Below are 55339 nucleotides of genomic sequence, written 5' to 3'. Positions count from 1 at the left end.
TTGTAGATGCGAAGCACGTCGCTCTCGTCATCGGCCACGATGAAGTGCCCGTTGCCCAGCGGTTCGGCCGCGGAGGCATCGCCCATGCCGGTGTAGCTGGACTGGGCGGAGGCCGCCTGGCCCGCGGCGATGAACGTGCCGGCGCACAGCAGTGATCGAAGCAAGCAGTTCATGGGCGGCTCCTCCTGGCGCGCAATGGTGAACCGGCACAGCGTGGCCGGCAAGCCTGAGCCCCGCATCCTCAATGAAGCGGAGGTGGCCTCACTGCGGCGCCTGCTGGGCCTTGATGGCTTCCTCCATGCGGCGCTCGATTTCCGCCGCATCGGGCGCGCCGCCCGACAGCGCGTGCTCGTCAGGCCGCGTGAGCCGGGTGATCGACGGCCAGGCAAGCACGGCGGCGATGAGCAGCGCCTGCGCCAGCCACTGCGGCCACAGCGAGCGCATGAGGGCCTTCATGCCCACCGGCTCTGCCAGCACCGAACGCGACATCACCAGCGCGTAGCCCACCGGCGGCAGCAGGAAACCCAGCTGCAGCACCAGCAGCACGAGTGCCGCCACCCAGGCCGCGTCGCCCACGCTCATCAGCACCGGCGGCATCACCAGGGGAATGACGAGGAAGATCATCTCGAAGGCATCGAGCACGAAGGAGCACAGCGCCATGCCGCCCAGCACGCTGAGCAGCAGCGCGGTGGGATGCGTCGCGAGCGACTGCAGCGCGTCGGTGATCAGGCGATCCGTGCCGAAGCCACGCAGCACCAGCGAGAAGGTGGTGGCCGCCACCAGCAGCGCAAAGAGCGCGCCGGTCAGGGCCATGGTGTCGGAGAGCACCATGCGCAGGAGCGACCCCGGCAGCTGCCGCCGCAGCACCGACACGACCAGCAGCACGACGCCGCCGGTGGCTGCAGCTTCCACGGCATACAGCCAGCCCACGGCGACGCCGGCAAGCAGTGCGAGGATGGCGGCGGTGACGATCGCGCCGGTCCAGCGTTCCTGCAGCGTTGGCGCGTCCTGGATCGACTCGCGCGCCGTTGATGCCCGCCCACGCCACCAGCACACGGCCAGCGTTGCCAACAGCACCAGCACGCCGGGCACGAAGGCCGCGCGCACCACGTCCTGTGTGTTGACGATGCGCACCGCCGCATGCGTGGCGTTCACCGCTTCGGTGTGGGCGCGCATCATCGCGTCGCCCAGCAGCAGGAGCACGAGCGAGGGCGGGATCACCACGCCCAGCGTGCTGGCCACGCACACGGTGGCGGCGGTCTCCTGCGCGCTCGTGCCTGCCCGTCGCATGGCCGGCGCCACGCTGCGCGAGAGCATGTGCAGGCTGGCGCCCACGGAGCCGTTCATCGGCGCCAGCAAGGCCGCCACGCCGATGGCCGACAGTCGCGGTGCCACCCGGCTGCGACGCACGAGGTGCGTGCCCACGCGGTGCAGCGTGTGGGCCAGCGGCAGCCGGTTCAGCAGCGCGCCGATGAAGGCATACAGCGGCAGCGCCTGCAGCAGGTCGTGCTCCAGCAGGCCGACGATGCGAAAGGGCAGGGCGGTGAGCAGCGAGGCATCCACCGAACCCAGCGCGACGCCGAGGGCCGCGAACACGGCCGACACCGCCAGCAGCACGGCGTAGACGGGCAATCCGCTGAGCACGATGCCCGCCAGGGCCAACGCGAACATCGCCAGGCCGAGTGCGCTCACGACGCTGTGTCCTCGCCGCCCATCACATCCAGCAAGGCCTGCAACGCCATGGCCAGCGCCATCAGCCATGCCGCGCACTTGATGATGAAGTAGCCCGGGTTGAAGGTGTCCGGGAAGGACTCCAGCGCCACCACGGCCCGCCACGTCATGGGGGCGCCGGACACGAGGACGAACAGCGCGAACGGCAGCACGCACAGCGCATGGCCCAGGCGCCGCCAGCGGTGCCAGCCGCCATGCCACACGGCCGGCGCCTTCAGGTGCGCATCGGCGCGTGTCGCATGGCGCAGCGCCAGGGCCACGTACAGGGCGAACACCCATTGCGCGATGTCGTTGGCCTGCCGAGAGCCCGCATGCAGCAGGTCGCGCAGCGGCCATTGTGCGAACAGCAGCAAGGCCAGCGGCAGCACCAGCCACGCCGCGGCGGCGGTGATGCGGTCCAGCCAATTCCTCATGTGCCCGTGTGTTGTCATCGGTCCGTAGAATCCCATGCAATGTCCTCACCCACCATTGCGGCAGACCCGCCCGCCGCGGCGCACAAGGCGGTCTGGCCCGGGCTGCTGCTGGCCACCGGCGGCTCCATCGCGTTCTCCGGCAAGGCCATCATCGTGAAGCTGGCCTACCGCTATGGCGTGGATGCGGTCACGCTGATCATGTACCGCATGCTGTTCGCGCTGCCCATGTTCCTGGCGCTGTCGTGGTGGGCCAGCCGCGGCAAGCCGCCGCTGACACGGCGCGATTGGATCACCATCTGCGGGCTGGGCTTCAGCGGCTACTACCTCGCGAGCTTCCTTGATTTCGCAGGGCTGGCCTACATCACGGCCAGCCTGGAGCGGCTCATCCTGTACCTCAACCCGACGATCGTGCTGCTGCTGGGCCTGGTGGTGTTCAAGCGCAAGGTCAACCTCCGGCAGGCGATGGCGCTGGGCGTGAGCTATTGCGGCGTGCTGCTGGTGTTCGGCCATGAGGTCACGCTGGCCGGCAGCCACGTCGCGCTGGGCGCGGCGCTGGTCTTCGGCTCGGCGGTGAGCTATGCGATCTACCTCGTCTACAGCGGCGAAGAGGTCAAGCGCCTGGGCGCGCTGCGGCTCACGGGACTGGCCACCACCGTGGCCTGCGTGCTGTGCATCGCGCAGTTCTTCATCCTGCGGCCGGTGTCTGCGGCCGCCGTCGCGCCGCAGGTGATCTGGCTGTCGGTACTCAACGCCACGCTGTGCACCTTCACGCCGGTGCTGATGGTGATGATGGCCATCGAACGCATCGGTGCCACCATGGCCGCGCAGACGGGGATGATCGGGCCGCTGTCCACCATCCTCATGGGCGTGCTCATCCTCGGTGAGCCGTTCACGGCCTGGGTGGTCGCGGGCACGGTGCTGGTGCTGGCCGGCATCTGGCTGCTGGCGAAGGCACGCTGAGCTTCAATCTTCGGAGGTCGCCATGGATCTGGGCATCAAGGGCAAGTGGGCGCTGGTCTGCGCCGCGAGCAAGGGGCTGGGCAAGGGCTGCGCGAAGGCGCTGGTGCGCGAGGGCGTGAACGTGGTCATCACGGCACGTGGCGACGACGCCTTGCAGGCCACCGCGGCCGAGCTGCGTGCGCTCAACGGCGGCGAGGTGCGGGCGGTGGCGGGCGACATCACCACGCCCGAAGGCCGGGCCGCGGCACTGGCGGCGTGTCCGCAGGTGGACATCCTCATCAACAACGCCGGCGGCCCGCCGCCCGGCGATTTCCGCGAGTGGGATCGCGCCGCCTGGTTCAAGGCGCTGGATGCGAACATGGTCACGCCCATCGAGCTCATCAAGGCCACGGTGGACGACATGGCCTCTCGCGGCTTCGGGCGCATCGTGAACATCACCTCGGGCGCGGTGAAGGCGCCCATCGACACGCTGGGCCTGTCCAACGGGGCGCGCAGCGGGCTCACGGGGTTCGTGGCGGGCGTCGCGCGCAGCAACATCGCGGCGCGCGGCGTCACCATCAACGGCTTGCTGCCGGGTGCCTTCGACACCGATCGCCTGCGCAGCGGCACGCACAGCGCGTCGAAGAAGACGGGGCAGGCCTTCGATACGCTGTGGCAGCGCCGAATGCAGGCCGTGCCGGCGCAGCGCTTCGGCACGGCGGATGAATTCGGCGACGTCTGCGCCTTCATCTGCAGTGTGCAGGCAGGCTACCTGACCGGGCAGAACATCCTGCTGGATGGCGGGGCGTATCCGGGGACCTTCTGACCCCGGTTCACAGCAGCGCCGCGAAGGCGTTGCTCATGCGTTCCTCGAAGCCGCTGTTCACACGCTGTACGAACAGCGCGGCCACGCCGTGCTGGTTGGCCCAGGCCAGGCCCTCATCCAGGCCCATCACGCTCAGCGCGGTCGATTGCGCATCGGCCAGCATGCACTGCGCATGCAGCACGCAGACCGATGCGAGCCCGTGCGTGATGGGGCGGCCCGTGCGCGGATCGATGGTGTGCGGATGCGCTGAACCTTCGTGCGTGAAGAAGCGCCGGTAGTCGCCCGAGGTGGCCACTGCGAGGCCGTGCAAGGCCACGAGATTGTCGGGCAGGCCTGGCGCGCCCGCGACGTGCGACAGGGGTTGCTCCAGCGACACCCACCACGGTTGCCCATCGGGCTTCAGGCCGCTGCCCATCAGCTCACCGCCGATCTCCACCAGGTGGTCGGCCAGGCCGCGCAGCAGCAGGCTGCGCGACACGTGGTCTACCGCATAGCCCTTGGCGATGGCCGACAGGTCCAGGCAGATGCCGCCGGGCTGGAAAGCGCGCTGGCTCACCGGGTCCAGGGTGATGCGCTGCCAGCCGGTGTGCCGCCGGGCTTCCTCCAGTTTGGATGCCGTGGGAATGCGAAAGCCCGTCTCGCCATGCCGGCCCGTCGGACCGAAGCCCCAGAGGTTGACCAGCGTTCCCGTGGTCGGGTCGTAGGCGCCGCCGCTGTCGCGCGCCGTCTGCAACGCCTGCTGCAAAACGTGGAAGCATTCGCCGGGCAGCCTGCACCAGCTGCCTGGGGCCGCGTGGTTGAAACGCGAGAGGTCGGAGTCCGGCTCCCAGGTGCTCATCTGCCGCACGACCAGCGCCAGGCCGTCGTCGATGCCGGCACGCACGCCGGCGAGCATGGCTGGATCGGGCAGCACCACCTTCACCGACCAGGTGGTGCCCATGCTGCGGCCCTCCAGCGCATGCACCTCGCCGCCGAAGGGCGGGTCGCGGTGCGACAGCCGCGCCGGCACGAGCACGCGCCTCATCGGACGGCGATCACTGCGGCAGCACTTCCACCGTGGCGCTGTAGCTGGCGCGACGCGCGGGCTTGTCGAGCGTGCCGCCGGCATTGGCGTCGCCCATGCCGGCCGCGCCGTGGGTGGCGCTGATCCAGTACATGCCGGCCGCCGGCCAGTTCACGTTGATGCGGCCTTGCGCATCGGTGGTGAACTTCATCTCGCCGAGCTTGTCCCGGTAGCGCACGCCACCGGGGATGACAGTCACCTCGACGCCGGCCGCGGGCAGGCCGTCCAGCACGAAGGCGAAGCTCGCGGGGCTGCCGGTGACGAGGTCGTTGGGATGCGTGAGCGGCACCAGCTCCAGGCCGGAACCGCTGGGCGCGAGCGCCTTGTCGCTGGGCTTGCCGGAGGTGATGAAGGTCTCGGTGCGCGACTGCATGCGCGTCACGCGCAGGTCCTGCGCGCCGGCCGGGATGTCCTTGGCCATCGCATCGGCGGCGCCGCGCCAGCGCCGGGTCTCGCCGTTGAGCCTGTAGGAGGCGAGCATCGATTCGCTCACCACCGCGAGCCGGTACGTGCCCGGCTGTGCGAGCTTCACGTCGAAGGTGCTGCGGTACTTGCCGGTGCTGGCGTTCTCGGCGGCGGTGCGGCTGCCGTCCGGTGCGACCACGCTCAGGCCTTCGAGGCGCATCGGGTTGTGGTCGGCATGGAAGAGGTCGGTGGAGACGGCCGCGTCGACCGTCACCCAGGGTTCCTTGCCGGCCAGGATGGTGGACGACGGCAGCATCCAGGCGCGGTGGGCGTGGGCCAGTGTGGCGCTCAGCGTCAGGCCGGCGGCCATCGCCAACAGGGGCAGGCGCCTCATGGCTTCACCTCCACGCTCACGTTGCCCAGCTCATGCTCACCCTTGGCCTTGGCGGTCTGCACGGCCTTGGGCGGCCACTGGAAAGGCACGCGCACCAGCTCGCGTCCACCGCCTTCACGGGCGGCTTCCACCACCACGGCGTAGTCGCCGGCGGGCAGCTTGTCCAAGGCCGATTGGCCGGCGTTGAACACCAGCGCGTGCTCGCCCGGTGCGCGCGTGGCGCCGCTCAGGCCGTCCACCGGCATCTGCAATTCGCGGCCGCTCTTGCGCCACCACTGGCGCACGTCCTTGAGCCACTTGGTGCCTTCGTTGTCCTTCTTTTTCAAGTCGTACCAGACCGCGAGGTTGGCGGCGAAGCCCTGGTCGGCGCGCTCGATCCACACGGCGGTGTACGGCCGGTGGTACTCGGCGACCTGCAGGCGCGGGATCTCCAGCTTCACGCCGAGCTCGGCGGCCTGCGCGGGAATGCCGATCACGGCGGTGAGGGCGACGGAAATTCGCAATCGCATGACGACGTCTTTCTGGTGTGCGGATTCAGTGGATGAAGACCATGGCCAGCACCACCGGCACGACCAGGCCCAGGCCCACGATGGGCCAGGTGCTGGGCCGCTTGGGCGCATGCAGCTTGAGGATGAAGAGCCCCGTGATGCAGAACACCAGGCAGGCGAAGGCGAAGAGGTCGATGAACCAGCTCCAGGCCACGCCGGTGTGGCGGCCCTTGTGCAGGTCGTTCAGGTACGACACCCAGCCGCGGTCGGTCGACTCGACTTCGAAGGCGCCGCTGTCGCGGTCGATGCGCAGCCATGCGTCGCCGCCGGGGCGGGGCAGCGAGAGGTAGACCTCCTGCGGCGACCACTCGGCCTCTTGCTGGCCCAAGCGCGCGGACAGCCTGTCTTCGCCCCATTGCCGCAGCGCCTCAGGCAGCACCGCGTTGGCCTTGCCCGAGTCGTGCGCGGGGCCGGCCGCCAGTTCGCGCATCAGTTCGGCCGGCAGCGTGCCGGTCTGGTTGACGACCCTGGGCTTGGCTTCGATCTGCGACGCGTGGTTCAGCGTGATGCCGGTGAAGGCGAACAGCAGCATGGCCAGCAGGCACACGGCCGAGCTGATCCAGTGCCACTTGTGCAGCGTCTTGAGCCAGTAGGCCCGGCGTTTGGGATCGGGGCTTCCATTCATGAAGCCCGAAGTATACGAAGAATGAGAACAATTCTCATTCCATAAAAATGGCGACGGGCGATCAGCGCCTGGAGGACACCACGATGCCGCCCACGATGAGCGCGAACGCCGCGCCATGGAACCACTGCGGCGCCTCGTGCAGGGCCGCGGCGGACATCACCGCCGCGAACACCGGCGTGAGGTTGCCGAAGAACGAGGCCAGCGCCGGCCCGGCCTGGGTCACGCCCAGGCCCCAGCAGCGGTAGGCGATGATCGACGGGCCGATCGCCACGTACAGCAGCGCCAGCACCACCCAGGGCGACCAGTGGATGCTGGCGTGGGTGATGGCAGCCTCGGCGCCCGCGGCCACGCTGGAGCCGGCCAGGCCGAAGAGCATCTGGATCAGCAGGAAGCCGGCCCAGTCCCAGTCGGGCCGCTGCGCGCCGCGCATCGACTCAGGCGGCCGCGCGAGCAGCCAGCTGTAGAACGCCCAGGCGATGATCGCCACCAGCACGTAGAGGTCACCCGCCACGAAGTGCACGCGCGCCAGGGTGCTCAGGTCGCCACGGGCGATGACCAGCAGCACGCCGGCCAGCGAGAGGAATGCGCCGGCGATCTGGCGGCGCGTGGGGTGCTCGTCATGCAGCAACGCGCCGATGGCCAGCATCCACACCGGCAGGCTGGCGGCGATGAGCGTGACGTTGATGGGCGTGGTGGTGACCAGCGCCAGGTACTGCAGCGAGTTGTAGCTGCCCACGCCCAGCAGGCCGATGGCGAGCAGGTACTTCCAGCGCACGGCGATGGCGCGCGGATCGCGCAGCGCCTTCCAGCCCAGCGGCATCAGGATGAGAGCAGCCAGTGCCCAGCGCAGGCAGTTGAGCATCAGCGGCGGCACGCTGCCGACGGTGAGCCGGCCGACGACGGCATTGCCCGCCCACAGGAGCGGAGGCAAGGTCATCAGGATGGCTGTTCGTGCGTCAACCCTGCTCATCGGGGCATCGCCCCGCCGCAGTTCCAGCATTGCTCGAAGGGCCCGTCCACCCGCTCATGGCAGGCCGGGCAGACCCAATGCCGGTGCGGTGCGCGGCGCAGCTGTTCAAGCAGCGTGCGTGCCGCATCGAATTGCGATTCGTCGGTCACCCAGACCTCGGGCAGGCACTGGTCGGGCGGCACCTCGCCGGCGATGCTGCTGGCGTAGGCGCGCTGCACGGTCGAGGGGAAGCCGCCCTGGGTGAGCATGTCGGCCCACAGGGTGGCAATGGCAAGGTTGGGCGCGGTGACGAGACGTCGCATCGAAGCAGGGGCGAGGAAGAGATGGCACGATACACGCTCTTTGCAGGAGACACCCATGACGCAGACTGTTCGCGCCATTCGCATCGAGGAATTCGGCGGACCCGAGAAGATGAAGCTGGTGGAGGTTCCGGTGGGCGAGCCCGGTCCGGGCGAGGTGCGCATCCGCCATCATGCCTGTGGGCTCAACTTCATCGACGTGTACCAGCGCACGGGGCTGTATGCCAACCCGCTGCCCCTGCAACTCGGCATGGAAGGCGCGGGGGTCATCGAGGCGGTGGGCGACGGCGTCACGCATCTGAAGGCCGGTGACCGCGCGGCCTATGCCAGCAACCCGCCCGGGGCCTACAGCGAGGCGCGGGTCATGCCGGCCAAGTGCGTGGTGAAGCTGCCCGCCGACATCGCCTTCGACACCGCGGCCGGCATGATGCTCAAGGGCCTCACGGCGCAGTACCTGCTGAAGAAGACGCTGCCGCAAGGCGGCCTGCAGCCCGGCGACCATGTGCTCTTTCATGCGGCCGCCGGCGGCGTGGGCCTGCTGGCCTGCCAATGGGCCAAGGCGCTGGGGCTGAAGCTCATCGGCACCGCGGGCAGCGACGCGAAGTGCGATCTGGCGCTGGCGCATGGTGCGGCGCACTGCATCAACTACCAGCGCGAGAACTTCACCCAGCGCGTGAAGGAGATCACCGGCGGGCAGGGCGTGAAGGTGGTCTACGACTCGATCGGGAAGGACACCTTCGAGGGCTCCCTCGACTGCCTGCGCCCCTTCGGCCTGCTGGCGAGTTTTGGCAATGCCTCCGGGCCGGTGCCGCCCTTTGCCATCGGCCAGCTCGGGCCCAAGGGCTCGCTGCACATCACGCGGGCCACCCTGTTCACCCACATCGCCACTCGCGAGAGCACGCAGGCCATGGCGGAGGATCTCTTCGCCGTGGTGCAAAGCGGTGCCGTGAAGGTGCGCATCGACCAGCGCTATGCCCTGGCCGACGTGGCGCAGGCGCATCGCGACCTGGAAGCGCGCAAGACCACGGGCTCCAGCGTGCTCGTGCCTTGATCGCTGCCGCTGAATCGCTCACGCTGCGCGAACTGACGCGGCGGTTCGCGACACCGGGGCGGCTGGAGCAGATCTGGCTGCGTCCGCGGCGTGCAGCCCCGACAGTGGGCGTGCATGAGGTGCTGGCCATTGAAGGCCGCGGGCTGGAAGGTGATCGAAGCTTGCAGGCACGAGGCGGCGGCAAGCGGCAGGTCACGCTGATCCAGGCCGAGCATCTGACGGGCATCGCTGCGATGGCGGGGCTGGTCGCGGTGGACCCGGCAAGCCTGCGGCGCAACCTCGTCGTGTCCGGGCTGAACCTGCTGGCCGCCAAGCCGCTCTTTGCCGACCAGCCGCTGTGGCTGCGCATCGGCGACGAGGTGGTGCTGGAGATCACCGGCCCCTGCGAGCCCTGCTCGAAGATGGAAGCCGTGCTTGGCCCCGGCGGCTACAACGCCATGCGCGGCCACGGCGGCGTCACCGCGCGGATCATTCGTGGTGGCCGGCTGCGCGTGGGGGACGTGCTGACTTGCGACGCGGCGCTGCCTCCACGCTGAGCCGCGCGTGCTCGAAGGCCGCGCTGGCGGCATAGCCCTTGGGCATCACGTCGGGTGCGGCGCTCGCGAGCTGGAAGGCGCCCTCCATGATGGCCAGCAAGGCCGCTGCGATGCGCGGTGCGGCTTGTGTGTCGCGGCCGGCGACGGCCAGGCATTCGCGCAGCAGCCCCTGCAGTGCGGCCAGTTCGGCGCCTACCGCTTCCTGGTAGACGGCGCGCACTTCCGGCTCGCGCACGGCTTCGGCGCCGATCATCACCCAGGCCGCCGCCATCTCGGCGTTGGCACCTTGGCCCAGTGCCAGGCGGGAGTCGATGTGCGCCTTCAACCGTTCCATCGCCGACAGGCTGCCTGGCTGTCCGTCCACCCGTGCATTGGCCACCTCCACCATCGAATGCACCAGCGACACCAGGATGTCGCGCTTGCTCGCGAAGTGGTAGTGGATCAGCCCCGGCGTCAGCCCGGCCTGGCGCGCGATCTCCATCACCGTGGCCTTGCCGTAGCCGTTGCGTGCCAGCACCGGCAACATGGCGGAGACGATCTGGGCGCGGCGGGAGTCGGTGTTGGAGCTGCGTGACATGGGTGGAATTGTGCCGTGATTTGGTTGATCAACCAAATTTCCGTTGCAAACCTGGCCGGCAAGGCGTAGAGTGAAATTGTTGGTTGATCAACCAATATTCAAGACAAGCACCGACATGGTCATTCATCCGATCCCTGCCGCACTCGGCTTGTGCGCCGTGCTGCCGGACTTCCTCTCCCCGGCCGAATGCCGGGCTTTCATCGCCCGCGCCGAAGGCCAGGGTTTCCATGGCGCTGGCAGCGACTACCCGCCTTCGTACCGCAACAACGAGCGGCTGGTGATGGACGATGCCGAACTGGCCGACCAGATGACACAACGGCTCCTTGCCCGGCTGCCGTTACCGGCGCTGGCCCGCACCGACGCCGAGGGCGTGCGCTGGCAAGCGGACCGCGTCAACGAGCGTTTCCGCTTCTGCCGCTACCGCGAGAACCAGGCCTTCCACATCCATCAGGACGGCGTGCACCACCGCGGCCCGGACCACCGCTCACAGCTGACCTTCATGGTCTACCTCACCGACGGCGACGAGTTCGAGGGGGGCGACACGCTGTTCTTCGACGGCGGGCCCGACACGACCCCGCGGGGCGAGCCGCATCCGCCGGTGCGCTCGAGCGTGCGGCCACAAGCGGGCAGCCTCATCGTCTTCGACCACCGCATCTGGCATGCGGGTGCCATCGTGACGCGTGGCGTGAAGCACATCATGCGCAGCGACCTGATGTTCCGCGCCGAGCGGGTGGCAGTGGCGGCCGACGCGCCGTTCTCGCCGCCGCACCAGGGCTACGTCTGGGCGATGTGCGCCTTGCCCGGTGGACAGGTGGCCAGCGCGGGGCGCGATGCCAGCATCCGCATCTGGGATGCGCAAGGCCGCAGCGTCGCCACCTTGCAGGGCCACGAGCAGTCGGTGCTGGCGATGGCCATGGTCGACAACCAGCGCCTCGCCTCGGTCTCCCGCGACCGCAGCCTGCGCATCTGGGACCTGTCCACCCGCCGTTGCGAACGGCGCTTCACGCCGCATGGCGCGGCCATCCTGTCCGTGGCGGTGTGGCAAGGACTGCTCATCACTGGAGGCGCGGACGGCGACCTGCGCATCACCGACCTTCGCCGCGGCGAATGCACGACGCTGGACCGCGCGGGATGCTGGCAGTGGGCCCTCGACGTCACGGCCGATGGCCTGCTCGCTTCGGCGGGCGAAGACCGCATCGTCCGAGTGCACGATCTGCCGAACCTGCAAGCCCGCGAGCAGCTTCCGATCGGCGCCGCCTGCCGCAGCGTGGCCTTCTCACGCGATGGCCGCCAACTCGCTGTCGGCGACATCCAGGGCCGCATCACGGTGTGGAGCCGGCAGTCCGGCCGCTGGCAGCAGGCCGCGTCGTGGCAAGCCCACCAGGCCGCCGTGCGCCGCGTGCGCCATGGAGACGACGGCACGTTCTTCAGCGGCGGCGAAGACGGATGGGCCAGGTGCTGGTCCGCCCGGCAGGAGGCCACCTGGCAAGCCCGTCACGGCAACTTCGTCACCGACGTGCTGCCGGCGAGCGACAGCGTGCTGACTTGCGCCTACGATGGCCGCATCGCCCGCCACATGCCCATCGCATGAACCGTCCCGATTTCCTGCAAGGCATCGCACCTGCCGCTTACAACGGCTGCGACGATGCGCTGTTTCGAATCGCCCGCGACGCCTACGACTCGCCGGGCCGCCACTACCACGGCTGGAGCCACATCGAGGCCTGCCTGAACCAGTTCAAGGAGGTGCAGGTGGACCGGCCGCGCACCGTGCTGCTGGCCATCCTGTTCCACGACGCCATCTATGTTCCCGGCCGCCGAGACAACGAGGAGCGCAGTGCGCAACTGGCCGTGGACACGCTGGTCGCGCACAGCCGCCTCGATGCCGATGAGCGGGAAGAAGTCGCCCAGCTCATCCGGCTGACCGCCAGCCACCATGCGCCGCGCACGCTGCTGCACGACGAGGCGGCCTTGCTCGACATCGACCTGTCCGTGCTCGGCGCCGATGAGGCCACCTACCGGGCCTATGCCGACGGCGTGCGCCGCGAGTTCGTTCCCGCTGCCGTCACCTCCGAGGCGTTCACTGCGGGCCGTTCGCGCTTCCTGCACGGCCTGCTCGCGCAGGAGCACCTGTTCGCCACCGCCCGGATGCGTGCACGTCGCGAGGCGGCAGCCCGGCGCAATATCGAGCACGAACTGCAGGAGCTCGCGGGCGGCGAGGTCAGCGCAGGCTGAGCGTCACGTGCTTCCAGCGCGGGTCCTGCCAGCGGTGGAAGGCCGTCAGCGCATCGGGCTTGTCGGCGCGGTTTTCCAGTGTCAGCGTGTCCAGCTTCAGCACCTCGTAGCTGCGCCTGAAGCGTCCGTCCACGCGCGCTTCGCGAGCCACCAGCAGCTTGGAGCTGCCAGGTACCCAGCCCGCGAATTCCACAACGCCCAGCTCGGGTTCGCCCGTGCCGGGCGGCAAGGCGTCCAGCACCCAGGCGTTGTTCACGCGGTGGAACACCCACAACTCGCGCCAGGTGCTCAGCGGCTGCACGGCCACGGCCAGGGCGTTGCCCTGCGGACTGGTGCTGGCCGATGCGCCCCACACCGTGCCGAAGGTGCAGCGCTTGAGCAGGGGCTGCGAGGCATCGTGCTTCGCATCGATGAGCGACACGCAGGTCTCGCCCGGCTGGCCCGGACTGGTGACGATGGCGAGCTTGGTGGCCGGCCCGTCGGCCGGCGCGGGCTCCGTGGCCCAGCGGCTGGCCGAGACGCGCACGGCCGCATCGGCATAGGCAGTGTCGTCCGCCTCGCTGAGCTCGGCCTTGTTCACGCCGGCCAGGGCCTGCAGGGCGCGCTCGGTGGCGACCGCATCCTGCCCGCCCTTGCGGTGCCGGTCGAAGGCCACGCCGGCCCACACGCCGGCCGTGCGGATGCGCAGGCGGTTCTTCAGCGTCTCGGGCAGGTCCGGGGCCATGGCGCGGTCGAGCAGCTCGGCGCGGGCTTCGTCCACGCGCTGCCGGTCCAGCGGGCTCATCGCCGGGTCCACGCATTCGTGGCGGGTGAGGGCGAGCGCGGCATGGGCGCGCTGCGCGCTGGTCGATGTCATGGTCAGCACGCGCTTGAAGGCGTCGCCGTCGTAGCACAGCTGCATGTGCCCCTGGCGCTCGAAACTCGCGATCTCCACGCCGTAGGCCGCCACGACTTCCAGGTGCGCGGCCAGCCGCTGGTCGGCCGCCTTGTCCTGCGACTGGCGGGCGGAGGCGCGGCGGGCCAGCCGGTCGGCCATCTGGCCGAGCGCATCGAACGGTTCGGCCGTGATCTGCGATGCGGGCACGGCGCGCAGGTAGGCCGCGGCATAGGCCACGCCCAGTGCTTCACTGCCGGACTGGTCGCGCAGGAAGCGCAGCACCGCCAGGGCTTCGGGCGCATCGGCCGGTGCCAGCGACACGCGTCGGACTTGCGAGGCACGCACGTAGCCTGCGCGTTCACGGCGATGGTCGTAGACCTGCACGTAGTCCATGCGCTCGCCGCGGATCTCCAGCGCGTCGCCTTGCCAGAGCACGGCCTGCTGCTGCGCGGAGTCTCGCGGCGACGCGCGCAGCGCGACCTGGTCCTGCACGACGATGGCGATCACGCCGGGCGTCTTGTCCGCGGGCGTGGCCGACGCATTGGCCGCGGCGGCCACCGGCGTGGGCTGCGTCGTCGCGGGCACGGCCGCGTTCGCGCTTCGCAGCAGCGCCACGCCGCTGACGACGATCATGGCTGCGACGGCGAGGTGGATCGTGGCGGACATCACTGAGCCTCCTTCGTCGTCTCTTGCGGCTCGGCAGGTGCGGCAGCGGCGGCCGCCTTCTGCTGGCTGCCCAGCAGGGCCGATCCGATGAACCCGCCATCGCTGGGCGGCGGCGCGATGACGACGGTGATCTTGTCCGACAGCTTGTCGGCCATGGTCTTCTGGATCAACAGCGGGTGCTTGCTGATGAGCGCACCCTCACGGGCCATCTGCTCGCTGGTGATCTTGCCCACGCGATCCAGCCGGTAGGCCTCGGCGTCGGCCAGCTTCTGGCGCGAATCGGCCTCGCCGGCGGCCTCGATGCGGCGGGCCTGGGCGGTGCCTTCCGCGCTCTTGATGCGCGACAGCTTCTCGGCCTCGGCTTCGAGCTGCCGCTGCTCGATCTGCTTCTGCTTGAACGGCAGCACGTGCTTCATCGCTTCGGACTGCGCCTTGGCCGCGATGATCTGCTCGTTGCCCGCGGCCTCGGCGGCCTTCTCGCGGCGCACCTTGTCGGCTTCGGCGTCGAGTTCGGTCTCCTTCACGCGCTTGTCCTTGAGCTCCAGCGTGTAGCGCATCTTCTCGCTCGCAAGCTCCTCGGCAAGCAACTGGTCCATGCCGCGGCGGTAGTCGGCCGGCAGGTCCACCTTGCCCATCTGCACGGCGCGCAGCATCACGCCGTCGGCCGCCAGCTTGGGGCGCAGCTCGGTCTCGATGGCCTGCTGGATTTCAGCGCGCTTGCTGGAGAAGATCTCGCGCACGGTGTACTTGGTGAAGACCTTGTAGATCACGCCCTGCACGGCGGGCTCCACGATCTCGGTGCCGAGGTTGTCGGGCAGGGTCCGGGCCATCGCGCCGATCTTGGCGGGGTCCAGTGCGTAGCGCACCGACAGGTCCACGCCGATGGACAGGCCCTCCACCGACTGGAAGGGCGCGTCGCCGGTGGCCTTCGCGCTCTGCACGGGGCGGTAGACCTGGTCGCGCAGGTCGAACACGCGCAGGTCGTGCAGGCCGGGCAGCACCATCACGCTGCCTTCGCCGAACTGGCTGGCGTGGCCGGTGAGGCGGTTGTCGCGCACGCCGATTTCGCCGCGGCCCACGGTCTTCACCGGCGGGTGCTGGACGAGGGCATAGCCGGCCGCACCCACCGCCAGCACGCCGATGATGAGCCCGCGCGAATGGGTGATGCTGCGGGCCATGCCCTTGCCCGCAGCGCCCATCCGCGCGGCCGGGCCGGCAAAGGCATTCCGGATGGCCGTGACGACGGCATTCAAGCGCTCAGACATGATCTCGATCCCTTCCAGTGTTGTGGTGGGACCAGACTGTCGCGAGGGCGGATGAAGCTCGAATGAAGTCTGCGTGCGGGCGCCGTGAACGAGCGGCGAAAGCCGATCAGAAGCTGATCGTGAAGCGCTGGTTGCGAAAGCGCAGGACCGCGCTCTTGAGCTTGATCTGCTCCAGCACGAGGTCGGGCAGGACCTTGTCGTTCTCGTGGAAGATCTGCCCATTGAGGATGATGAAGCGGCTGGCCGCGCTCTCGGAATAGATCGAGCCGCCCACCGCGAACTTGGGGATCTGGCGGCGAAGGTCTTCGGGCAGTTCGTCTTGCGTGGGCAGGCGTGCGGCCGAGGCGGTGGGCGCGGGCTTGGCGGCGGCTGCCGGTGCTTGCACCGTGGTCGCAGCGGGCACCGGCGGCAGCGATTGCTGCGCGGTCGCCGGCACTGGCGGCAAGGTGGGCGTGCGTGCCGGCGTCGGAGCGACGCGGGAGGAATCCGGCGCTGCCCCGGCGTTGACCGGGGCCATGTTCACGGGCATTGCCGCGGGTGCAGGTTCCGTGGCTGCCACCGGCTCGCGCACGGGTTCACGCCCGAGCCACTGCCAGGCCAGCGAGGCCAGCAGCGCCAGGCTCAGGCCGGCCACCACCCACACCATGGGGTTGGTACCCCGGCCCTCGCGGGCTTCGGACGCACCCGGCAGCACCGACTGGGCGTGGATGCTGGGCACCGAGCCGCGTTCGCGTTCGGCATCCGCGCGTCGAAGGGCGTCGAGGATGTAGGACATGGGCGGCCTATCTTTCCGCGCTCAGCCGCGGCTCGGGAATACCCATGGCGCGGTTGAGCTGCATGAAGGTGGTGGGGCCGGCGAGGCCGTCGGCCTTGAGGCCCTGGGCGAGCTGGAAGGCCGACACGCGCGGACGCAGGGGGCCGCCCTGCGGGGCGCCGTCGACCTTGGCAAGCTGCGCCGACAGCCACTCGGCCATGGGGCCGGTCTCGGCATCCACGACCTTGTTGACGTAGCCCGGCGGCACGCGGAAGAAGGTGGCGTAGTCGCCCTTCCACATCGACGCCAGCGTGGCGAGCGACACCGTCTGCGTCACGCCGCCAGTGCTGAGCGTGGCGGTTTGCGTGCCCAGGCCGGTCAGCACGGCGAAGCCGGTCTTGTCGCTCTCGTCGCGCACGCTGATGATGCCCGGCCGGGCGAGCTGGCGGATCAACGCCAGGTTGCTGCTGGTGCTGCGGAAGCACTCCACCTGGGCGCGTCCGGCGAGCTGGCAGGGGTCGCCGTCGCCGAGCTTCAGGTCCCAGGCGGGGGCGAGTTCACGCCAGGCGTCGCGCTCGCTGTGGATGGCGGACTTCACGCCGGTTGCCAGGGACACCGCAGGCGCTGGTGCAGATGCGGCCGGCTTGGCGATGGCCGCCGGTGGCGCGCTCGCCGCGGCCAGGTGGTCCGGTGCGGCTGCGCTGGCCGAAGGCGCGGCCAAGGCCAGCCGCGTGGCCGACGCAGCGGGATTGGGAGCGGCCGCGGTCGGAGCGCCGTGCCGTGAATCCATCGCCACCGTGCCCACGCCCAGCAAGGCGACGCAGGCCGCGATGCCGCCGCCGGCCACCGCCCAGCGCTTGTTCCGCGACCAGGGCAGGCGGGCGCCATCGGCCGCCACGCCGAAGACTTCCTGCGATGCCTTCTCCACCATCGTGCGGTCCACGTTGGGCCGCTGGTTGCCGTAGGCGCCCAGCAGCGCACGGTCGCACAGCAGGTTGATGCGCCGCGGAATGCCGCGCGACAGCTCGTGGATGCGGGCGATCGCGTTGGCATCGAAAGGGAAGGCACGCGTCATGCCCGCCACCGCCATGCGGTGCCGGATGTACTGCGTCGTCTCCTTGGGCGACAGCGCGTCCAGGTGGAAGCGCGCGATCACGCGCTGCGCCATCTGCTCCAGCTCGGGCCGCGCGAGCATGGTGCGAAGCTCGGGCTGGCCGATGAGGATGATCTGCAGCAGCTTGCGCTCGTTGGTCTCTAGGTTGGTGAGCAGGCGCAACTGCTCCAGCACGTCGGCCGAGAGGTTCTGCGCCTCGTCGATGATGAGCACGTTGTTCTGGCCCACCGAGTGCGTCTTGAGCAGGAACTCGTTGAGCGCGTCGACGTAGTCCTTCACCGTGGCCATGCCGGGGATGCTGGCCTGCATCGGAATGCGGAACTCGTCGCAGATCGACTTCAGCAGCTCGTCGACCGTGAGCTTGGGGTTGAAGATGTAGGCGACGTTGCAGCGCGGCGGGATCTGCTCCAGGAAGCAGCGGCACACCGTGGTCTTGCCCGCGCCGATCTCGCCGGTGAGCAGCACGAAGCCGCCGCCGCCCTTGACGCCATACAGCAAGTGGGCGAGCGCCTCGCGGTGCCGATCGCTCATGTAGAGATAGCGCGGATCGGGCGCGATCGAAAAAGGCTCCCGCTTCAGTCCGAAGAAACGCGCGTACATGTCCGCAGTCTAGCGGACTGGATTTGGTAGGGTGGGTCGAGCGAAGCGGACCCACGGGTCGGTTGTCAAAGCGGCACCGCGTGGGTCCGCTTCGCTCGACCCACCCTACGGGGTCATCGCTGGCCTTCTGACAAGGTATCCAGTTGGAACCGTCCGCTCTTGTCGACCAGCCACACTTCCGTGAACTTCACGCCGCCCATGCGCGAAGGCGCGGGCATGGGCGAGGCGCGCTGGATCATGTCCTTGACCGCCGCCGTCACGTCCGGCGCATGGGTGGGCACGCGGATGGTGTTGATGTCCTGCACGTTGCCCTGGTTGTCGACCGAGACTTCAAGCACCACCACCGCATGGATCAGCGGGGGCAGCTTGCCCTTGTAGACCTTGTCGGCATAGGCCTTGTAGACGTGCCTGGCGGCATCCTTCTTGTACGCCGCTGCGGTCTCCGCGCTGGAGATGTTGGCGGCGGCCACTGCCTGCGCCTGGGCCATCAAAGGCGCGGCCAGGCCCAAGGATGCGGCGAACGCGGTGGCGAGGAGGGGGATGCGGAGGGACTTCATGGCAGCCTGCGCGGGTGAAACTGAGGTGTCTCACTGTGACAGTCCGCCGGCTTGCGCGGTGGTGAAGAAATCACGCCTTTTCCAGTCCAATTCACCGGTCACAAGGGCGACGAAAACAAGAACGTGAGTGGTTGGTCGCGTGACGCGTTTTGTCACGGATGCACTGGTTTGGCGTGTGGGCGGCTTGATGGGCCGCGTGAACCGGGCGGTCTAGGTGAAAGCCCGGGGCTCGTCGCGCCGCTTTGAGAGAGGATGCCGACGAAACACGTCAATGCGCCCGGAGGACCGGCCGCTCAGCTGCGCCGCACGCGCCGCAATTCGTCGAGGATGAGCAGTCCCGCGCCGATCGTGATCGCGCTGTCGGCGATGTTGAACGCCGGGAAGTAGGCGCTGCCGTAGTGGACCTGGATGAAGTCCACCACGTAGCCGTGCACCAGCCGGTCGATGACATTGCCCAGTGCGCCGCCCAGGATCAGCGACAACGCCCAGGAGAACATCGTCTGCCCGCCATGCCGCCTGAGCATCCAGATGATGAACGCCGTGGCTGCCAGCCCCAGCCCCGTGAAGAACCAGCGCTGCCAGCCCGCCGCGTTGTGCAGGAACGAGAACGCCGCACCGGTGTTGTGGGCCCGCACGACGTCGAAGAACGAGGTGACGTAGACGGTGTCGCCCAGCTTGTAGTTGCCCAGGATCAGCACCTTGGTGAACTGGTCGGCGAGGATGACGATGAGGGCGATGCCGAGCCAGGGGAGGAGTGACGAGCCGGCAGCATTTCGAGAGGTCATGGGTTCAGTGCTTTTGCAGTCGGGCCAGGACCGTCAGAGGGTCACGGGATGTATGGAAGACGGAAGCGATGACAATCGTTTCTCCACGAAGCGTGTAGTACACCTCGTACGGAAAGCGACGCAGCGACAGACGCCTGTACTCCTTGGCAAACAGGCGGTACCGAAGAGGCGAGCGCTCGATGCGCGTCAGTGTCGCTTCCAGGGCGCGTTCGAATTCGGAGCCCAGGCCTTCGCGCTTGCGCTCATACCAAGCGGTTGCCGTGCTCACATCCTTGAAGGCTTCCGGTGTAAATGAAAGCCGGGTCATTTCTCTTCGCGAAGCCGCCGTTTGACCTCTTCCCAGGGGATGCCTGATTCAGGGTTGGCGTCGTATCTGGCCATGCGTTCGCGAAGCTCACGGACCACGGCTTCCGGCACGGGCTGCGCGTCGATCTCGTCGGCGATGCTGTCCCAGAGGTCTTCGACCAATTCGAGGCGCTCGGCGACCGGCAACTCGAAGAGTGCAGCGAATTCGGGATGACGGTTCATGGTCGACTCCATGGTGCGGCTCATGCGACTGTACGCGTTTCACCCGCACCGAAAAGATTGCCCGTGCACCGCCCGCACAGCGTCGGATGCGCCGCATCGTGCCCCACGTCTTCCCGCCAGTGCCAGCAGCGCTCGCACTTGGTGGCGGTGGACGGCGTGACCTGCACCTTCAGCTCGTCGCCATTGACCACGTCGGCCTTGGACGTGATGGTGACGAACTTCAGGTCGTCGCCCAGCGAGGCCAGCAGTTCGTAGTCGGCCGCGTTGGCGGTGATGCGGATGTCGGCCTGCAGGGACGAGCCCACCTTGCCTTCGGTGCGCACGGCCTCGATGTCCTTGTTCACGAGGTCGCGCACCTGGTGGATGAAGTTCCACTTCTCGATGAGCGCCGGGTTCTCCCAGGCGCTCGTGTCGCTGAAGGTCTCGATGAAGATGGAATCCGACTGACCCGGTGCGAACACCTTCCAGGCTTCCTCGGCCGTGAAGCTGAGGAAGGGCGCCATCCAGCGCAGCATGGCGTGCGTGATGTGCCACAGCGCGGTCTGCGCGGAGCGGCGCGACAGCGACTTGGCGCCGGTCGTGTACAGGCGGTCCTTCAGGATATCGAGGTAGAACGCGCCCAGGTCCTCGCTGCAGTAGACCTGCAGCTTGGCGACCACCGGGTGGAACTCGTACACCTCATAGTGAGCCAGCACCTCGGCCTGGAACTGCGCGGCCCGGGCGAGGGCGTAGCGGTCGATCTCCAGCATCTGCGTCAGCGGCACGGCATCCTTGGCCGGGTCGAAGTCGGAGGTGTTGGCCAGCATGAAGCGCAGCGTGTTGCGGATGCGGCGGTAGGCGTCCACCACGCGGGCGAGGATCTTCTCGTCACCCGCGATGTCGCCCGAGTAGTCGCTCGCGGCAACCCACAGGCGGATGATCTCCGCGCCCAGCTTGCTGCTGACCTCCTGCGGCTCGATGCCGTTCTTCAGGCTCTTGCTCATCTTGATGCCCTTGCTGTCCACGGTGAAGCCGTGGGTCAGCAGGCCGCGGTAGGGCGCGCGGCCTTCCAGCGCGCAGGCGATGAGCAAGGACGAATGGAACCAGCCGCGGTGCTGGTCGTGGCCCTCCAGGTAGAGGTCGGCCTCGGGGCCGGACTCGTGGCTGCCGCCCGGGTGGGAGCCGCGCAGCACGTGGAAGAAGGTGGAGCCGGAATCAAACCAGACATCGAGGATGTCGTTGCTCTTGGCGTACTGAGTCGCGTCTTCGCCCAGCCACTCGGCCGCATCCAGCTTGGACCACGCCTCGATGCCGCCTTGCGCCACCAGCGCCGCCGCACGGTCCAGGAACTCCATCGTCTTCGGATGCAGGTCCCCTGTCTCCTTGTGCAGGAAGAAGGGCAGCGGTACGCCCCAGTTCCGCTGGCGGCTGATGCACCAGTCCGGCCGGTTGGCGATCATGTCGCGCAGCCGCGCGCGGCCGTTCTCGGGGTAGAAGCTCGTCTGGTCGATGGCGTCCAGCGCGGTCTGGCGCAGGGTCTTGGGCGCCTTGTCCAGGGTGAACACGCCTTCGCCTGCGTCCATGCGCACGAACCACTGCGCCGCGGCACGGTAGATCACCGGCGACTTGTGGCGCCAGCAGTGCGGGTAGCTGTGCAGCAGCTTGTCGGTGGCCATCAGCCGGCCCGCGTTCTTCAGCGTCTCGATGATCTGCGGGTTGGCCTTCCAGATGTTCATCCCGCCGAACAGCGGCAAGGCCGGGTCGTAGCTGCCGTTGCCCTGCACCGGGTTCAGGATCTCGTCGTGCTTCATGCCGTGGTGCAGGCACGAGTTGAAGTCGTCCACACCGTAGGCGGGCGACGAGTGCACGATGCCCGTACCGTCTTCCGCGGTGGCGTAGTCGGCCAGGTACACGGGGCTGGTGCGCGCGTAGCCCGGGTCCACGTGGGCCAGCGGATGGTGGAAGCGGATCATGTCCAGGTGCCCGCCATGCGTCGTGGCGATGACTTGGCCCGTGAGGCCGTAGCGCGCCAGGCACTTTTCCACCAGTGCCTCGGCCAGCACCAGCAGGCCGCGCTCGGTGTCCACCAGCGCGTAGACCAGGGCCGGGTTCAGGTTCAGCGCCTGGTTGGCGGGGATGGTCCACGGGGTGGTGGTCCAGATGACCGCGAAGGCGTCCTTCTCCAGCTTGGGCAGATGGAAGGCGGCGGCCAGCTTGTCGGGCTCGGCGCACAGGAAGGCCACGTCCACGGTGGGCGAGGTCTTGTCGGCGTACTCGATCTCGAATTCGGCCAGCGACGAGCCGCAGTCGAAGCACCAGTACACCGGCTTCAGCCCGCGGTACACGAAGCCGCGCTCGATGATCCGCTTGAGCGCGCGGATTTCACCGGCCTCGTTGCCGAAGTCCATCGTGCGGTAGGGCCGGTCCCAGTCGCCCAGCACGCCCAGGCGCTTGAAGTCGGCCATCTGCTGGGCGATCTGCTCGGTGGCGTAGGCACGGCTCTTGGCCTGCACCTCATCGCGCGGCAGGTGGCGGCCGAAGGTCTTCTCGATCTGGTTTTCGATGGGCAGGCCGTGGCAGTCCCAGCCCGGCACGTACAGCGCGTCCATGCCCTTCAACTGGCGCGCCTTGACGATCATGTCCTTGAGGATCTTGTTGACGGCGTGGCCCATGTGCAGCTGGCCATTGGCGTAGGGCGGGCCGTCGTGCAGCACGAACTTGGGCGCATTGCAGCGCGCGTCGCGCAGCTTCTTGTAGACGCCCTGCTCCTCCCACTCCTTCACCCAGCCCGGTTCGCGCTTGGGCAGGTCGCCACGCATGGGGAAGGGCGTGTCAGGCATGTTCAGCGTGGCACGGTACTTGTTGGCGGTGGAATCAGTGGACATGCTTCGTTCTCGGGAAGAGTGTTCGCAGCGGGACCTTCGAGGGCCGGCGAGTGAGAAGACCGCGTTCGAGGCAGGGCCTGGGGTGGCGAACGGGGCGACGCGTGCGGAAGGCGTGATCCGCGAGGGGCCGCGTCAAATTCGGTCGCGCGTGGTCTGGCGGCGCGTGGCGCTGTGCCAGCACGGCGGGACGGGGCGGACGGTATACGATGGCATGAGTTCCATTCTACCGGGCCGTGCCAGGCCTTCCTCCCCCATGATCCGAGCCCTTCGTGTGGCCGCGATGGCGGGTGCCCTGCTGCCGCTGGCCGGGCAGCCGGCGAGGGCGGATGACGCCCCGGCCCCGCAGGAGCCCGCCGCCCAGGTGCCCGGCGAGGCGGCGTCGGCGGCTTCGGCGCCATCAGCGCCGAAGTGGAAATGGGAGGGCGCCATCGGCCCCATTGTCAGCGTGTCCCCTCGCTACGCGGGCGATTCCTCCCGCAAGACCTCCGTCGTGCCCGGCTTCTACCTGCGCTACGGCCGACTGAGCATCAGCAACGCCAGCGGCTTCATCACCCGGCGCAACAGCGACGACATCTTCCGCGGCCTGGGGCTGGACCTGAAGCAGAACGACCGCCTGCGGCTGAACGTGGCCCTGCGCGTGGACAACGGCCGCCGCTCCAGCGACAGCACGGCGCTGCACGGCATCGACGACGTGCGCCGCACGATCCGGGCGCGCACGTCGGTCACCTACAACCTGGACCACGGCTGGAAGGTGGGGGCGGGCTGGGGCGCTGACCTGCTGGGCCGCGGTGGCGGCAACGTGTTCGATGCCGGCGTGAGCCACGACCGGCGGGTGAGCGAGTACACCACCTGGACCCTGTCCACCGGCGTCGGGCTGGCCGACGGGAAGTACATGCGCAGCTACTACGGCGTGTCGCCCGTTGAATCCACGGCCAGCGGCTACCCGGTGTACGAGCCGGGTACGGGCATCACCAGCGTGTCCCTGGGCACCGGGTGGCGCACCGAGATCAACCCGCAATGGGTGGCGCTGTGGGGAGGCTCGGTGGGGCGGCTGCTGGGCCCGGCGGCGCGAAGCCCGCTCACGACCTCGGCGCGGCAGTGGAGCTTGAATGCCGGCATCGCCTGGCGGTTCTGAGCGTCAGCGAAGAACGAAGGTGTTGCGGCCCGCGGCCTTGGCATCGTAGAGCGCGGCGTCGGCACGGGCATTGATGTCGGCGGCAAGGACGGGCCTGTCCCCGGCCAGCGCGATGCCCACGCTCGTCGTGACCTGCACCTGCCGTTCCTCCAGGTCGAACGGTGCCTGCATGGCGGCGACGATCTTGGCGGCCACGGCGCCTGCCCCGGTTGCGGTGATCGGCCCTTCGAGAAGCAACGCGAACTCGTCCCCGCCCAGCCGCGCCAGCGTGTCCACGCCCCGCACGCACTGGCGCACCCGCGCCGCGAAGCCCGCCAGCAACTGGTCGCCCGCGGCATGTCCCAGGGTGTCGTTGATGGCCTTGAACTTGTCGATGTCCAGGTAGGCCAGCGCGAAGCCGGTGCCGTCGCGCTTGTGCCGCTCGATGGCCTGCGCGAGGCGGTCGGCGAAGAGCGCGCGATTGGGCAGGCCGGTCAGCGTGTCGTGCCGGGCAATGTGCGCCAGCTCGCGCTCCAGGTTCTTCAGCTCGGTGATGTCCAGCGTCAGCGAGAAGAAGCCCTCGACGGTCCCATCGTCGGACAGGTGCGGCACGAAGGTCACCGACAAGTCGGCCACGCTGCCATCGTCGCGCCGGTGCTGTCGTTCGTAGTGGGCTGTCTGGCCGGACAGTGCCTGCTCCTTGTACGGGCCGATGCGCTCGTACAGCGCATCGCCCAGCACCTCGCGCATGTTGCGGCCGACGATCTGCTCGCGCGCCAGGCCGAGCATCCGCATGTAGGGCAGGTTGCTGAACAGGTAGCGCTCGCTGGTGTCGATGTAGGTGATCATCGCCGGCACGGCGTCGATCATCAGGCGCAGGCGGGCCTCGCTTTGCTGCAAGGCAATGGCCGCGCCGGTGTCTTCGATGGCCTCACGCCGAATTGCCATGGACGCCCCCGGAACTGCAATCCCGGCGATTCTGCCGACAGCGCCGGCAGGAATGGGCCATGCCCCTACCTGGGCCTACGAGGCCAGCCAGCGGCGCGCATCGTCCTCGTCGCGTGCGATGCCGGCCTTGAGCGCATCGAGCGATTCATAGCGGCGTTCGTCATGCAGCTTGTGCAGCAGCTCCACGCGGATGCAGCGCCCGTAGCCGCCCTCGGCGGCCAGCGAGGCCGGCCAGTCGAGGCAGTGCGTCTCCAGCAGCACCCGCCCCGCATCTTCCACCGTGGGCCGCACGCCCAGGCTCGCCACGCCCGGGAGCGGCGAATCCGTGAGGCCGAACACCCGCACGACGAAGATGCCCATCGCCGCCGGCTTGGGGTGGTGGAAGCGCAGGTTCAGCGTGCGAAAGCCCAGCTCGCGCCCCAGCTTGCGCCCGTGCACCACGTGGCCGCTGATGCTGTAGGGCCGGCCCAGCAGCGTGGCGGCGCGGCCCATGTCGCCGGCGGCCAGCGCCTCGCGCACGGCGGAACTCGACACCCGCAGTCCGTGCACCTCGTAGCTCATCATGCGCGCCACGTCGAAGCCGGCGGCATTACCCGCGGCATCCAGCATGGCGTAGTCGCCCGCGCGCTTGGCGCCGAAGCGGAAGTCGTCGCCCACCAGCACGTACTTCGCATGCACGCCCTCGACCAGCACCTGGTCGATGAAGGCCTGCGGCGAGAGCGAGGACAGCGCGTGGTCGAAGCGCAGCACGATCACCTGGTCGATGCCCACGCGTTCGAGCTCGCTGAGCTTGTCGCGCAAGGTGGCGATGCGCGCCGGTGCCAGCTCGGGCTTGCCGGCCAGCCTGGCGAAGTGGTCGCGCGGATGCGGCTCGAAGGTCATCACGCAAGAAGGCAGGCCGCGGTGCTGGGCTTCGTTGCGCAGCAGCGCCAGCATGGCCTGGTGGCCGCGGTGGACGCCATCGAAGTTGCCGATGGTCAGCGCGCAGGCGCGGGCGATGCCGGGGTGGTGGAAACCGCGGAAGACGTGCATGCGGCGGATTATCCCGCCTGCGGCAACGTCGGTCTTTCCAGCAGCCGGGTGACCACGGCGATCATCGCCTCGAACTCCACTGGCTTGGCCAGGTAGTCGTCCATGCCGGCCTGCAGGCAGCGCTCGCGGTCGCCCAGCACGGCGTTGGCCGTGAGCGCCACGATGGGCAGGTGTTCCCCGGCCGGCTCGCCGCGCCGCCAGCGCCGCGTCGCCTCCCAGCCGTCGAGCACCGGCAGCTGGCAGTCCATGAGCACCAGCGAGAGGCCGCCGGCGCGCATGCGTTCCAGCGCGGCCAGTCCGTCTTCGGCGATGTCCACTTCCAGCCCCGCACACTGCAGCATGGCCGTGGCCACCATCGCGTTGACCGGGTTGTCGTCCACCACCAGGACGCGCCCGCGCAGCCCGCCGGGCGTGGCCTGTGCCTTGGTGGCAGGCCCGGCCGCGGCCTGTGCGGTCTGGCAAGGCATGGAGAACACGAAGCAGGCGCCGCGGTCTGCGGCTGGGGTGCAGACGACGTCCCCGCCCATGGCGCGCGCCAGGCGGCGCGAGATGGTCAGGCCCAGGCCAGTGCCGCTTCGGCCGTGCGCCACGGCCGAAGGGCCCTGCTCGAAGGCGTTGAAGATGCGTTCGCGCATGTCCGCCGGCACGCCGTCGCCGGTGTCCAGCACCACGAATTCGAGCTGGCCGTCCTGGCGGCTCACGTCCAGCCGCACCTCGCCCTCGCGGGTGAACTTGATGGCGTTGCCCAGCAGGTTGTGCAGCACCTGCTTGATGCGCGAGGCGTCGCCCATCACCCAGGCGGGAAGCGACGCATCGATGTGCACCTCGAAGGCCAGGCCCTTGTCCTGCGCCACCGCACCCAGCAGCCCGGTCACCTCCTGCACCATGTCCGCCAGCGCGAAGGGCCGCTCGTCGATGGCCAGCTTTCCGAACTCGATGCGCGACAGGTCGAGCAGGTCGTCGATCACCGTCTGCAGGTGGCGTGACGAGTCGTGGATGATCTCCAGCTGCGACCGCTGCTCGTCGTTCAGCGGCGATCGCTGCAGCATCTGCGCCATGCCGAGGATGCCGTTGAGCGGCGTTCGCATCTCGTGGCTCACGGTGGCCAGGAAGCGGCTCTTGGCCGCATTGGCGTGTTCGGACAGCCGCATGGCGTGCTGCCGCTCTTCGGCGATCCAGGCGTTCTCGAAGCGAAAGCGCAGCATCTCCACCACCCGTGCCTCGCTGCGCTTGGCCTCCAGGCACATCATGCCCAGGTAGATGACGATGCCCAGGCAGGCCAGCCAGCCCTCGGCGCTGCCGCGCAGGCCCTGCACGACCATGGACGGCAGCAGCAGCGTGAACAGGAACACCACGCAGCCGCGCCAGTCGCCCGCGTAGCTGAACACGCCCACGCCGGCGATGCCGATCAGCGAAGCGAGCATCACCGCGCGCAGGCCGGGCGCTTCGGGCGGCATGAAGATCACGCCCATCGAGCCCCAGATGAGGCCGTCGACGATGAGCAGCGCGAGCGAGCGGCGGCGCCAGTAAGCGGTGCTCTCGGCCGTGCCCTGGGCCAGGCGGGCGAAGCGCAGGGTGTCCAGGAAGCGCAGGGCGCCCACCACGACCTTGAGCGCCATCCAGGCGACGACCACGGCATGCGCGGTGTAGTGCCACATCACCACCGACACCAGCGCGCCAAAGGCCATGCCGGCCAGCACCGGGGTGCCGGTCAGCTCGTGGATGATCGCCACTCGCTCGGCATCGACCTGCTCGGCAATGCGCTCGAGTGGGTGCTGCATCGCGTCCGAGGCGTGCAGGTGGGGGTGGGGGGAGTGGGCAGGCGGGCTTGGGGCCTGCTCCGGGGGCGTGGTCACTGGCTGCGGTCCCGCTGGCATGTCCAGGCTCAAGCCTGTGTGGTTCCTTCCTTGCCGGGGCAAGGTACCACTGCCGTGCGGGTCGCGGCGTCAGGCTTTGCCGCAGCCTGTGTGGCGGACCTCACGCCTTGGGCGAGATCGCTTCCGGGCCGTCCAGCCAGCGCCAGGCGCCAGGGGCCAGGTCGTCGGGCAGCCGCAGTGCACCAAAGCCGCTGCGGTGCAGCGATTCGACCCGGTTGCTCACCGCGGCCAGCATGCGCTTGACCTGGTGGTACTTGCCATCGGTGAGCGTCAGCCGCAGGCCGTGCAGGCCATCGGCCATGGGCCCGGTGAGCTCGGCCGCCGCCGCCTTCACCGTGGCGGGGTCGTCCACCAGCTTCACGCCGGCCAGCAGCCGCTCCACCTGCTCGGCGGTGACCGGGTGCTTGCAGCCCACTTCGTAGACCTTGGGCACGTGCTTCTTGGGCGAGGTCCAGCGGTGGATGAGCGCACCATCGTCGGTGAACAGCAGCAGGCCCGTGGTGTCCTCGTCGAGCCGACCCACGGTCTGCACCTCGCGCACGCGCAGCGGCGGCGGCAGCAGGCTGTAGACGCTCGGATGGTGCTTGGGCTTTTGCGAGCACTCGTGGCCGCTGGGCTTGTTCATCACGAGCAGGGCCTTCTCATGGTACTGCCACGTCTCACCGCGGACGGTGAAGACGAGGCCGCGCGTGTCGACCTCCTCGAAGGGGTCGTCGATGCGCTGGCCGTTGGCGGTGACGTGGCCCGAGGCGATCAGGCCTTCGCATTCGCGCCGGGCGCCGAAGCCTTGGGTGAAGAGGACTTGGGAGAGCTTCAATCAGTCGTGCAGTTCGAGGAAGACGACGTGATTGTCCGCTGCCGGCCAGGCCTTGCCGGCCACGCGCTCGCCGTTGAACTCGCCCACGATGAGCCGGTTGGGTGCGTCCAGCACCTTGAGCTTGGCTGTCGACACGCCCGCCACGCCCGGCGGAATGCCGCCAGGTGGCGTCTTGCCGTCAAACGTGATCTGGTCGCGCGGGATGCCGAAGTAGCCGCGCGGCCGGGTGAAGGTCACCACCGACTTCGCGTCGCGGTCCGCATCGGCGATGCGCTCGGCGCGCAGGTTGACGATGGTCGACGAGCGCGGGAAGGGCGAGCGGTAGATGTGCGTGACGGCATACCCCGGCGCGCTGACCACGAACTCGTAGGCCGTCTTCGGGTTGGCGGTGAACGGCCCCCACAGGCCGTCGGCGCCGATGGTCTTGCGATGCACGGCCGCGCCGTCGCGCTCGCCTTGTGCGGTGGTGGCGTAGACCTCCAGCGTCGCGCCCACCAGCGGCAGGTTGTTGGCGTAGTTGCCGCGGCCCGGCTCGTTGTTCAGGCCCAGGCCCGACACCTTGCCGTTGAGCACCACGCTGGCCTCCGGTGTCACCGACAGCGTCGACGGCGAGCGGCCGGTGATGAAGCGGAACATCGCCTCGAAGGCCTTGGGCCCGAACGAGGTCTCGCGGTGGTCTACGCCCGGCAGCACGACGTTGTCCGCGCCCTTGAGCGCGGGGCCGTCGAAGCCCACGTTGGTGGGCGTGCCCTTGGCGCCGATCCACACGCCGTCGGGCTGGGCGTACTTGTCGTTGTTGTCGGAACGGATGGTCATCCACTTCACACCGGGCGTGACCTCCCAGCCTTCGGAGCCCTTGGGCGCGTTCAGCGCCGTGAGGAAGGGGCCGGCGCCGTTGAATTCGCTGCCCGTGTTGCGCTTGGCATCGGCCCACACGCCGTGGTTGGGCGTGCCGCCCAGGATGGCATGCGACACGTTCTTCGTGCCGCCGCCGTTGGCCAGGTAGTTGCGGATGGCATTGCCACCGCGCGAGTTGCCGATGAGCACCACCTTCTTCGCGCCGGTGGCCTTCATCACGCGGTCCACCTCGTCCGACAGGTACTTCATGTGCTCCGCGGTGGAGGTGCGGCCGTCCTGCAGCTTGCCGTCGTCGTCGCGCGCCAGCGGGTAGGGCAGGTCGATGGCGTGGAGCCGCTCGCGCGGCCAGCCGTTGCTCTCGAAACGCCACACGGTGGTGATCCACAAGGCGGCGGTGTCGCCGTTGCCGTGCACGAACACCAGCGGCGGGAAGGGGTCGGGTGCCTCCACCTTGGGCGCGGTGCGGCAGGCGGCGAGCAGCGATGCGGCGCCGGCGGTCAGCAAGGCGGTGCGGCGCGAGATTCGTTGGGACATCGGTGGTGTCTCCGTGGTGTTGTTCGTTGTCGGTTCAGAGTGGCAAATCGCGTGCGCAGGGCAGGGACGGGACGCCGGCGCCGCTCACGGGGGTCGCGGCCTGCACGGCGCGCAGCACGGCGCGTGCGGTGACTTCGACGGCGAGCACGCCCATCACGGTGGGCGGCAGGGACGCGTTGGCCTTGCCGGTGGCGAGCGCGAACACGGTGTCGCCGTCCACGGGGGTGTGCACCGGCACGATGCTGCGCGCCAGGCCGTCATGGGCGATGCGCGCGAGGCGATTGGCGTCTAGCTTGGTCAAGGCGGCATCGGTGGCGACGATGCCGAGCGTGGTGGCTGCAGCGATCTGCAGGTGCCGCGGCAGCTGGCCGTCGAGGATGGCCCGTGCGCCGCCGACGATGGTCCGGCCATCGTCGCTGCGGACCCCGGCGACGATGCGGCCAGTGGACGGGTCGACCACGTCGCCGGTGGCATTCACGGCCACCATGGCTGCCACCGTCACGCCGTGCAGCGTGATGGACGCGCAGCCGATGCCGCTCTTCATGCCGCGCTCGATGCCGAAGAGCTTGCCGCAGGCGGCACCGGTGCCGGCGCCGACGCTGCCTTCGGCCGGCGCGTCCGTGCCGGCCGCCACACACGCCGCGTACCCGGCCGCCGCATCGGGGCGGATGGATGGATCGCCCATCATCAAATCGAACAAGATGGCCGACGCCACGATGGGCACGCGCACCGGGCCGGCCTGCACGCCGATGCCGCGCTCCTCCAGCCAGCACATCGCGCCGGCCGAAGCATCGAGGCCGAAGGCGCTGCCGCCGGCCAGCATCACGGCATGGACGACATCCACCGAGTTCAGGGGCGAGAGCAGGTCCGTCTCGCGCGTGCCCGGCGCGGCGCCGCGCACATCCACGCCGCCGACCGCCCCTTCAGGCGCGATGACGACCGTGCAGCCCGTGGGGCGGCGCGTGTCGGTGAAGTGGCCGCACAGCAGCCCGGCGACGTCGGTGATGGAACCCGCGGACATGGCCCTCATCGGGCAGCGGGCAGGCCTTGCTGGTCCACGTCGAAGTACGCCAGCAGCACCAGGCCGACGATGGACGAGATCGGAAAGCCGAGGAAGGCGACGAGCACCCACACCCAGGCTCTGCGGTTCAGGTGGTGCGCGGCCATGCCCACGAAGATGAAGTGAAGCGCCATGCTCGCGGCGATGACGCAGGCCAGCAGGACGGTCTTGCCGACCTCGACGGACTGCGCCTCCACCGTGTGCTGAAGCAACAGGTACAGGCTCGCGCCGAAGGCCACCAGCGAGGCCGTGGCAGCGCTCATGGCGCGGTTGGCGGACGGATTGCTCATCGGGCGAATCTCCCAGTCTTCCCGGTCAGGAATCGCCCGATTATGGTCCGCCTCGGACGGCTCGCGTTACGCGAAGACCCCCGCCGTGTCCTGCATGCGCGCACTGACCTCGCCCAGCTGGTGCATGGTGTCGCCGTAGCTCATCTCCAGGGCCGTGAGGCGCTTGAAGTAGTGGCCGGCGATGTACTCGTCGGTCACGCCGATGCCGCCGTGCATCTGGATGCACTGCTGGCCCACGAAGCGCATCGAGTTGCCCAGTTGCACCTTGGCCTGTGCCAGCGCCCGGCGCCGCGCTTCGGGGCTGTCGTTGAGCTTGAGGCTGGCGTAGTAGCTCATCGAGCGGGCCAGTTCCAGCTGCATCTTCACGTCGGCCGTGCGATGGCGCAGGGCCTGGAAGCTGGCGATGGGCACGCCGAACTGCTTGCGGGTGTTGAGGTACTCCACCGTCGCGGCGAGCAGCTTGTCCATGACCCCCACGGCTTCGGCGCAGCTTGCGGCAATGCCGATGTCGATGGCGTGCTCCAGCGCGGCGAAGCCGGTGCCGGCGGCGGCCAGCAAGGTGGCGCCGGCGTTGCTGAACTTCACCTCGGCGGCGCGGGCGCCGTCGACGGTCGGGTAGCCCTTGGTGCTCACCCCTGTTGCACTGCGCTCGACGATGAAGAGCGCGATGCCCTTCGCATCGTCGGCCGCACCCGACACGCGGGCCGGCACGATGAAGGCATCGGCCTTGTCGCCTGCCGGCACGATGCTCTTGTCACCGGTGATCGTCCAGCCCTTGCCGTCTTGCCTGGCCGACGTGGTGACGTGGTGGAGCTTGTAGCGTGCGGCACGTTCTTGCTGGGCCAGCACGACGAGGGCATCACCCGACGCGATCTTCGGCAGCCACTGCGCCTTCACCGCCTCGGGTGCGTAGCCTGCGATCACGCCGCCAGCGATGAGCGCGCCCTGCGCGAACGGCTCCAGCACCAGGCCTCGACCCAGCTCTTCCATCACCACCATCGCATCGACCGGGCCGAAGCCCATGCCGCCGTGCTCCTCGGGCACGTACAGGCCCGTGAGGCCCAGGCCCGCGAGTTCGCCCCACGCGTCGCGCGAGAAGCCGCCAGCCTTGACCACGCCACGGCGCTTCTCGAAGTCATAGCCCTTGTCGACCCACTTGCGAACCGAGTCGCGAAGCATTTCCTGGTCGTCTGAGAAATTGAAGTCCATGTGAATGCTCCTGCTCGATCAGCCCAGAACGACTTGCGACACGATGTTGCGCTGCACTTCGTTGGAGCCGCCGTAGATGGTGGTCTTGCGCATGTTGAGGTAGGTGGCGGCCAGTGGCGGCACGTGGGCCGCGCCCACGTAGTCGCCCTGCCAGCCGGCTTCCATCGCCTCCTGGATGAAGGGCAGGCTGTAGGGGCCGGCGGCCAGCATCATCAGCTCGCTGTAGCGCTGCTGGATCTCGCTGCCGCGGATCTTCAGCAGGCCGGCCACGTCCAGCGACTGCTTGCCGCTGCTCTCGGCGGAGAGCACGCGCAGCACCATCATCTCCAGCGCGACGACATCCACTTCCAGCGCCGCGATCTGGTCGCGGAAGCGCTGGTCCTCGTAGACGCCTTCGGCCTTCGCGATGCGCTTGAGCCGCTCCAGTTCGCGCTTGGCGCGGTTCACGTCGGCGATGTTGGTGCGCTCGTGCGCCAGCAGGTACTTCGCGTAGGTCCAGCCCTTGTTCTCTTCGCCCACGAGGTTGTCGGCGGGCACTTCCACGTTGTCGAAGAAGACCTCATTCACCTCGTGCTCGCCGTCCATCGTGATGATGGGCCGCACGGTGATGCCCGGGCTCTTCATGTCGATGAGCAGGAAGCTGATGCCCGTCTGCGGCTTGCCGTCGGTGCTGGTGCGCACCAGGCAGAAGATCCAGTCGCCGAATTGTCCGAGCGTGGTCCAGGTCTTCTGGCCGTTGACGATGTAGTAGTCGCCGCGGCGCTCGGCGCGTGTCTTGAGCGAGGCCAGGTCGGAGCCCGAACCGGGTTCGCTGTAGCCCTGGCTCCACCACACCTCGCCGCTCATGATGCCGGGCAGGTGGCGCTTGTGTTGCTCGGGCGTTCCGAAGGCCATGATGACCGGCGCCACCATCACCGGGCCGAAGGGCACGACGCGCGGCGCGCCGGCCAGGGCGCATTCCTCTTCGAACAGGTGGCGCTGCACGGCATTCCAGCCGGGGCCGCCAAACTCCTTGGGCCAGGCCCAGCCATGCCAGCCCTTCTTGCCGAGGATCTTCGCCCAGCGCTGCAGATCGTCCTTGCTCAGCCGAAGGGCGTTGTGCACCTTGTGGCTGATGTCCTGGGGCAGGTTCTCGGCCACCCAGGCGCGGATCTCCGCGCGGAAGGCCAGTTCCTCAGGGGTGAAATTCAGGTCCATCGCGTTGTCTCCTGCTGTGCCGGATCGGCTGTCCGACCGCTCATCGAGGTTTTAGCACGACCGTTCTATTGCGCCATGTCCCAGCGGAGACATGGCGGCCTACCGATATTCCCCGATTTCCGGCCGGCGGTGCAATTCTTCCCGCCTGGCGGGTGACGAGGCCGGCGCCATCCCTAGCTTCACTGAAATGTTGCAGCGCACACCCCGACGAACCCTCCGCGCGGGGAGTCCGATCACTTCAACCCGCCCATTCAGGGAGAAACAAATGACATCTCAATTCATGCCCAGGCTCGCACTCGTTGCCGCATTGGCGGCCGGTGCCTCGCAGGCCGCCACGGCGGCCACCATCGGCTTCGATGCCTTGCCGGGGAACACCGGCGACAGCTTCAGCAGCATCGTCGAAGATGGCTTCACCGTCACCACGACTTCTGGCGACTGGAAGCAGGCGCATGCCTATGGCGCGCCGCTGCCGAGCGTGTTCGTGGAGGACCTGCGGTCCACGCCCTTCGGGGCCCTGCAGGTCACCAATGGCGGCCTGTTCACGTTCGACTCGCTGGACCTCGCCGCCTACTGGTCGGGCGTGGGCTACGAGGTCCGCGGATGGTTGGGTGGCGCAGAGGTCTTCGACTTCGCCTCCAGCCAGGCCGCGGGCGGTTTCAACACCGTGCACAGCACCTCATCGCAGGCCATCGACCGGCTGACCATCGACCTTTCAGGCGGCGGGCCCGGCTCGTTCAACGTGGACAACATCCGCGTGGACGCCGCCGTGTCGCCGGTGCCGGAACCCGGCACCTATGGGCTGATGCTGCTGGGCCTGGGGCTGCTGGGCGCCTTCATGCGGCGCCGCCAGCGCGGCTGATCAGGCGGCGAGCACCGCGCCCCACAGGGGAGGCAGCCGCAAGGTGGTCTGCCCCTGTGCGGATGCCACGATGGCGCCGCCATGGAGCCGATCATTCCATCCTGCGGGCAGGGCGAACGCAATGACCACCTCCTGCTCCTGCTCGCTGCGGTTGATGGCCACGATGGCTTCGTCGCCGCGCAGGTGGACCAGCACCTGCCGGTCGTCGTCGCACAGCAGGGTGCGGACTTCGCCGGTGCGCAAGGCCGGGATGGCGTGGCGCAGGGCGATCAGCTGTTGGTAGGTGGCGTGCAGCGCCGTGTCAAAGGCGATCTTCTCCGCCTTCGCGCGGGGCTTGCCGTCCGGACCCATCGCCTCGTCGTCGTACTGCAGCTCGGGCCACAGCATGGGTTTGCGGCAGCAGGGGTCGTTGGCGCCGTACAGGCCCGCCTCGTCGCCGTAGTAGACGAGCGGCGCACCGAGGTAGGTCATCTGCCACAGGGCGAAGAGCTTGTGCAGCTGGCGCTCGTGGGCGTTCGGCTTGCGTGTGTCGAACAGCGGCGCGCGGGAGTCGCGCGGGTGGTAGGTTTCGTCGAAGGCGCGGTAGTCGAGCCGGTCGCGGTTCACGGCGTGCGAGGCGAGGCGGGCGGTGTCGTGGCTGCCGAAGAGGTTCTGCTGCACGGGCGCGACGCAGGCCGGATAGGCCTCGCGCAGTTCACGCAGCAGGCCGTCGAATCGGCTGGTGGCGATGCGCGTCGTGTCGCGGAAGAAGTACTCGTCGCAGGCGAACGCGAAGTTGTAGTTCATCACCGCATCGAACTCATCACCTTCGAGGTACGGCACGTTGAAGGCGACGTCGCGGATGTTCTCCGCCACGAGGTAGGCCTCGGGGTTGATGGATTTCACCAGCGCGCGCCAGTCCTTCCAGAAGCCGTGCGGCACCCAGGGCGCGACGTCCAGGCGCCAGCCGTCGATGCCGCGCTTCACGTCGCCGTGCGGCGCGAGCCAGCGGCGGGTGGCGGCGTAGATGTAGTCGCGCGGGCCGGGGGCGAGGTGGTCGCCGACCTTGCGCAGTTCGGGCAGCGTCGAATAGCCGCGCCAGGCTTCGTAGCTGAAGGCCTTGCCTGCCGCCTCGTCGCGGAACTGGTGGACGATGAACCAGTCGGCGAAGCGCGAAGCCTGCTGCTTCTCCTTCAGGTCGCGAAAGGCCCAGTGGCTCACGCCCACGTGGTTGAACACGCCGTCGAAGATGATGCGCATGCCGCGGGCGTGCGTCTCTTCGATCAGCTTGAGCACCAGCCGGTCGGCCGAGGTCCACACCCAGGTGCTGGGGTCGTCGGGCACTTCGCTGGCCATCAAGGCGCGGTCGCCCTGGGGGTCCGGGCCGAAATGCGGGTCGATGTGATGCAGCGACGCACCGTCGTACTTGTGGTGCGAGGGCGAATCGAACACCGGGTTCAGGTAAATGGCGTTGATGCCCAGGTCCTGCAGGTAGGGCAGCTTGGCGATGATGCCGGCGAGGTCGCCGCCGTAGCGCCGGTCGTGCATGCTCATCCACGGGTCGCGGCCCTCGCCGGCTTCCCAGTTCTGGCGCTCGTACCAGTCACCGGTCCAGCGGGTGGGCGCCCAGGCATCGTCCGTGCTGCCGCCCAACCGGCCGCCTGCAAGGCTTTGGGCCGTGGGATCGTTGCTGGTGTCGCCGTTGCAGAACCGCTCGGGAAGGATCTGGTACCAGATGGCGTGCTGGGCCCACGCCGGGACGAAGGAAATGCTCGAATTCATGGGGGGAAGCATGCGCAAACACGCATGCTATCGAGCATTCAAAGGGCGTGGTTGTGTAGTTGACGTAGTGTCATCAACCTCGAAACCCCGATGTAACTGCCGTGAATATTCAACGCCGCTCCAGCGTCAGCACATCGTTCTCACGCTTCATCTGGAAGCGGGTGAGGAAGCTGTTGCCGAGCAGCACGTTGGGCATCGGCATGGGCACGACCAAGGCGTCCACGTTGTAGACCTGGACATCGCCCACCCGCACGGTGTTCAGGTTCACCCGGTACACGGGCACCTGACCGTTGGCGGTGTTGGCGAGGCCCCGCTCGCCGCTCTTGTACTTGAGGCCGATGCGTTCGGCGTCGGATTCACTCATGGCGACCATGGTGGCGCCGGTGTCCACCATGAAACTCACGGCCCGGCCATTGATGCTGCCGCCGGTGACGAAGTGCCCGCCGGAGCCGGCCGTCAGCACGATTCGGCTGCCGCTGCCCTCGCTGTCGCCGCGGCCCAGGTTCACCTGTGCGCCGCCCAGGGTGAGCGTGGAGCGCTTGCCGTCCATCTCGACCACGGCCTCGCCCGCAGCGACGCTGATGACCTTGACGTTCTGGAAGCTCGCACCCGCGGCCAGCGTGCGCGGCGTGCCGTTGATGACCAGCAGCGCCTTGTCGCCCATGCTGCCCGACAGCGACACGGTCTGCGCGCCGGCGGCAAGGCTCATCAGCGCCAGCACGGGCGCGGCAACAAGGCGGATCAAGAGGGTCAGTCCCGGAAGTTGTTGAAGGTCAGCGGCACGTCGGCCACGTCCTTGCGCAGCAAGGCCATGGCAGCTTGCAGGTCGTCGCGCTTGGCGCCCGTGACGCGCACGGTGTCGCCCTGGATGGCGGCCTGCACCTTGAGCTTGCTCTGCTTCACGAGGGATTGAATCTTCTTCGCGGTGTCGCTGTCGATGCCGTTTTTCACGGTCAGCAACTGCTTGACCTTGTCGCCACCGATCTTCTCGATCTTGGCGCTGCGGTCCAGGTAGCGCACGTCCACCGAGCGCTTGGTGAGCTTGGCCAGCAGGATGTCCATCACCTGGCCGATCTGGAAGTCGCTGTCGGCGAAGACGGTGATTTCCTTGTCCTTTTGTTCGATGCGGGCGGAGGAGCCCTTGAAATCGAAACGCGTGCCGATTTCCTTGGAGGTCTGGTCGACGGCGTTTTTCACCTCGACCAGGTTGGGCTCGAGGACGGTGTCAAAGCTGGGCATGGGCTGTTGTCTTGTAGGGTGCCGGGGTATGGACTCGACGCGGGACGGCCGGCCCCGCGGATCGGCGAAAATTCTCGCATGCATATCGAGTCAGGTGTGAGCCTGAAACCATACAACACCTTCGGCCTGCCGGCCGTGGCGCACACGCTCGTGCGCGTGGCCAGCGACGCGGACGTGCGGCAGGTGGTCGACCACCCGCAGCTGGGCCTGGCGCCGAAGTTCATCCTGGGAGGCGGCAGCAACATCGTGCTCACCCGGGACATGCCGCAGGTGGTGGTCAAGGTGGAGGTCATGGGCCGGCGGCTGGTGGAGGAGCGTCCGGACGGCTGGCTGGTGGAGGCCGGCGCCGGGGAGAACTGGCACGAATTCGTCACCTGGACGCTGGCCAACGGCTACCCGGGGCTGGAGAACATGGCGCTGATCCCGGGCACCGTGGGGGCCGCGCCGGTGCAAAACATCGGCGCCTACGGCCTGGAACTGCAGGACCGCTTCCATTCGCTGGACGCGGTGGACCTCATCACCGGCCGCAGCGTGACGCTGAATGCGTCCGTGTGCAAATTCGGTTACCGCGACAGCGAGTTCAAGCATTCGCTCGCTGGCCGCACGCTCATCACCCGGGTGCGCTTCCTGCTGCCCAGGCCTTGGAAGCCGGTGCTGGGCTACCTGGAGCTGGAGCGCAAGGTGGCCGAGACGGGCATCACGAACCCGTCCGCGCGCCAGATCGCCGACTGGATCATCGCGGTGCGCCGCGCCAAGCTGCCCGACCCGGCGCAGATCGGCAATGCAGGCAGCTTCTTCAAGAACCCGGTGGTCACGCCCGAGCAGTGCCGCGACATCATCGGCCGCGACCCGGAGATCGTTCACTACCCCATGCCCGATGGCAGCGTGAAGCTGGCCGCCGGCTGGATGATCGACGCCTGCGGGTGGAAGGGCAAGACGGTGGGCCAGGCGGGCGTCTACGAGAAGCAGGCGCTGGTGCTGGTCAACCGGGGCGGTGCGATCGGCTCCGAGGTGATGACGCTGGCCCGGGCCATCCAGGAAAGCGTCTATGGGCGCTTCGGCATCCGGCTGGAGCCGGAGCCGGTCGTCGTGTAGCCGAGCGGTGTCACGGTGTTGTCATCGAACTGACGCACATTGACGGTCAAGCAAGAAGAAAAAGAAGATCACAACAACAAGAAGAGGAGGCATGCAATGAATGCATCACTGGGTCGGCAGGTTCTGGTTTTCATTCCCCTGCTGGTCATCGCGCTGGTTCTTGCGGTGGTGAGCGGCGCAAGCCCAAAGCTGATTCCCATCATCTGCGTGGGCGGGCTGGTGGCCCTGGCGGGCTTCAACATCTACGGCGTCTGGTGGCGCAGCAAGCGGCGGCGCATGGTGCTCGACCATCCCTTCCCGTCCTTCCTGCGCAAGAAGCTGCGCGCCCAGTACCCCACGCTCACCGAGCGCCAGGTCGATGACGTCGAGCGCGGGCTGCGCCAGTTCTTCGTGGCCAACGCCCAGTCGGGCGGGCGCTTCGTGGCCATGCCCTCCAAGGTGGTGGATGCGCTGTGGCACGAGTTCATCCTGCACACCCGGGGCTACCAGGACTTCTGCAAGCGGGTCTTCGGCCGCATGCTGCACCACACGCCCACCGAGGCCATGCCGCCCGAAAGCCTGCGCCGCGGCGACAACTTCTCCGGCCTGCGCCGCGCCTGGTACTGGAGCTGCAAGGACGAAGGCATCAACCCGCGCAAGCCGAACAAGCTGCCGCTGCTCTTCGCGCTGGACACGATGCTGGCGATCCCTGGTGGCTACAAGTACGTGCCTGACTGCACCTTGCTGGGCGCAGACCGGGGCGACACCCACTGTGCGGTCGGCTTCGCCTGCGGGTCGTCCTGCGGCAGCTCCTCAGGCACGTCGGATGCCGGGGTGTCCTGCGGCAGCGGTGACGGTGGGGATGGCGGCGGTGGCGACGGGGGAGGAGACGGCGGCGGATGCGGCGGTGGCTGTGGAGGCGGCGGCGACTGAATCGCCAGCCGGCAAGGCCATCAATTCACCGTGCGCCCCTGTGCCGGTGCGGCCGGCAGCCAGCCCAGGCTCTGGCACAGGTCCCGGGTGATCATCAGGTGCCGCTCCAGTGAATCCAGCGTGGTGTGCAGGTTGGGCCGTGCCGTTCCGGCGGCGGCCTGCTTGACTTCCTCGGCCTGCTCCACGACTGCGCGCAGCCCCAGGCTCAGCGCCGCGCCCTTGAGCGCGTGGGCCTGGTTCCACACCGTGCTGCGGTCGCCCGCATCGGCCGATTCTCGAAGCCGCGACAGCATGGCCGACTGCGACTCGAAGAAGCTGCCGAGCAAGGCCGTGTACTTCTGCGGCGACAAGGTCGCATGGAATTGCTCGACCGTGGCACGGTCCACGATGTCGGCATGGCTGTCAGGCGCAGGCGCCGAGGGCGGCGCGTGTGAGGCCGACGGCGCCCCGCCGTAGCGCACCAGCAGGTCGCGCAGTTGCGGCAGGTGCGCGGGCTTGGTGATCATCTCGTCCATGCCGGCCAGGCGCGCCTGTTCCTGCGAATCCTGGAAGGCATCGGCCGTGAGCGCCACGATGGGCATCGCGCCGCGCGGCAGCGGCAATGCGCGGATGGCGCGCGCCGCGGCGAAGCCGTCCATCACCGGCATGTGCAAGTCCATGAGCACGATGTCGAAGTCCTGCTCCTGGGCCGCGCGCACGGCCTCCTCGCCGTTCTCGGCGAACACCGCCTGGTGGCCCAGCTTGTCGAGCACGGCTTCGAGGTAGATGCGATTGACGGGGTGGTCTTCGGCAACCAGCACCTTGAGCATGCGGCCGGGGCCCTCGCTGCCCGTGGGCGGCAGATGGGCGCTGGCCGAGGGTGGCCCGATCTTCAGCAGCGGCACCGAAAACACGAAGGTGCTGCCTTCGCCGGGCGCGCTCTTGACGGTGATGTCGCCGCCCATCAGCCGCGCCAGGCTGCGCGAGATTTCCAGGCCCAGCCCCGCGCCACCGTGCCGGCGCGAAGTCGTGTCGTCCCCCTGCACGAAGCGCTGGAACACGCGGGCCTGGGTGGCCTCATCCATGCCGATGCCGGTGTCGATGACCGAGAACACCACGCAGCCTGCCGCCGGGCCGGTACCGGCTTCCACCCGCAGGTGCACATGGCCCACGGCCGTGAACTTCACGGCGTTGCTGAGCATGTTGAACAGGATCTGCTTGAGCCGCGTCGGGTCGGCGCGCACCCAGCGCGGCACGTCCGAATCCATGGTGACGTTCAGCGACAGGCCCTTGGACTGGGCCTGCACGCGCATCAGCGCATCCACGTCGCGCACCAGCCGGGCCAGGTCCACCGGCTCGGGCACCACGTGCAGGCTGCCGGACTCGAGCTTGGAGATGTCCAGGATGTCGTTGAGGATGGCCAGCAGGTGGTGTGCCGATTCCTTGGCCGTGTGCAGGTAGCCCGCCTGCTGCGACGACAGCGGTGTCTCCTGCAGCAGCGACATCATGCCCAGCAGCCCGTGGAAGGGCGTGCGGATCTCGTGGCTCATGTTGGCCAGGAACACGCTCTTGGCGCGGCTGGCGGACTCGGCCTCGGCGCGTGCGGCCGTCAGCCGGTCTGCCAGGATTTCCAGGCGCTCGCGCCGCTGCAGCAGGGCGCGGAACTGCCGCAGCACCACGAAGGCGAACACCAGCAGCAGCACGCACTGGAAGAAGGTCAGCGCGATGCCTTGCTTGCTCTGCGTGCGCACCGCGTTGTTGCGCTGGGTGACGCGCTCGTACAGCAGGTGCGAGGCGCTCAGCGACAGGTCATGCAGCGGCACGCTCAGCGTGTCCAGCTCGGTCTGCAATGCCTTGAGTGTGTCCGGGGTCAGCTTGGCCTGGGGGGTCTCGCCGAAATATCGGTCGGCGTGCTTCACGAAGGTCCGCACCTGGGCCATGGTTGGTGCATAGCTTGCCTGTGCGGCCATGATGCGCGCGGCCCGCTCATGGTCCACCAGCCCGAGCCGGCTCACGAAGATGTCGTAGCGCAGCTGCAGCTTCTGCGCGGGATCTTCCTGCGGGTTGAGGACCGCCTGCTGCATCTCGTTGCGCAGCCTCAGCTGTTCGGCCTCCAGCTGGAAGAAGCTCCAGCCGAGCGCGTCGTTCTGGAAGTGGGTGGTGCCGTCCAGCAGGTCGTACTGGCGCCATTGAACGTAGGCTGCGCCCAGCAGCGCGAGCGCCAGCGCAAACCCGATCAGGCTCAGCCAGATGCGCCGGGCACGGTCGCGCGGCGACTGGTGGCTGCCTTCGGAGATGAGCTCCTGGTTCACCGCAACTCCAGGGCCTTGAGCTGCCAGGCAGCGCGGCTGTAGTTCACCGCGTTGCGCAGCTCGGGCCGCGCGTCGAAGGGGTACATTAGCACCAGCGGGCCCTTGTCGCGCACCAGCATGGGCTTGTCGTCCAGCGCGTAGGCCACCAGCACGTCGCCCTTCAAGGCGTCATCCACCGGGAACTCCACGCGGTAGTCGTTCAGGGCCACGGCCTTGGCGGTGCGGGCCTTGGAGCCGACGGCGGCCAGCAGGTCGGCCAGCGCCACGCCCGTGAACTTGCGCGGCTCGGCATACCAGGGCGTGCGGGTCATGAAGCTGCGCTGCGGCAGTTTCTGCAGCATGGCCATGTCGAAGGCAGCGCCTTCCGGGGCATTGCGGTTGGCCACCTCGCCGGTGACGGTGAGGATGACCTTGCCGGCGGGAGGATCCAGCGCCCAGGCCGACGGCGAAGCGCACAGCACCGCCCACAGGGCGGTGCACAGGACAGCCAAGCGCGGCTTCGCGGACAACAACAGGTGCATTTGGGGATTTTCTCACCGGCCCAGCCCGGCGCCCCGCATGGAAATAGGGGGGTGGGCGCTTGGCGCTCCCGCCGGCTCAGTCCTCCGACTCGTCCCATTCGATCTGCGCCCCCAGCGAACGCAGGTTTTCCACGAAGCGCGGATGAGCCCGGCGGATGGGGCTGGCGTTGCGGATGACCGAGCGTCCGTGGGTGCAGGCCGCCACCATCAGCAAGGCAATGGCCACCCGGATGATGTAGGGGCTCTCCACCTCCGCCGGCACCAGCGGCTTGCCGCCGAAGGTCACCATGCGGTGCGGGTCCGACAGGAAGGCGTGGGCGCCGAACTTGGACAGCTCCGAAGTCCAGCCCAGGGCGCCGTCGTAGACCTTGTTCCAGAACATCACGCTGCCCTCGGCCTTCACGCCCAGGGCGATGAAGATGGGCAGCAGGTCCACCGGCAGGTAGGGCCAGGGGGCGGCCTCGATCTTCTGCAGGATGTGCTGGGTGAAAGGCTCCTTCACCTTCAGCTTGCCGTCGACCTGCGCACGCGACCAGCCGCCTTCGTGCGTGATGCGCACGCCGAACTTGGCGAAGCTGCGATCGATCAGCGGGAACTGCTCCGGCGAGGAGTTGCGCACGCTCACCTCGCCGCCGGTGATCGCACCCAGCGCCAGGAAGGTGACGATCTCGTGGAAGTCCTCGGTGAAGTGGAATTCGCCGCCACGCAGGGTGTCCACGCCCGCCACCGTCAGGCGCGAGGTGCCGGTGCCGCCGATGTTCGCGCCCAGCATCTGCATGAAGCGGCAGAACTCCTGCACGTGCGGTTCCGAGGCGGCGTTCATGAGTGTGGACTCACCTTGGGCGAGCACCGCGCACATCACGAAGTTCTCGGTGGTGGTGACGGAGGCGTAGTCCGTCCAGTGCGAAGCGGCGGTGAGCGGGCCGGTGCTGGTGATCAGGAGGCCGTCGATGCCGCGGTGCACCTTGGCACCGAAGCTCTCGAACACCTCCACATGCGGGTCGATCTCGCGCGCACCCAGCGTGCAGCCCTGCACGTCATTCTCGATGCGTGCCGCGCCGAAGCGTGCGAGCAGCGGCGGCACCAGCATGATGGACGAGCGCATCTCCTCGGGCAGGCGATGGCGTGCGGGGTCGAAGAGCGTGTCCTTGTGGTGGATGTCCAGGATGCCGGTGGCAAAGTCCATCTCCACCTGGCTGCCCAGCGAGCGGAACAGCTCCAGGATCTTCTTGACGTCGGTGATCTCGGGAACGCCCACCAGGCGCACCGGATGGCGGGTCAGCAGCGTGGCGCACAGGATGGGCAGCACCGCGTTCTTGTTGGCCGAGGGAATGATGCGGCCGCTGAGTGCGGTGCCGCCGTGGACGATGAGCTTGGACATGAGTGGCTCTGGTTGATGACCAGGCCAATGTCGCCGCATCCGATGAACAGGGGATAGAAACGTGTGAAGCCTGCGTGAAAGAAGCGGGCCCAAACGTAAAAAAACCCGAGGCCCGGAGATCGGTGGGCCTCGGGTGGAATGAACCGATCCCGTGGATTGCCGAGGTCGTCGGCGAGGGTCTATCGAGAGGAGGGATCAGGGGCGGTGCTTCAAGCCGCCCCGTGGTTCAGTTGGAGGTGTCGGGAACATGCTTGCCGGTGACCACCACGCGTTCCAGCACGATCACCGGGGCGCTGGCCTTGGCGGCGGCGTGGTGGCGTTGCTGCACGTTCGTCGCGTAGGCGAACGAGGCGGTGGTCACGACGGCGAAGAGGGCGGCGAGGGCGGTGAGGCGGCTGAACATGGTGGGCTCCGTGGGTTCGTTTCGTGTTGCGATGGAACGAACTTTAGGAGCCGGCCCCGGCCCTCGAAAGCGGGTTGCGATAGAACGCTGAAAGTCGCTGACGGAATGCGAGGAAACCCGATGAAGCGGGTTCCTCGATCCGTCAAATCGGCTGTGTGCGCGCTTGGAGCCAGGCCAGCGCATCACCGCTGACCAGCGGCGACAGGCGCTCGCGCACCGTGGCGTGGTACTGGTTGAGCCAGTCGATCTCGTCGGCGCGCATCAGCGAGCGGTCGATGCAGCGGGTGTCGATGGGGCACAGGGTCAGCGTCTCGAACTCCAGGAAGTCGCCGAAGGTGTTGCCCTCGCTGGTCGTCACCGGCGCGTTCATCACCAGGTTCTCGATGCGGATGCCCCACTGCCCCGGCCGGTACAGGCCCGGCTCGATGCTGGTGATCATGCCCGGCTCCATCGCCATGGTGGCTTCGGGAATGGTCTTGCTGATGCTCTGCGGGCCTTCGTGCACGTTCAGGAAGTAGCCCACGCCGTGGCCGGTGCCGTGGCCGTAGTCCATGCCGTGCTGCCACAGCGGCGCGCGGGCGATGGCATCCAGCATGGGCGACAGCGTGCCGCGCGGAAAGCGCGTGCGGCTCAGCGCAATCGTGCCCTTGAGCACCAGCGTGTAGTCGCGGCGGTGCGCATCGCCGATGGTGCCGATGGGCCACACGCGGGTGATGTCCGTCGTGCCGCCCAGGTACTGGCCGCCGGAATCGATGAGCAGCAGGCCGTTGCCTTCCACCACCGCATGCGACTCGGGCGAAGCGCGGTAGTGCGGCATGGCGCCGTTGGCGTTGTAGCCGGCGATGGTGTTGAAGCTCAGGCCGACGAAGCCAGGCCGCTTCGCACGCGCCGCGCTCAGCTTCTCGTCGATGGTGAGTTCGGTGATGCGCTCCTTGCCCAGCGCCTGCTCGAACCAGGCGTAGAACTCGCACATCGCGGCGCCGTCCTGCGCCATGGCTTCGCGCACGTGCTGCGCCTCGGCCGGCGTCTTGCGGCTCTTGAACAGCGTGCTGGGGTTGATGGTCTCGATGAGCTTCACGCCCGCGGGCACGGCCTGCTTCAGGCCCAGCGTCACGCGGCGCGGGTCGATGAGCAGCGTGGACTTGGCCGGCAGCGCAGCCAGCGCCTGGCGCGCGTCGGCATAGGGCGCGATGCGCACGCCGTCGGCGGCCAGCACCTTCTGCAGGGCGGTGTCGACCTTGCCTTCGCCCACGAACAGCGTGGCGCCGTGGGCGTCGATCAGTGCATGCGCCAGGAAGACGGGGTTGTAGGAGACGTCGGAGCCGCGCAGGTTGAACAGCCACGCGATGTCGTCCACCGTGGAGACGAAGTGATGGGTGGCGCCGTGCCGCAGGAACACCTCGCGAACCTTGGCGAGCTTGTCGGCGCGGGAGATGGGCGCCTGCGGTGCGCGATGCTCGTACACCGGCGCGGTGGGCAGGCCGGGGCGGTCGGGCCAGACTTCGCTGAGCACGTCCAGCGCGGTGTCCAGCTTCATGCCCGCCTTGTCCAGCGTGTAGCGCAGGTGGTTGGCAGCCGACAGGCCCAGCACGTCGCCGTCCACGCCCACGGTGTCCCCGCCCTTGAGGTGCTCGACCATCCAGTCCACGTGCTGGGTGCCGGCGCCGGTGGGAATCTTCACGAGCTGGATGCCGCTGCCCGCGAGTTCGGCCTCGGCCTGCGTCCAGTAGCGGCTGTCGGCGAACACCGCGGCCTCGTCTTGTGCGACCACCAGCGTGCCCATGGAGCCCGTGAACCCGGACAGCCACTGTCGGCCTTGCCAGCGCTCGGGCAGGTACTCCGACAGGTGCGGGTCGGAGGACGGCACGAGCACGGCGGCGATGCCGCGGCGCTTCAGGACGTCCTGGACGTGTTCGATGCGAAGGCGAAAGGGCGAGGTGCGGGTGTCCATGGTGTGGTCCGTGTGGTGCCGATTCGTCGCCGGGTAGGCGCTGGCGGCGGGAGGATCACGCATTCTAGGAGTTAGGACTCCGCCCGGCTGTCATGGGGAATCGCGCAGGCGCTCGCGGTGCCCGTGCCGCAGTCGGAAATCACGTTCCGGTGGGTGGCCACCCAGTGGTAGATGCGGCTCCCGACGGCGCGGCTGAGCCAGGGCAGGTAGAAGAGCGGCACCGCCCACCACAAGCCCGGCACGCGCAGCACGGCGTGGCGATAGGCCTCGAAGCCGGCGAAGCGGCGGCCGTCGGTGGTGACGAGGTACAGGGCCAGCTCGAGTTCGGCGTCGCTGACCACCGGCGATGGATGCCGGCGGAAGTCGCGCACCGCGATCTGCGAGAGGCCATCGAAGGCCAGGAAGGCCGCCATCGAGCGCTTGCAGAAGCCGCAGTGGCCGTCGTAGATCATCTCCATGCCGCCGAAGCGGCGCTGCCAGGCTTCGCGCCATTGCGCGAGCCAGGTCGTGCGCACGAAGGCCAGGTGGGCAAAGATCATCACGAAGGAGAAGGCGTACAAGCCCAGCATCACCGCGATGCCCACGTGCAGCGCGATGGCCTCTGCCAGCAGCCAGCCGCGTCGCGGCCCCCAGACGAGGAAGGGGTAGGCCAGCTCCAGCACGATGGTGGCGTAGGTGAGCAGGTTGACGATCCAGAACTGGCTGACCAGCCAGCTCAGCGGGATGTTGGCGTACTCGTAGTTCGTGAGGGCAAACCAGACCGCATGCCCGTGCCACCAGCTCGCACCCTGCAGCTTGGTGGCGCCGGCGAGGAAGAAGAACACCACCATCTGGAACTGGATGAGGCGCAGGCACAGGCCGGCGCGGGCGCTGGTGGCCGAAGGCAGAACATGGGACAGATCCACCAGCTTCGCCCGGCGCACCGCGAGCCAGCGATCCAGGCTCAGCGACTGGCCGATGGGGGCGAGGCACAGAAGCCACAGCAGGCTGGCGGTGATGTTGTCCACGCCATAGGCGATCAGCGGATTGCGATGCAGCAGCGACAGGTGCGCCACGAGCACCAGCCACTTCACCCAGCGGGTCTGCCAGCCGATGGTGAATGCCAGCATGCCCAGCACGGCCGTGGCGATGAAGGCTTGCTGTGGCCATCCTGGCGCCAGGTGAGTGAGCAGTGATTGCTGCCACGGGCCCTGATTCAGCTCTGCCAGCGCTGCGGCATCCACCCAGCCGCCATCGGCATAGAACGCGAGCAACTGCGTGCCCAGGGCCGCATACAAACCCAGCAGCGTGAGGCCGACGCCGATGCGGACCACGTCGAGCATCAGCACCGGCTGCGGCGTGAACCAGAAATCCGTCCAGCGTTGCCAGGCATGGCGTGCATAGGCTGCCGGCTGGAGCATCGACGGCGAGGGCGGAGCGGGCAGGGCGCTCATGTGGATCCCGGCGCTGGCTGGCAAGTCACCGGCGGCATCTGCGCCAACTCCACCAGCGACGCGTCCAAGGGCCTGAGTCCTTGCGCATGCTGCTCCGGCGTGATGCGAAGCTGCTTCACCACGGTGAACACGATGCGCACCGGATGCTGTGCGGCATGCTGGCGGCACAGCATCTGCCCGACGCTGTTCATGAGCGCAGGCGAGTCGTTGTCGACGGACGAAGCCAGTGTGGTGAAGCGCAGGTAGGCCGGGTCGCTGCGCGGCACGGCCTCGCTGAACAGCATCTCGGTGCGGTGGCCCTGCGCGTCTTCGATGCGATAGCGCAGCGCGCGGCCCGCGGTAGGGTCCGGCGCGAAGAAGGCCCAGCCGCCGTCCAGGTGCAGGAATTCGGCGTAGGGCCTGACGAGCGGATAAACCTGTGACGACAGGTACGAGTCCGGCATGGCCGCCAGCACGAGCACCGTGCCGTGCCATGCGGCGAACAGCGATCCGAAGGCGATCGCTGCCCGCTTGCGCAGGATGGCGTTCACACGCCGGGCGTCAGGGCTTGACCGCGCCTTCCACGGCCTTCATGTCGGCCGCGCCTTTCTGGCCCACCATGCCCTTTTGCATGGCCATGCCCTTCTTGTCACCGCCCTTGTCGCCGCCTTCCTTCATCATCATGCTGCCCTTCTTGCCGCCGCCTTCTTTCATCATCGCGGCGTTGCCTCCGTTGAGCATGACGGCACCCTTCTTGTCACCGCCCTTGTCTCCACCTTCCTTGACCATCATGGCGCCCTTCTTGTCGCCACCCTTGTCGCCGCCCTCCTTGACCATGAGGGAGCCTTTCTTGTCGCCACCGCCCTTGTCGCCGCCTTCCTTGACCATCAGGCTGCCCTTCTTGTCACCGCCGCCTTTGTCGCCACCTTCCTTGACCATCATGGCGCCCTTCTTGTCGCCACCCTTGTCACCGCCTTCCTTGGCCATGACGGCGCCCTTGGGCTCCTTGGGCGGCATGTTGTTCTGCGCGAGAACGGGAAGCGCCAGCAGGCTGCCTGCGGCGATGGCGATGAGGGTCTTGGTGAAGTTCATGGCTGGCCTCCAAAAGGGGTGTTTGCACCGTATGCCGCCTCCCGGGCGGGTGACGGGCAGTGTTCGGATGCAACGGGCCAACGTCAATCGGAGTTGTCGCGGGGTTTCCCCTAGGACGTGGGACGCATGACTTCAAAGAAGCCCGGAGTGGTGCTTTGCCAGCCAGGCTTCGGTCCACGCCAACAAGGTTTTCGCCTGCTCGACAGACTCCTTGACCACGGAGTCTGCGATCAGATCGCCAGAGTATTCCGTCAGGTTTCGCTGCTTGCGCAGGGCATCGAGGATTCGCACGGTCGACGGATCAATGCCCATCGTCAGCGGCAGGGTCTGGATTGCCGTCTGGTGGTGCCCTGGTTTGCTGGTGAGGGTGCGATACCCATTGGCGTTCAGGCCCAGGTCGGCCAGCATCCGAATGGCGGTGTAGGCCGACGCAAAGCGGGTCTCGGCGCTGATGTTGATTGCTTGTGCATCGGCATCTGCCGACGGGTTGCAGCCAGCAGGCGCCGCACCGTGTTTTGATCGGGCGCAATCTCGTCAAGACTGACGCCGACCAAGTTTTTCAAGCTCATTGTCATTTCCGATCAGATAGATCTTTGCGCGCTGCAGTACGTCGTTCACGAACGTGTCCCGGGCCTTGACTCGCTGTTTCCATTCGGTCTTGCTGAACACCTGCGGATTGACTTCTCGTCCGAGCTCGGCCTGCACGGAGTGCGTGGCGTTCACGATCTCACCGAACGAGATGTCGCCGATGACCAGCAGGTCGATGTCGCTGCCGCTTGTTTCCTCGTGGCGCGCGATGGACCCGAAGATGAGTGCAACGCTGATGTGATCTGAATGCGGTGCCAATGCATCGGTGAGGACGTCGCCAATGCCGATGGTTTTTTTCAGGATGCTCGCCAGCTCGGGGTACAGCGGGTTGGATCGATTGGCCACGTAGCGCAACTGATTGCCCACGACTTCGCGGTCCAGCAACTGCGCTTCGTGCAAACGGGCAAGCTCCTTGTTCAAGGTTCCCGCGGTGGTGCCGGTGAGTCTCGCGATTTCGCGCACATGCAGCGCCCGGTCTGGATGCAGCAGCATCAACCCGAGCACCCGCCGCCGATAGGTTCCGGGAAACAACAAATCGACGGCGGACACGGGTGTAGCTTTCATGGCTACGAATGTAGCTCAAAAGGCTACGACTTCACAATCGAGGCCACCTGCGGTGTTTCCGCCACCACCCGCGCGTGCCGTTCATACGTCCAATACGCCCAGGCCCAGTCGATCATCACGATGATCCGGTTGCGAAAGCCGATGAGGAAGTAGATGTGCGCGAACAGCCAGAACAGCCAGGCGAAGAAGCCAGAGAAGCGGATCGCGCCCACCACCGGAACGGTGAGGTCCACCACCGCCGCCTTGCGGCCCACGGTGGCGAGGTTGCCGTAGTCGATGTAGCGGAAGGCGCGCGGGCTCTCGCCGCGCAGTCGGCGCAGGATGTTGGCCGCCGCCGTGCGTCCCATCTGCTTGGCGCCGGGGCTCACGCCGGGCACGGGCTTGGGTTCGCCGCGGCCGTAGCTCTTGGCGGCGGCCAGGTCGCCGATCACCGAGATTTCCGGATGGCCGGGCACCGTCAGGTCCGGCTCGACCACCACGCGGCCGGCACGGTCCAAGGTGGCGCCGGCATTCGCGGCCAGCGCCCGGCCCAGCGGCGAGCCCGCGACGCCGGCTGCCCAGATGACCGTCCTGCTGGGCAGGTACTGCGCGCGCGTGGTGTCGCCGTCCCGGGTTTCGTAGGTGACGCCGTCTCCGTCGATGGCCGTGACCTTGCAGCCCGTGCGCACGTCCACGCCCAGCTTCGTCAACTGCTCCCGCGCCTTCTGCGACAGCTGCGGCACGAAGGCACCCAGCACGCGGTCGGAGCCTTCGAGCAGCACGACTTGCGTCTTGGTGGAGTCGATGCGGCGGAACTCCATCGGCAGCGTGTGCTGCGCGATCTCGGTCATGGTGCCGGCCATCTCCACGCCGGTGGGGCCGGCGCCGATCACGACGAAGGTCATCCACGGTGCGCGCTCGACGTCGGTCTGGCAGCGCTCGGCGCGCTCGAACGCGCCGATGACCTTGGCGCGGATGCTGAACGCATCGGCCAGCGTCTTGAGGCCCGGCGCATGCTCGGCCCATTCGTCATGGCCAAAGTAGCTGTGCGTCGCGCCGGCGGCGACGATGAGGTGGTCGTATTCGAGCGGCTCGCTGCCATCGAGCACCAGCTGGCGCGCCGCGGCGTCGATGTCCGTCACCACCGCCTGCAGCACGGTGAGGTTGCCTCGCTTCATCTGCCGCCGCAGCGTGTGGCGGATGGGCGCGCTCACCGCGGGAGCACTGAGCCCCGCGGTGGCGACCTGGTACAGCAACGGCTGGAACAGGTGGTGGTTGGTGCGGTCGACGAGCGTGATCTCGACATCCGCGGTCGACAGCGCACGGACGGCTTCCAGCCCTCCGAAGCCGCAGCCGATGACCACGACCTTCTTTCTTGGCGAACTCATGACATCCTCATGGAGTGGGAGAAGGGGAACTCTGCAAGGACGCCTGGAGCTTCCTGCGCACCAGGTTGATGTGGCTGCGCAGCGCGTAGAGCTCGTCGGTGTAGCTCAGCGGCACGCTCACCCGCTCGACGCGCGTCTCGATGCCGTCGAGGTCCTTCATCAGTTCTTCCGCGGGCCGCTCGCCCTGGGCGTTCTCGACCGTGCGCAGCTGGCCGTACCAGCGGAAGATGCGCGAGCGGATGCGGAACTCGTACAGCGGCGGCACGATGCGCGACATGGGGATCAGGATGGCGATGATGGACACCAGCGCCACCCACATGCGGTCGATCAGGTTGGCCAGCCAGAAGGGCAGGTACTGCTGCAGGAGCGGCGGGCCGTTGCGGTAGAAGCGGTCGGCCTCCTTGGACAGCGGCCACTCGGTGTTCTTCGGATTCGGGAACTCCGCCTTGTGCTGGAACCAGCCCGCTTCCCCGTGAATCTGGCGAGCCGCCTGCACGAAGAGCTGGATGAGCGCCGGGTGCGTGTCGTCCTTGGCCGCCAGCCCGGCGGTCGGCGCGACCAGGTGCATGTCGTCTGCGGGCAGGTCGCGCGCCAGGTCCACCACGCCGCGCGGCAGCGTCACCGGGCTCATGTACGGGAAGCGGCGCGAATAGGCCTCGGCCTGGTTGAAGTGGAAGAGCTTGACGCCCGGCGTCTGCAGCAGCATCTGCACCATCAGCGACTCGGGCGCCGAGGCAAAGACCAGCGCATCGATCTCGCCGCCCAGCAGCGCCACCACCGCGGGCGTCTGCTCCAGGCGCGAGAGCGTGAGGCTGGCCTGGTCGACATGGTTGGCGTCCAGCATGCGCTTCATCAGGTTGGGCGCACCGCTGCCCTTGGCACCGATGTTGAACTTCCACCCAGTGAGCTGCGTGAGGCTGGTGAGCGAATCCGCCTTCAGCAGGCGCTGCGCGGATTCCTCGCGATAGAAGAGCCACACCGGCTCGTAGAACAGGCTGCCCAGCGACACCACGTCGTCCGCTTCGGGGTTGTCTGCACGCAGCTTCTCGCCGGCGCCGCCCTGCACGAAGGCCAGGTCCACGCCGGACTTCGGGTCGCGCAGGAGCTTGAGGTTCTCGGCCGCGCCCTGGGTGGCGCGCAGCTCGACGGTGATGCCGCGCTTCTTGAGGATGGCGGCATAGCGCTTGCCGAACTCGGAATACGCCCCCTGGTCAGGCCCGGTGGCGAGCACCACCTTCTTGGGCGGCGTCGGGTCCAGCAGCACATAGGCCAGGCCCAGCAGCAGCAGCGCGATGATCATGAAAGGCCCGGCCGTGACGAGCAGGTCGCGGACGGAGACAAGGGTGTGGCGCAGGACTTTGGGCATGGCGTCGGACACGGCACGTGGACAAACGATTCACACGATACCGCGTTGCCGCATGGCCTCGTGACCAGCGGTACCTGGCCGGTCGCGGTTATGCTTTTCGATCCTCCACGTGTTTTTCGCGCCCTGCACAGCCATCGATGCGCCTGCTCCTCGTCGAAGACGACCGCATGATCGGCGACAGCCTGCGCGCCGCGCTGCGCCTGGACGGCCATGCGGTCGACTGGGTGCGCGACGCGGTGGCCGCCCAGGCCACGCTGGCCACCGAACGCTTCGACCTCGTGCTGCTGGACCTGGGCCTGCCCAAGGGCGACGGCCTGGACGTGCTGCGCGGCCTGCGCGCCCGGCCCGACAGCACGCCGGTGATCGTGCTCACCGCACGCGACAGCCTCACGGACCGCGTCGCCGGACTGGATGCCGGCGCCGACGACTACCTCGTGAAGCCTTTCGAGCTGGATGAGCTGAACGCCCGCATCCGCGCCGTGACGCGCCGGCACAGCGGTCGCGCGCAGCCCGTGCTCAGCCACGCCGGCGTGACGCTGGACCCGGCCACCCGGCAAGTCACCAAGGACGGCACACCGGTGCTGCTGTCCGCCCGCGAGTTCGCCGTGCTGGAAGCGCTCATGCAGCGCCCCGGTGCCTTGCTCTCACGCGCGCAGCTCGAAGACCGGCTCTACGGCTGGGGCGAGGAGATCGAGAGCAATGCGGTGTCGGTCTACATCCACCAGCTGCGCCGCAAGCTCGGCGCCGACTTCATCCAGAACGTGCGCGGCGTGGGCTACTTCGTGGGCGGCCCGCAGTGAAGTCGTTGCGCGTGCGCTTGCTGCTGGCCTTGCTGGCCATGCTTGCATTGGCCGCGGCGGCGATGGGCCTGCTCACCTACCGCAGCGTGCTGGCCGAGACCGAGGCCTTGTTCGACTACCAGCTGCGGCAGATGGCCCTGTCCCTGCGCGACCAGGGCGAGATCGCACCCGAGCAGGCCCGTGCCTTCGCCGACGACGACTTGGACTTCGTCGTGCAGGTCTGGTCCATCGACGGCCGCAGCGTGTACCAGTCGCGGCCTCACCCGGAACTGCCGGCACGCGCGGCCCTGGGCTTTGCCGACATCTCCGCCGGCGGGCAGACCTGGCGCACCTTCGGCGTGGCCACGCCGCTGCGCGTGATCCAGGTGGCGCAGCCCCTGACGATCCGCAAGCGCCTGGCGGCTGACGCCGCCTTGCACGCCGTGTTTCCCTTGCTGCTGATCGCCCCGGTGCTGGCGCTCGTGGTGTGGTGGGTCACCAAGGTTGCCCTGCGACCGCTGGCCGAGCTGGCCGGCGAGGTGCAGGGCCGCGACGGCCAGTCGCTGGCGCCGCTGCCCACGCAAGGGCTGCCGGAAGAGGTCTCGCCGCTGGTGGCTGCGTTCAACCAACTGCTGGAGCGCCTGTCGCAGTCGCTGGATGCGCAGCGCGCCTTCGTCGGTGATGCGGCGCACGAACTGCGCTCGCCGCTGACGGCCTTGAAGCTGCAACTGCAGCTGCTGCGCCGTGCGGGCGATGACGCATCGCGCGAAGAGGCACTGGCCGCCTTGTCCACCGGCATCGAGCGTGCGACGCGCCTGGTCGAGCAACTGCTCGCGCTGGCCCGCAGCGAGCCTGGCGCGACGGCCATGGCGCTGTCGCCGCTGGACCTGAGCGAGGTCGTGCGCCAGGCCATGGCCGACACGGTGCCGCTGGCCTTGTCGCGGGGCGTGGAGCTGGAGCTCTTCGCCGACCAGCCCGTGCCCGTGCAAGGCGAGCGCACCTCGCTGGCGGTGCTGGTGCGCAACCTGGTCGACAACGCCGTGCGCTACTCCCCCAAGGGCGCACGCGTGGAGCTGCGCGTGCTCGCCGAGCAAGGCCATGCCACGGTGCATGTGGACGATGCCGGCCCCGGCATTCCTCCTTCGGAGCGCGGCCGCGTGTTCGACCGCTTCTACCGCCGCGCCAGCAACGACGAGCCGGGCAGCGGCCTGGGCCTGGCCATCGTCAAGGGCGTGGCCACGCGGCACGGCGCAACGGTGAGCCTGTCGGACTCGCCGCTGGGCGGGCTGCGTGTCACGGTGCAATTGCCGATGGGCGCGGCCTAGGGCCTCGTCGCCAACCCCGTGCGCCCCAATCCGGCAACGGTCGTGCCCGGCCTTCTCCTACAGCGTTGCCCGCCATCGTCCGGTTACTGGCAACGGGGCTTTGGGGGACAAAGGATTCTCCAAGACCGCTGGAGTACGACATGCTCAAGAAGACACTCATCGCTGCCTGCATCGCTGCTGCATTCACCACCATCCCTGCCGTGTCGGGCGCAGCGACCACCGTGTGGGTTCGTCAAGCTCCGCCGGCCGTTCGTGTCGAAGAGGTTCCGGCCCCGAGACAGGGCTTTGCGTGGGTCCCGGGCCACTGGGAATGGCGCCATGGCCGCTATGTCTGGTACCGGGGCAACTGGGTCCGCGAACGCGTGGGATACGCCTACGCCGCGCCGACCTGGGTCGAGCACAATGGCCGCTGGCAGATGCAGCAAGGCCATTGGTCGCGGCATGACGAAGACCACGATGGCGTGCCCAACCGCCATGACCACGACCGCGACGGCGACGGGGTTCGCAACAGCCAGGATCGCCACCCCGACAACCCGAACCGCCAGTGATCGGGACTCTTAATCCTGGCCTAACCAAGCGCTAACCGAGGCCTAATCGGGCGTTCCTATCTTCCTCGTCATGCGGAATGTTCCGCGACTGATTCGAGGAAGACACCATGATGAAGCCTTTGACCGCCGCACTGGTCGCGGGAGGTGTGCTGGTGAGCACGGCAGGCGCGTTCAGCCTGCGTCCCGCCTGGTTCAAGAATGACGACAAGGTGGCCGCCGCATCGACGGTTGCGCCTGCCGCTGCCAACACGTCTGCCGCCGCCGCGGCCACGGTGCCTGCGGTGCCTGTGCCGATGCTGGCACCCTCGGTGCCCAACTACCGTGCCATCG

At 68.3% G+C, this 55339-nt stretch carries 57 protein-coding genes (2 of these 57 cut by a window edge); 14 read left to right on the top strand and 43 right to left on the bottom strand.

Annotated elements, in window-relative coordinates:
• From DZC73_RS03360 to DZC73_RS03350, 3 genes are all read right to left on the bottom strand, one after another.
• Window positions 1-173 carry the 5' end (the start) of a DUF3616 domain-containing protein gene (locus DZC73_RS03360; RefSeq protein WP_161974436.1) on the bottom strand. 841 nt of this gene lie to the left of the window's left edge, so the window shows 173 of its 1014 coding nt (coding positions 1-173); the start codon lies at window positions 171-173; the stop codon falls past the left edge of the window.
• A gap of 88 nt (window positions 174-261) precedes the next feature.
• On the bottom strand, window positions 262-1692 hold the full coding sequence (locus DZC73_RS03355; protein ID WP_161974435.1) for a TRAP transporter large permease subunit: 1431 nt from the start codon (window positions 1690-1692) through the stop codon (window positions 262-264).
• A complete protein-coding gene (locus tag DZC73_RS03350; RefSeq protein WP_235834969.1) occupies window positions 1689-2144 on the bottom strand; it encodes a TRAP transporter small permease subunit in 456 nt (151 codons plus the stop codon). Before DZC73_RS03350 ends, DZC73_RS03355 begins: the two co-directional genes overlap by 4 nt.
• A 39-nt stretch (window positions 2145-2183) precedes the next feature.
• Here DZC73_RS03350 and DZC73_RS03345 point away from each other — a divergent pair, with 39 nt between their 5' ends.
• Entirely contained in the window at window positions 2184-3104 is a 921-nt protein-coding gene (locus DZC73_RS03345; protein WP_124538764.1) for a DMT family transporter, read from the top strand.
• Between the two features lie 22 nt (window positions 3105-3126).
• Window positions 3127-3909, top strand: a complete 783-nt coding sequence (locus tag DZC73_RS03340) for an SDR family oxidoreductase (RefSeq protein WP_124538763.1) — start codon at window positions 3127-3129, stop codon at window positions 3907-3909.
• A 7-nt stretch (window positions 3910-3916) separates the two neighbouring features.
• Here DZC73_RS03340 and DZC73_RS03335 read toward each other — a convergent pair whose 3' ends face one another.
• The 6 genes from DZC73_RS03335 to DZC73_RS03310 all read right to left on the bottom strand — a co-directional run bounded on the left by DZC73_RS03335 (window position 3917) and on the right by DZC73_RS03310 (window position 8216).
• A complete protein-coding gene (locus DZC73_RS03335; protein WP_124538762.1) occupies window positions 3917-4933 on the bottom strand; it encodes an FAD:protein FMN transferase in 1017 nt (338 codons plus the stop codon).
• Between the two features lie 10 nt (window positions 4934-4943).
• Complete coding sequence (locus DZC73_RS03330) at window positions 4944-5771, bottom strand: DUF4198 domain-containing protein (RefSeq protein WP_124538761.1); 828 nt, start codon at window positions 5769-5771, stop codon at window positions 4944-4946.
• Window positions 5768-6280, bottom strand: coding sequence for a DUF2271 domain-containing protein (locus DZC73_RS03325; protein WP_124538760.1), 513 nt, complete (start codon window positions 6278-6280; stop codon window positions 5768-5770). Before DZC73_RS03325 ends, DZC73_RS03330 begins: the two co-directional genes overlap by 4 nt.
• Before the next feature lie 25 nt (window positions 6281-6305).
• Complete coding sequence (locus tag DZC73_RS03320) at window positions 6306-6944, bottom strand: PepSY-associated TM helix domain-containing protein (RefSeq protein ID WP_124538759.1); 639 nt, start codon at window positions 6942-6944, stop codon at window positions 6306-6308.
• A 61-nt stretch (window positions 6945-7005) separates the two neighbouring features.
• The gene (locus DZC73_RS03315) at window positions 7006-7881 is read right to left on the bottom strand and encodes a DMT family transporter (protein ID WP_235834968.1); all 876 of its coding nucleotides are present in this window, start codon (window positions 7879-7881) and stop codon (window positions 7006-7008) included.
• Window positions 7882-7910: 29 nt separating this feature from the next.
• Complete coding sequence (locus tag DZC73_RS03310) at window positions 7911-8216, bottom strand: putative signal transducing protein (RefSeq protein WP_124538757.1); 306 nt, start codon at window positions 8214-8216, stop codon at window positions 7911-7913.
• A gap of 55 nt (window positions 8217-8271) precedes the next feature.
• Between DZC73_RS03310 and DZC73_RS03305 the strand changes: the two genes are divergently transcribed.
• Window positions 8272-9264, top strand: a complete 993-nt coding sequence (locus DZC73_RS03305; protein WP_124538756.1) for a quinone oxidoreductase family protein — start codon at window positions 8272-8274, stop codon at window positions 9262-9264.
• Entirely contained in the window at window positions 9261-9800 is a 540-nt protein-coding gene (locus DZC73_RS03300) for an MOSC domain-containing protein (protein ID WP_124538755.1), read from the top strand. The genes DZC73_RS03305 and DZC73_RS03300 overlap by 4 nt, the downstream gene beginning before the upstream one ends.
• Here DZC73_RS03300 and DZC73_RS03295 read toward each other — a convergent pair.
• On the bottom strand, window positions 9733-10377 hold the full coding sequence (locus DZC73_RS03295) for a TetR/AcrR family transcriptional regulator (protein WP_124538754.1): 645 nt from the start codon (window positions 10375-10377) through the stop codon (window positions 9733-9735). The two genes, DZC73_RS03300 and DZC73_RS03295, sit on opposite strands and share 68 nt — an antisense overlap.
• Before the next feature lie 115 nt (window positions 10378-10492).
• On the opposite strand from DZC73_RS03295, the gene DZC73_RS03290 reads away from it, so the two are divergent.
• Complete coding sequence (locus DZC73_RS03290; RefSeq protein ID WP_124538753.1) at window positions 10493-11968, top strand: 2OG-Fe(II) oxygenase; 1476 nt, start codon at window positions 10493-10495, stop codon at window positions 11966-11968.
• On the top strand, window positions 11965-12609 hold the full coding sequence (locus DZC73_RS03285) for an HD domain-containing protein (protein ID WP_124538752.1): 645 nt from the start codon (window positions 11965-11967) through the stop codon (window positions 12607-12609). The genes DZC73_RS03290 and DZC73_RS03285 overlap by 4 nt, the downstream gene beginning before the upstream one ends.
• Here the strand turns inward: DZC73_RS03285 and DZC73_RS03280 are convergent.
• The 9 genes from DZC73_RS03280 to ileS form a co-directional block, all read right to left on the bottom strand.
• The gene (locus tag DZC73_RS03280; protein WP_235834967.1) at window positions 12596-14152 is read right to left on the bottom strand and encodes an SH3 domain-containing protein; all 1557 of its coding nucleotides are present in this window, start codon (window positions 14150-14152) and stop codon (window positions 12596-12598) included. The genes DZC73_RS03285 and DZC73_RS03280 overlap by 14 nt on opposite strands.
• The gene (locus tag DZC73_RS03275) at window positions 14152-15417 is read right to left on the bottom strand and encodes an SPFH domain-containing protein (protein WP_124538751.1); all 1266 of its coding nucleotides are present in this window, start codon (window positions 15415-15417) and stop codon (window positions 14152-14154) included. The genes DZC73_RS03280 and DZC73_RS03275 overlap by 1 nt, the downstream gene beginning before the upstream one ends.
• Window positions 15418-15523: 106 nt before the next feature.
• Window positions 15524-16192: a general secretion pathway protein GspB gene (locus DZC73_RS03270; RefSeq protein WP_124538750.1), complete on the bottom strand. Its 669-nt coding sequence runs from the start codon at window positions 16190-16192 to the stop codon at window positions 15524-15526.
• Window positions 16193-16199: 7 nt separating this feature from the next.
• The gene (locus DZC73_RS03265; RefSeq protein ID WP_124538749.1) at window positions 16200-17885 is read right to left on the bottom strand and encodes an ExeA family protein; all 1686 of its coding nucleotides are present in this window, start codon (window positions 17883-17885) and stop codon (window positions 16200-16202) included.
• A 113-nt stretch (window positions 17886-17998) separates the two neighbouring features.
• Window positions 17999-18442, bottom strand: coding sequence for an energy transducer TonB family protein (locus DZC73_RS03260; RefSeq protein ID WP_124538748.1), 444 nt, complete (start codon window positions 18440-18442; stop codon window positions 17999-18001).
• 293 nt (window positions 18443-18735) lie between these two features.
• Window positions 18736-19227, bottom strand: coding sequence for a signal peptidase II (gene lspA / locus DZC73_RS03255; RefSeq protein WP_124538747.1), 492 nt, complete (start codon window positions 19225-19227; stop codon window positions 18736-18738).
• 4 nt (window positions 19228-19231) lie between these two features.
• Window positions 19232-19534 (bottom strand): type II toxin-antitoxin system RelE/ParE family toxin, encoded by a 303-nt coding sequence (locus DZC73_RS03250; RefSeq protein WP_124538746.1) that lies wholly within the window; start codon window positions 19532-19534, stop codon window positions 19232-19234.
• On the bottom strand, window positions 19531-19779 hold the full coding sequence (locus DZC73_RS03245) for an addiction module protein (RefSeq protein ID WP_198414766.1): 249 nt from the start codon (window positions 19777-19779) through the stop codon (window positions 19531-19533). The genes DZC73_RS03250 and DZC73_RS03245 overlap by 4 nt, the downstream gene beginning before the upstream one ends.
• Window positions 19776-22619 carry an isoleucine--tRNA ligase gene (ileS, locus tag DZC73_RS03240; protein ID WP_124538745.1) on the bottom strand — a complete coding sequence of 948 codons (2844 nt, stop codon included), beginning with the start codon at window positions 22617-22619 and terminating at the stop codon, window positions 19776-19778. The genes DZC73_RS03245 and ileS overlap by 4 nt, the downstream gene beginning before the upstream one ends.
• 253 nt (window positions 22620-22872) lie before the next feature.
• On the opposite strand from ileS, the gene DZC73_RS03235 reads away from it, so the two are divergent.
• Window positions 22873-23754: a MipA/OmpV family protein gene (locus DZC73_RS03235; RefSeq protein WP_161974434.1), complete on the top strand. Its 882-nt coding sequence runs from the start codon at window positions 22873-22875 to the stop codon at window positions 23752-23754.
• A gap of 3 nt (window positions 23755-23757) precedes the next feature.
• On the opposite strand, the gene DZC73_RS03230 is transcribed toward DZC73_RS03235, so the two are convergent.
• From DZC73_RS03230 to DZC73_RS03190, 9 genes are all read right to left on the bottom strand, one after another.
• The gene (locus tag DZC73_RS03230; RefSeq protein WP_124538743.1) at window positions 23758-24681 is read right to left on the bottom strand and encodes a sensor domain-containing diguanylate cyclase; all 924 of its coding nucleotides are present in this window, start codon (window positions 24679-24681) and stop codon (window positions 23758-23760) included.
• A gap of 75 nt (window positions 24682-24756) precedes the next feature.
• Complete coding sequence (locus DZC73_RS03225; protein WP_124538742.1) at window positions 24757-25713, bottom strand: bifunctional riboflavin kinase/FAD synthetase; 957 nt, start codon at window positions 25711-25713, stop codon at window positions 24757-24759.
• A gap of 8 nt (window positions 25714-25721) precedes the next feature.
• Complete coding sequence (locus DZC73_RS03220) at window positions 25722-27494, bottom strand: ATP-binding protein (RefSeq protein ID WP_161974433.1); 1773 nt, start codon at window positions 27492-27494, stop codon at window positions 25722-25724.
• A gap of 196 nt (window positions 27495-27690) precedes the next feature.
• Entirely contained in the window at window positions 27691-28407 is a 717-nt protein-coding gene (locus tag DZC73_RS03215; RefSeq protein ID WP_124538740.1) for a pseudouridine synthase, read from the bottom strand.
• On the bottom strand, window positions 28408-29799 hold the full coding sequence (locus DZC73_RS03210) for an alpha/beta fold hydrolase (RefSeq protein WP_124538739.1): 1392 nt from the start codon (window positions 29797-29799) through the stop codon (window positions 28408-28410).
• Between the two features lie 34 nt (window positions 29800-29833).
• Window positions 29834-30820: a P1 family peptidase gene (locus tag DZC73_RS03205; protein ID WP_328589471.1), complete on the bottom strand. Its 987-nt coding sequence runs from the start codon at window positions 30818-30820 to the stop codon at window positions 29834-29836.
• Between the two features lie 5 nt (window positions 30821-30825).
• Window positions 30826-31149 (bottom strand): hypothetical protein, encoded by a 324-nt coding sequence (locus tag DZC73_RS03200; RefSeq protein ID WP_124538737.1) that lies wholly within the window; start codon window positions 31147-31149, stop codon window positions 30826-30828.
• A 66-nt stretch (window positions 31150-31215) separates the two neighbouring features.
• On the bottom strand, window positions 31216-32358 hold the full coding sequence (locus DZC73_RS03195; protein WP_124538736.1) for an acyl-CoA dehydrogenase family protein: 1143 nt from the start codon (window positions 32356-32358) through the stop codon (window positions 31216-31218).
• Window positions 32359-32376: 18 nt separating this feature from the next.
• Complete coding sequence (locus tag DZC73_RS03190) at window positions 32377-33555, bottom strand: acyl-CoA dehydrogenase family protein (RefSeq protein ID WP_124538735.1); 1179 nt, start codon at window positions 33553-33555, stop codon at window positions 32377-32379.
• Window positions 33556-33820: 265 nt separating this feature from the next.
• Here DZC73_RS03190 and DZC73_RS03185 point away from each other — a divergent pair, with 265 nt between their 5' ends.
• Window positions 33821-34414 carry a PEP-CTERM sorting domain-containing protein gene (locus DZC73_RS03185; RefSeq protein ID WP_124538734.1) on the top strand — a complete coding sequence of 198 codons (594 nt, stop codon included), beginning with the start codon at window positions 33821-33823 and terminating at the stop codon, window positions 34412-34414.
• Here DZC73_RS03185 and DZC73_RS03180 read toward each other — a convergent pair whose 3' ends face one another.
• From DZC73_RS03180 to DZC73_RS03170, 3 genes are all read right to left on the bottom strand, one after another.
• Window positions 34415-36175, bottom strand: coding sequence for an alpha-amylase family glycosyl hydrolase (locus tag DZC73_RS03180; protein WP_161974432.1), 1761 nt, complete (start codon window positions 36173-36175; stop codon window positions 34415-34417).
• Between the two features lie 109 nt (window positions 36176-36284).
• Window positions 36285-36920 carry a retropepsin-like aspartic protease family protein gene (locus DZC73_RS03175; protein ID WP_235834966.1) on the bottom strand — a complete coding sequence of 212 codons (636 nt, stop codon included), beginning with the start codon at window positions 36918-36920 and terminating at the stop codon, window positions 36285-36287.
• A 5-nt stretch (window positions 36921-36925) separates the two neighbouring features.
• A complete protein-coding gene (locus tag DZC73_RS03170; RefSeq protein WP_124538732.1) occupies window positions 36926-37414 on the bottom strand; it encodes a YajQ family cyclic di-GMP-binding protein in 489 nt (162 codons plus the stop codon).
• Window positions 37415-37492: 78 nt separating this feature from the next.
• On the opposite strand from DZC73_RS03170, the gene murB reads away from it, so the two are divergent.
• Together murB and DZC73_RS29610 are read left to right on the top strand one after the other, a co-directional pair.
• Window positions 37493-38509, top strand: a complete 1017-nt coding sequence (gene murB, locus DZC73_RS03165) for a UDP-N-acetylmuramate dehydrogenase (protein WP_124538731.1) — start codon at window positions 37493-37495, stop codon at window positions 38507-38509.
• Between the two features lie 96 nt (window positions 38510-38605).
• Entirely contained in the window at window positions 38606-39421 is an 816-nt protein-coding gene (locus tag DZC73_RS29610) for a glycine-rich domain-containing protein (RefSeq protein ID WP_124538730.1), read from the top strand.
• A gap of 20 nt (window positions 39422-39441) precedes the next feature.
• Here the strand turns inward: DZC73_RS29610 and DZC73_RS03155 are convergent, their stop codons facing one another.
• From DZC73_RS03155 to DZC73_RS03110, 12 genes are all read right to left on the bottom strand, one after another.
• Complete coding sequence (locus DZC73_RS03155; RefSeq protein WP_124538729.1) at window positions 39442-41712, bottom strand: hybrid sensor histidine kinase/response regulator; 2271 nt, start codon at window positions 41710-41712, stop codon at window positions 39442-39444.
• Complete coding sequence (locus DZC73_RS03150; protein WP_124538728.1) at window positions 41709-42233, bottom strand: molybdopterin-dependent oxidoreductase; 525 nt, start codon at window positions 42231-42233, stop codon at window positions 41709-41711. The genes DZC73_RS03155 and DZC73_RS03150 overlap by 4 nt, the downstream gene beginning before the upstream one ends.
• 76 nt (window positions 42234-42309) lie before the next feature.
• Window positions 42310-43614, bottom strand: coding sequence for a UDP-N-acetylglucosamine 1-carboxyvinyltransferase (locus DZC73_RS03145; protein WP_124538727.1), 1305 nt, complete (start codon window positions 43612-43614; stop codon window positions 42310-42312).
• Between the two features lie 226 nt (window positions 43615-43840).
• Complete coding sequence (locus DZC73_RS29605; protein ID WP_161974431.1) at window positions 43841-44017, bottom strand: hypothetical protein; 177 nt, start codon at window positions 44015-44017, stop codon at window positions 43841-43843.
• Between the two features lie 142 nt (window positions 44018-44159).
• Window positions 44160-45968: an aminopeptidase P family protein gene (locus DZC73_RS03140; RefSeq protein ID WP_124539482.1), complete on the bottom strand. Its 1809-nt coding sequence runs from the start codon at window positions 45966-45968 to the stop codon at window positions 44160-44162.
• A 71-nt stretch (window positions 45969-46039) separates the two neighbouring features.
• A complete protein-coding gene (locus tag DZC73_RS03135) occupies window positions 46040-47401 on the bottom strand; it encodes a DCC1-like thiol-disulfide oxidoreductase family protein (RefSeq protein ID WP_161974430.1) in 1362 nt (453 codons plus the stop codon).
• The gene (locus tag DZC73_RS29600) at window positions 47398-47931 is read right to left on the bottom strand and encodes a hypothetical protein (protein ID WP_161974429.1); all 534 of its coding nucleotides are present in this window, start codon (window positions 47929-47931) and stop codon (window positions 47398-47400) included. The genes DZC73_RS03135 and DZC73_RS29600 overlap by 4 nt, the downstream gene beginning before the upstream one ends.
• 10 nt (window positions 47932-47941) lie before the next feature.
• Window positions 47942-48472, bottom strand: a complete 531-nt coding sequence (locus DZC73_RS03130) for a hypothetical protein (protein ID WP_124538725.1) — start codon at window positions 48470-48472, stop codon at window positions 47942-47944.
• Between the two features lie 132 nt (window positions 48473-48604).
• Window positions 48605-48880 carry a hypothetical protein gene (locus DZC73_RS30120; protein WP_235834965.1) on the bottom strand — a complete coding sequence of 92 codons (276 nt, stop codon included), beginning with the start codon at window positions 48878-48880 and terminating at the stop codon, window positions 48605-48607.
• Window positions 48881-49006: 126 nt separating this feature from the next.
• Entirely contained in the window at window positions 49007-49609 is a 603-nt protein-coding gene (locus DZC73_RS03120; protein WP_235834964.1) for a nucleotidyltransferase domain-containing protein, read from the bottom strand.
• 38 nt (window positions 49610-49647) lie between these two features.
• Window positions 49648-50991 (bottom strand): NAD(P)/FAD-dependent oxidoreductase, encoded by a 1344-nt coding sequence (locus tag DZC73_RS03115; RefSeq protein WP_124538723.1) that lies wholly within the window; start codon window positions 50989-50991, stop codon window positions 49648-49650.
• Window positions 50992-50998: 7 nt separating this feature from the next.
• Window positions 50999-52357 carry a TAXI family TRAP transporter solute-binding subunit gene (locus DZC73_RS03110; protein ID WP_124538722.1) on the bottom strand — a complete coding sequence of 453 codons (1359 nt, stop codon included), beginning with the start codon at window positions 52355-52357 and terminating at the stop codon, window positions 50999-51001.
• A 137-nt stretch (window positions 52358-52494) separates the two neighbouring features.
• Here DZC73_RS03110 and DZC73_RS03105 point away from each other — a divergent pair, with 137 nt between their 5' ends.
• From DZC73_RS03105 to DZC73_RS03090, 4 genes are all read left to right on the top strand, one after another.
• Complete coding sequence (locus DZC73_RS03105; protein ID WP_124538721.1) at window positions 52495-53157, top strand: response regulator; 663 nt, start codon at window positions 52495-52497, stop codon at window positions 53155-53157.
• On the top strand, window positions 53154-54461 hold the full coding sequence (locus tag DZC73_RS03100) for an ATP-binding protein (protein ID WP_124538720.1): 1308 nt from the start codon (window positions 53154-53156) through the stop codon (window positions 54459-54461). Before DZC73_RS03105 ends, DZC73_RS03100 begins: the two co-directional genes overlap by 4 nt.
• 140 nt (window positions 54462-54601) lie before the next feature.
• A complete protein-coding gene (locus DZC73_RS03095) occupies window positions 54602-55009 on the top strand; it encodes a YXWGXW repeat-containing protein (protein WP_124538719.1) in 408 nt (135 codons plus the stop codon).
• 107 nt (window positions 55010-55116) lie between these two features.
• On the top strand, window positions 55117-55339 hold the 5' end (the start) of the coding sequence (locus DZC73_RS03090) for a Do family serine endopeptidase (RefSeq protein ID WP_198414765.1). It continues 1298 nt past the right edge of the window; 223 of the gene's 1521 nt are visible here — the first part of the coding sequence; its start codon is at window positions 55117-55119; its stop codon lies beyond the right edge, outside the window.

It is taken from the genome of Rhizobacter terrae, assembly GCF_003852895.1.
Classification (GTDB): Bacteria; Pseudomonadota; Gammaproteobacteria; order Burkholderiales; family Burkholderiaceae_C; genus Albitalea; species Albitalea terrae.
This window is presented reverse-complemented; position numbering and strand designations above follow the sequence as displayed.

Coding starts and splice junctions, on each gene's coding strand:
- DZC73_RS03350 (WP_235834969.1), bottom strand. CDS start 2,144: ATGAGGAATTGGCTGGACCGCATCACCGCCGCCGCGGCGTGGCTGGTG.
- DZC73_RS03345 (WP_124538764.1), top strand. CDS start 2,184: ATGTCCTCACCCACCATTGCGGCAGACCCGCCCGCCGCGGCGCACAAG.
- DZC73_RS03340 (WP_124538763.1), top strand. CDS start 3,127: ATGGATCTGGGCATCAAGGGCAAGTGGGCGCTGGTCTGCGCCGCGAGC.
- DZC73_RS03335 (WP_124538762.1), bottom strand. CDS start 4,933: ATGAGGCGCGTGCTCGTGCCGGCGCGGCTGTCGCACCGCGACCCGCCC.
- DZC73_RS03330 (WP_124538761.1), bottom strand. CDS start 5,771: ATGAGGCGCCTGCCCCTGTTGGCGATGGCCGCCGGCCTGACGCTGAGC.
- DZC73_RS03325 (WP_124538760.1), bottom strand. CDS start 6,280: ATGCGATTGCGAATTTCCGTCGCCCTCACCGCCGTGATCGGCATTCCC.
- DZC73_RS03320 (WP_124538759.1), bottom strand. CDS start 6,944: ATGAATGGAAGCCCCGATCCCAAACGCCGGGCCTACTGGCTCAAGACG.
- DZC73_RS03315 (WP_235834968.1), bottom strand. CDS start 7,881: ATGACCTTGCCTCCGCTCCTGTGGGCGGGCAATGCCGTCGTCGGCCGG.
- DZC73_RS03310 (WP_124538757.1), bottom strand. CDS start 8,216: ATGCGACGTCTCGTCACCGCGCCCAACCTTGCCATTGCCACCCTGTGG.
- DZC73_RS03305 (WP_124538756.1), top strand. CDS start 8,272: ATGACGCAGACTGTTCGCGCCATTCGCATCGAGGAATTCGGCGGACCC.
- DZC73_RS03295 (WP_124538754.1), bottom strand. CDS start 10,377: ATGTCACGCAGCTCCAACACCGACTCCCGCCGCGCCCAGATCGTCTCC.
- DZC73_RS03290 (WP_124538753.1), top strand. CDS start 10,493: ATGGTCATTCATCCGATCCCTGCCGCACTCGGCTTGTGCGCCGTGCTG.
- DZC73_RS03285 (WP_124538752.1), top strand. CDS start 11,965: ATGAACCGTCCCGATTTCCTGCAAGGCATCGCACCTGCCGCTTACAAC.
- DZC73_RS03280 (WP_235834967.1), bottom strand. CDS start 14,152: ATGTCCGCCACGATCCACCTCGCCGTCGCAGCCATGATCGTCGTCAGC.
- DZC73_RS03275 (WP_124538751.1), bottom strand. CDS start 15,417: ATGTCTGAGCGCTTGAATGCCGTCGTCACGGCCATCCGGAATGCCTTT.
- DZC73_RS03270 (WP_124538750.1), bottom strand. CDS start 16,192: ATGTCCTACATCCTCGACGCCCTTCGACGCGCGGATGCCGAACGCGAA.
- DZC73_RS03265 (WP_124538749.1), bottom strand. CDS start 17,885: ATGTACGCGCGTTTCTTCGGACTGAAGCGGGAGCCTTTTTCGATCGCG.
- DZC73_RS03260 (WP_124538748.1), bottom strand. CDS start 18,442: ATGAAGTCCCTCCGCATCCCCCTCCTCGCCACCGCGTTCGCCGCATCC.
- lspA (WP_124538747.1), bottom strand. CDS start 19,227: ATGACCTCTCGAAATGCTGCCGGCTCGTCACTCCTCCCCTGGCTCGGC.
- DZC73_RS03250 (WP_124538746.1), bottom strand. CDS start 19,534: ATGACCCGGCTTTCATTTACACCGGAAGCCTTCAAGGATGTGAGCACG.
- DZC73_RS03245 (WP_198414766.1), bottom strand. CDS start 19,779: ATGAGCCGCACCATGGAGTCGACCATGAACCGTCATCCCGAATTCGCT.
- ileS (WP_124538745.1), bottom strand. CDS start 22,619: ATGTCCACTGATTCCACCGCCAACAAGTACCGTGCCACGCTGAACATG.
- DZC73_RS03235 (WP_161974434.1), top strand. CDS start 22,873: ATGATCCGAGCCCTTCGTGTGGCCGCGATGGCGGGTGCCCTGCTGCCG.
- DZC73_RS03230 (WP_124538743.1), bottom strand. CDS start 24,681: ATGGCAATTCGGCGTGAGGCCATCGAAGACACCGGCGCGGCCATTGCC.
- DZC73_RS03225 (WP_124538742.1), bottom strand. CDS start 25,713: ATGCACGTCTTCCGCGGTTTCCACCACCCCGGCATCGCCCGCGCCTGC.
- DZC73_RS03220 (WP_161974433.1), bottom strand. CDS start 27,494: ATGCAGCACCCACTCGAGCGCATTGCCGAGCAGGTCGATGCCGAGCGA.
- DZC73_RS03210 (WP_124538739.1), bottom strand. CDS start 29,799: ATGTCCCAACGAATCTCGCGCCGCACCGCCTTGCTGACCGCCGGCGCC.
- DZC73_RS03205 (WP_328589471.1), bottom strand. CDS start 30,820: ATGTCCGCGGGTTCCATCACCGACGTCGCCGGGCTGCTGTGCGGCCAC.
- DZC73_RS03200 (WP_124538737.1), bottom strand. CDS start 31,149: ATGAGCAATCCGTCCGCCAACCGCGCCATGAGCGCTGCCACGGCCTCG.
- DZC73_RS03195 (WP_124538736.1), bottom strand. CDS start 32,358: ATGGACTTCAATTTCTCAGACGACCAGGAAATGCTTCGCGACTCGGTT.
- DZC73_RS03190 (WP_124538735.1), bottom strand. CDS start 33,555: ATGGACCTGAATTTCACCCCTGAGGAACTGGCCTTCCGCGCGGAGATC.
- DZC73_RS03185 (WP_124538734.1), top strand. CDS start 33,821: ATGACATCTCAATTCATGCCCAGGCTCGCACTCGTTGCCGCATTGGCG.
- DZC73_RS03180 (WP_161974432.1), bottom strand. CDS start 36,175: ATGAATTCGAGCATTTCCTTCGTCCCGGCGTGGGCCCAGCACGCCATC.
- DZC73_RS03170 (WP_124538732.1), bottom strand. CDS start 37,414: ATGCCCAGCTTTGACACCGTCCTCGAGCCCAACCTGGTCGAGGTGAAA.
- murB (WP_124538731.1), top strand. CDS start 37,493: ATGCATATCGAGTCAGGTGTGAGCCTGAAACCATACAACACCTTCGGC.
- DZC73_RS29610 (WP_124538730.1), top strand. CDS start 38,606: ATGAATGCATCACTGGGTCGGCAGGTTCTGGTTTTCATTCCCCTGCTG.
- DZC73_RS03150 (WP_124538728.1), bottom strand. CDS start 42,233: ATGCACCTGTTGTTGTCCGCGAAGCCGCGCTTGGCTGTCCTGTGCACC.
- DZC73_RS03145 (WP_124538727.1), bottom strand. CDS start 43,614: ATGTCCAAGCTCATCGTCCACGGCGGCACCGCACTCAGCGGCCGCATC.
- DZC73_RS29605 (WP_161974431.1), bottom strand. CDS start 44,017: ATGTTCAGCCGCCTCACCGCCCTCGCCGCCCTCTTCGCCGTCGTGACC.
- DZC73_RS03140 (WP_124539482.1), bottom strand. CDS start 45,968: ATGGACACCCGCACCTCGCCCTTTCGCCTTCGCATCGAACACGTCCAG.
- DZC73_RS03135 (WP_161974430.1), bottom strand. CDS start 47,401: ATGAGCGCCCTGCCCGCTCCGCCCTCGCCGTCGATGCTCCAGCCGGCA.
- DZC73_RS03130 (WP_124538725.1), bottom strand. CDS start 48,472: ATGAACTTCACCAAGACCCTCATCGCCATCGCCGCAGGCAGCCTGCTG.
- DZC73_RS30120 (WP_235834965.1), bottom strand. CDS start 48,880: ATGCTGGCCGACCTGGGCCTGAACGCCAATGGGTATCGCACCCTCACC.
- DZC73_RS03115 (WP_124538723.1), bottom strand. CDS start 50,991: ATGAGTTCGCCAAGAAAGAAGGTCGTGGTCATCGGCTGCGGCTTCGGA.
- DZC73_RS03110 (WP_124538722.1), bottom strand. CDS start 52,357: ATGCCCAAAGTCCTGCGCCACACCCTTGTCTCCGTCCGCGACCTGCTC.
- DZC73_RS03105 (WP_124538721.1), top strand. CDS start 52,495: ATGCGCCTGCTCCTCGTCGAAGACGACCGCATGATCGGCGACAGCCTG.
- DZC73_RS03095 (WP_124538719.1), top strand. CDS start 54,602: ATGCTCAAGAAGACACTCATCGCTGCCTGCATCGCTGCTGCATTCACC.